The sequence below is a fragment of the Lysobacter soli genome (assembly GCF_009755585.1).
In the GTDB taxonomy this organism is placed as follows: Bacteria; Pseudomonadota; Gammaproteobacteria; order Xanthomonadales; family Xanthomonadaceae; genus Lysobacter_J; species Lysobacter_J soli.
On sequence record NZ_CP046603.1, the window covers coordinates 4,035,052 to 4,090,476 of the forward strand.

Here is a 55,425-nt window from a genome sequence, read left to right on the forward strand (position 1 = left end):
TGACACTCAACATGGAAGGCATCGGACGGCCATTTGACGCCGCCGGCTACTTCAGGAAGACGGCATGAACGAGACCGAGATCTCCCGCTTGGTCGGGCTGCTGCACGCGACCCTCGAAGCAATGTCTGCCGGACCCGGCCCGTCTGGGCTGGAGCGCAGAGTCCGCTTCGAGCTGGAAGATCGTGAGGTGACCTCCGACATCGACGGTGCAGTGGCGTATCTGTTCGGCGAGATCGCACGAGGGGCTGCGAATTCGTCGGCACACCTCGTATTTGCGCGTCACCTTCGTGCCTGGGACGCCATCAGCGAAGCCCCATGGACCGAGCAAACCGGCAACTTCACGCCTGAGCGTCGCTCGCTGGTCTGTAGTGCCCTCAGATTGTCCGCAGCGATGGCTGAGGCACTGCTCACGAATATTCCGATCCACAAAGGCTTCGACGATGCAGTCCTGATCGCGAACGAGCATCAGACGTGGTACTCGGAACTGCGTAAGCAGCAGGCAGGCACGTTCTACTGGAGCCAGTATGAGCGCTACCTGCAGACCCAATCCGGCTGGGACGAAGCGGCCACGACCTCGCTTAACGAGTCGACTGACAAGGTGATGCATTGCCTGTCCGATCCGCAGCGTCATGAAGCCTTTGCGGTCCGCGGACTCGTGGTGGGTTACGTCCAGAGCGGCAAGACGGCCAACTTCACCGCCGTCATCGCTAAAGCCATGGACGCGGGTTACCGTCTGATTATCGTGCTGGCGGGAATGCTCGACAGCCTACGCTTTCAGACTCAGCGACGCCTCGACAAAGAACTGGTCGGCCGCGAGCAGATTCTGCGCGACAGGCAGGTCGATCAGGCCCACGAATACAGCGGCGACCAGGACTGGGAACGCTTCACTTCCTATGGCTGTCTGCCCGTTGAGAAGGGTGGCTTCGATATCCGTCGCATCACTACGTCTGTGGAGGACTACCAGAAGCTGGGACAGGGACGTGACGTCCTGCGCTTCGAGAAGCAGTTCGCGGACCGTCCCCTCAATCACCCCGACAACCTGCGTACCACCGCGGCCCGATTGATCGTCATCAAGAAGAACCCTGCCGTTATCCGCAAGGTCATCGCGGATCTGAAGGGTTTGCAGATGTCCTTCGACGACATCCCGGCCCTGATCATCGACGACGAGTCCGATCAGGCATCTGTGAACACCGTCGACCCAAGGAAGAAGCCGGCCGAAGGAAAGGACACGCGAACCGGTACCAACAAGGCCATTGTGAACCTGCTCGCGATGCTTCCCCGATCGCAGTATGTCGGGTACACGGCGACGCCCGCTGCCAACACACTCATTAATCCCGGCGACTCGCTGGACCTTTTTCCGCGCGACTTCATCGAACTGCTTCCCCGGCCTGCCAACTACATGGGCGTAGCGGACTTCCATGACTTCGACGACGAGTTCAACCCGCGCAGCAAGGAAGAAGTCGCAGACATGGGCTATGTCTCTAACCGCAATGCGTTCGTACGCAGCATCGTGGATTCCGACGACACGGGGACATTTGCTAAGGCGCTGGATGCCTTTTTTCTGACTGGCGCCCTGAAGTTGTTCCGTAACGATCTGGCACCCGGGTCCGTCAGCACTCGTCACCATACGATGCTGGTCCACCGCTCCTCAGGCCAGGACGCTCATGATGAGGACCGGGACACCGTCAGGCAGCTGCTGTCAAGGAACGCATACCGGAAGGCCGTCTCGCTGGAGCGCCTGTGGCGCCTCTGGAAGGAAGACTTCGAACCGGTGTCCGCCGTGAAGGAGCCGGGCCTGGCGCGTCCCGTGAGCGTTGCCGAACTTCGTCCGTTTCTGATTCAGGCGTTCGAGAAGTTTGAAGGATCCCGGAAGCAGGTCTTGGTCGTCAACGGACGCGATACGAACAAGGATGACATGCCTGACTTCGACAAGGAGAGTGTGTGGAACATTCTCGTAGGCGGCGCCAAGCTATCACGCGGCTACACCGTTGAAGGCTTGACGATCAGCTACTTTCTGCGGCGGGCGCAGGCGGCCGATACCCTGATGCAGATGGGTCGCTGGTTTGGCTTTCGGCGTGGGTATCGCGATCTTGTCCGGCTCTACTTGGCCTCACAGGTGACCGTAGGCAAAGCGAAGGTCGACTTGTACGACATGTTCGAGTCTGTGTGCATGGACGAAGAGCGCTTTCGCCAGCGCATCAGAATTTACTCTGCTCAAGGCATCCGTCCCATTCAGGTCCCGCCACTGGTTCCCATGGGCATGCTGATTCCCACGCAGAAGAACAAGATGCACAACGCCGAAATCGCCATGGAGAATTTCGGCGGGAAGGGCGCGCAGTCCGGGCGCGTTACGTTCGCACCGGCTGTGCGCAAGGCAAACGTTGCGAGGCTGTCCACCCTTCTGGGCAATCAGCTTGGCGAACCCGTGGAGCTGACCGGCACCTGGAAAGATCAACGCCAGTCGCTGCGAGGTCGCGCCTACACCGTCGGCGCTCCTGAGTTCTTGGAGTTCCTGAAGGCGTATCGGTGGGGTACGCCTGCAAACCAGTTCGCCGCGGTGATCGGTTTCTTATCGGGGACAGGCGGGCACTCGCCGGACGTCGATAAGTGGCGCGTGATCCTGATGGACAATCCCAGCGCGGCCGGAAAGTGGCGCTTCAACGGGAAGGCGGTCGGGGTCTTCGAACGCGGTGGCACCGCCGAACGGTTCAACGTGTTCTCCGAGTCCCGCCACAAAGCCGTTGCCGCTCACCTTACTGGCGTGACTGCGCTTAGTAGTCCGAATGCACAGCTGGTCGCGATGACGCAGCCACGACAGGCCATCTGCCTGATTTACCCCGTCGTCCCGCGTGATTTTGGGGGAACCTCCGTCAAAGACACGGAAATCACGCTGGGCATGCATCTGGAGTTCCCGGCGAACCGCATTCCTGAGCAGATTAACTTCCGTGTGCGGGATCCGAAGAGCGATGCGGCCTTTGTCGATGTGGCACAGCACAACTGATCAGTGCTCACTGATTCCGGTGAAGCGGCTGTCGCTGGGGTGTGGATGCTGGGCAGCGAGCGCGCACGCGGGCAAGGCGTGACTAAGTTTAGGTCCGCTTCTGGCCCGGAGCGGACGCTGACGAGCTCGCCGATCTGGCCGGCGCTGCCATTTCCCCGATCGGACGGAAGACCCATGGTCGGATTCACAAGCTTGCGGAACTGGGTTAACTGCGCACCGTTAGCTCAACTGGTGCGTCGTCGGATCATCGAGAATCCCGACCATGCAGTTGGCGACGTCCGCGCCGGTCGCCGTCGACAGGATGTTCCACCGCAGGTCGGCGCCCACCTTTAGATGGCCGCGAGCAGGCTTGAACGTCAGCGTCGCCGGACGAACGATCGTCCAATCGCAGGCACTGTCCCCGAACAAGCGCTACCTCTATCTGCTTGTCGGCTATCACTTCGTTGACACGCTCATTCCGAAGTTGTCGAAGAGTTTGTTCCGAGCGTCTCCATAGCTCTGGAGCCCGTGAGACCGTGCCGACGCTAAGGACATTCCTGACGGCCTTCAAGGCGCCGACTTCATCTCAATTACCGCGACTGGCCTGCCCGACAATGCAACGCCCCCTGCCCCGCACGCTGGGTCAAATGAGTGATAGATTGTCACTGAAACAGGGCAAGAGAATCCTATGACCCCCCATGAAGAAGAACTCGCCCTACTGAAGCGAGTCCTAGAGGTTTACGACCAGAAGCAGATCGCGGCCCATCTTGCCGCTGTCAGTCCGGGTGCCCCGTGCCGCGAGACGCTCAACCGCTGGGTCAACGGCAAGGCCGCGCCAGGCCTAAGCCATGTCGAGTACAAGGCTCTTGAGGCGCTGCTGCCGCAGCCAGCCAATGCTAAGCATGAGTTCGACTTCATTGATCTGTTTGCGGGCGTCGGAGGGCTTCGGCGTGGTTTCGAGGCCATCGGCGGCCGCTGCGTGCTCACGAGCGAATGGAATAAGGAGGCGGTGCGAACCTACAAGGCCAATTACCACTGCGATCCGGCTCATCATGTCTTCAATAGTGACATCCGGGAGATGACCCTCTCCGGCCGGGAGGATGTGTCCGAAGAAGAGGCCTACCGTCACATAGATGCCGTTGTTCCTGACCATGATTTGCTCTTGGCGGGCTTTCCTTGTCAGCCGTTCTCCATCGCAGGCGTCTCCAAAAAGAACGCGCTCGGGCGTGCTCATGGTTTTGAGTGCAAAACGCAAGGCACGCTGTTTTTTGACGTCGCGCGAATTCTTGCGGCTAAGCGTCCTGCGGCATTCCTTCTGGAGAACGTGAAGAACCTGAAAAGCCACGACAAGGGCCGCACTTTCAAGGTAATTGTAGAAACTCTCAGCGAACTGGGCTATTGGGTAGCGGATCTAGTTCACGACGCGGGCAAAGATCCCAAGATCATCGACGGCAAGCACTTTGTTCCGCAGCACCGTGAGCGAATCGTGTTGGTGGGCTTCCGAAAGGACCTGAACGTTCACGACGGTTTTTCGCTGCGTAATATCGCGAAGCACTTCCCGAAGGAGAGGCCCACGCTCGGTGACATTCTCGAATCGAAAGTGGACGACAAGTACATCCTGACGCCGAAGCTATGGGAGTACCTGTTCAACTATTCGATTAGGCACAAAGTCAAGGGAAATGGCTTTGGGTATGGGCTTGTGAAAAAGGGTGATGTGACACGCACCCTGTCGGCGAGGTATTACAAGGACGGCTCCGAGATCTTGGTGGATCGTGGCTTCAACCCGTTGAAGCCCCTGCATGAGCCGAAAAACCTCAAGAGCCGACCGCGTCGCCTGACGCCGCGGGAATGCTCGCGCCTGATGGGCTATGACCGCCCTGGTGAATCGACATTCAGAATTCCGGTATCCGACACGCAGGCGTACAAGCAGTTCGGAAACTCCGTGGTGGTTCCGGTCTTCGCAGCAGTGGCTAAGATGATGAAACCTGCGATCTTGGCGGCGAAGCAGCACCCTGCGCGGGCCGCAAGAAAGGTTGCTAGGCGCAAGCGTGTCTGACGTCCTCAGTCCCGAAGCACGCGCGCGCAACATGCGGGCGATCCGTGCCCGGGACACTGGCCCGGAGTTGCTGATCCGCAAGGCGCTTCACCGCAAAGGATTTAGATATCGGCTGCACGTCCGAGAGCTCCCGGGCACGCCTGACATTGTGTTTCCTAAGTTTCGGGCTGCTGTATTCGTCCACGGCTGTTTTTGGCACCAGCACCACTGTTCGCTATTCAAGCTTCCTAGTACTCGACCGGACTTCTGGCGCGAGAAAATCGCTCGTAACGCGTTGCGCGATCGCGATGCGCGCGAGAAGCTGCTCGCTGACGGCTGGCGTATCGCCACGGTCTGGGAATGCGCGCTCAAAGGCCGCTTTCGACAGGGAGTAGAGAATGTCGCCGACACGCTGGCATTCTGGCTCGGTGATGCCGATGAGGCCGCAATCGAGATCGCCGAGATTTGGATTGATTGACTTGATCATTCCCGACTCCCGAGCGGGATATCACTAGCGCATGTGATAGCCGGGTGTAATCGCTGGGGGGCGCACGGTCGACGGCATTGCCGGCCGCGCGAGTCAACCCTGCTTTCCGACGTTCTCTCTTGCCGAGCTAGGCACCATAATGGTGATGCGCGTCGCTACGTCGAGTCGTCGAAGAACAAGCATGCTCACTCACTAGGAGTTGGTGCGTCTGCTGCCGAGGTCGTCCTCGGAGGTTGTCCGATCCGGTCGGAAGCGGACATCAGCGTCGGCGAGGCGAGCTTACCCATCAGATGTCCGCTAACGGTCAGAAGCGGACACTTCACCTAGTTTCGCTGCCACGAACTCCCGTGCTTCGGTGAGCACGTTCGCCCCGTGCGCCCCAGTCACAACGTCATCGAGGGCGCCGGCCACGAAATCTGACCAGGAGCATGCAGTCGCCCCGGACGAATGGGCGTAACGACCGAAGGCGCTGCACACGGTCTGATCGTCCATCACAAGGAGTTGATACAGCTCTCTCGCCGGATCATCAAAGCGCCATTCGCGGAGAGGCTTGGGGGGAACGTAGGTCATCTGAACTCGCGAGGCCGAATGCCCGCTTCGGGTCGAAAGCGGACATTAGCATCCGATCCCGCCTCCGCCCTCCCCCAATGTCCCCTATCGGACAGTCGCCATCGGTTGAGTTAAGCCGTGCCGTGAATCGGCATCGGCTTGAACGAATTATTATGTTGCAGCTGTACCATGCTTCAGCCACTCATCGTTGCTTATCAACGTTGTGCGGTGAACGGTGAGCTTGCTGCAACCGTCGATGGCCTTGAGGCTAGACTTTACGCTCTCTACGAGCGCAGGGTGGAGCCACGGACTGAGAGTTACCTGCCTGATCGCATTGAGCTCAATCGGCAAAGCGTAGGAGAGCATTTCTTCTGTCTCTGACTCCCATAGCAACCGAACCTCACTCTCCGCACGGTACGGGTAGCGTTTGATGAATGGAAGACGATGACGGGGAAGTTTCGTGCTGCGAATATCCTCAAGCTTTACGTACTCAACCTCCATCAGCTGAAGGCCATCAATTCCATCTATTGAGTTCCGAAGCGACTGCTCATTGAGGGTTATGCGAACGCCAGAAGAAGTTGGCGCAAATATCCGCCAGTGGTGATACGTCTCCTGAGAGCGCGTGAAGCACAGCGCCAGCACTGAAGCGAGCTTGCTCTTCTCTCGGTACAGGGTGACAAAGCTTGAGTCGTTCTTGTCATCCCAAGTCATCGGATCAAGAAGAGTTAGCTGGCGATTCTTGAGGATGTGAATCAGAGACGGAAGATCTGTGTACCTAAAGAAGTGAACATCACCCACGCAGATCTCTCCCCTGCATAACGCCTGAAATGATCCGCGCCGCGAAGCGGCGTCGGCTTGGACGGACTGTTATACCGCTTTCGACCATTTTGCCAGGCTTTGATCAAATGGCCTGTAGAAAGGATGACGATTCAAGAAGAACTTCTTTTCGTCGCGAGGAAATTCTGAGGCGGAGTAGATAAACGCGCTCTTACGCCAAGGGTCCATGTGCTGAAAGGACTCTTTGTGCTCTCTCAACCAATCTACCGCTCCATTCGCCTTAGCGGCGAGAAGAATCTCCCTCTGCGCGAAAGCGTCAGATGAGCTGTAGCTCTCCGCAAGTTTTGAGAAATGATTCATATGCGGAGTCTTGCTAAATAGGCTAAGCACCGACAGTCGGAAGTACGGCTGCTGTGCAATTTCCGGCAGATTCAGGAGGCCAAGAAGTCGCTCCCCCAAGCGCAACCAATCTTGCTGGTCTATGAATTGAACGGAGGCCAGGTAGGTGCATATGTTGGCTAAGCAAGGCCCAAGTTTCTCGATGTTGCGAAGTGAAATGTCGATTGCACCTGGATGTCCCACTTGGGCGAGGCGCCGGTAGAACCATCTGAGGCGAATGAAATCAATAGGGGTCTGTCTCAAGTACTCGGTTATCACCTGCTCTAGTGCGGCCTGCGAAAACTGAGCCCAATCAGCAGCGCTGATGGAGTTGTAGGTGATGACTTTGTACGGATTTCCGCCAGAGTAGCGCTTGATGATCTTTAGAAGTCTGTCTTCTTCGTCTGAGATCGGGCGGTCTTGCACCATCTCATGACACAAGGCTTGAAAGTCACTCTGATTGAACAGCTTGGTCTTATGCCTTTGCAGCATGAGTCGCTGTTGTTGATCAAGCGTTGTAGCAATTTTCCCTAGTGTCGCTCTTGCTTCCTGTTCGCTCGCGCAGAACACGAGTATGTCGTCTGCGTACCTCAAGAAATCAAGCCCTTGTACCCGCAGGGAGTTGTCAATTGGGATCAGAGTTGATTCCGCAATAAGATGCGTTGCGTGAGGGCCAATTGGTACCCCTCTTGAAACGCCTGCCGTTGTCGATTCGAATAACCCGATTAGCCACTTCGTGACTTGATTCGGAAATGAAGAAGCGATCAGCTGATTCTCGATTGTATGGTGATAAATCTGATTGTAGAAATCCGCAATATCGCAATAGAGAACCCACTGAAAATTACTGGCCTTGCGGTACGCAGATTCCCAGAATTTGTTCCAGCTCTCTTTTTCTCCGTAAAGCCCGTCGACAAGAGTGGGGTGGAATCTGTAACTGAAGATCGTGTCTGCTGCTAAGCGGCGTCGTTCGATCTCTGCGCCGTACTCGTAAACAAGTGCGCAAAAGATGATCGAATCTTGAGGGTCTAGCTGCGTTGCCTGTCGGTAAGAGAAGTCATCTTTTGGAACAAGAAATCGACGGCAGGGGCCTGCCGGTAGGTCGCCGAGCTGCTTTCCGGTGACATTAGTTATGAAGTCGGTTGGTTCCGAATTGATTGCGTCAATCTCAGGGATCTTCGGAAATAGATCCCCATCACCGTGTGCAGACAGGAATTGAAGAGACCAGCGGAGTGATGCTTCTGAGATCACGACTACTCCCCGAGCGGTCAAGCGCCTGAACTAAGCCGAGCCGCGAAGCGGCTTCGGCTTGAATAGTGAGGGCCGCGCACCGGAAGCCCTACATGCCGAACGCATTGAACGCCAAGAACACCCCGGCGTACAAGGAGGGGGCGGCCGCAGCAATTGCAAACAGATGCTGGCGATGTGTGTGGGACCCGAGCCAAGGCAACTTAGCGGAAGCTTTGGAGTAGCCGACGCCCGCGACGACGGCAGAGGCGCCGAGCCAAATGGTTATGGCGAGCATGTAAGGCAGTTGAACGCCAAAGAACTTCGAGCCATAGCGACGCGCAGCGCTTGAACACCTCGATCCAGCATGTGCGGTCTGCACGTCTGCACGTCTGCTGAGTCGCCGACGGAGCAAACTAGGAGGAGGTGCGAGGTTCGCCCAAGCGGCAGCCGGGCCCGTGGCGGCCGAATCGCTTTTGCAGAGGCGATGGCGCTTTGACAGGCGGCCCTGCTTTGCTCGCTGCGGCACCCCGGCCCTCGGCCTTGCGTCGGGGTTCTTCGTCTGCGACGAACTTGCCCTAGGCGGGGCTCAGGCGCTTCGCGTCGCGGACAGCTGCGTCAAAGATCGCAGTGTCCAATACGAACGTCTCCCGCATCCCGTCGGCCGTCATGGACGTGCGCAGCGCGTCACGCTGAACTAGCGTCTCGATGGCCGGTCCGGACACCTGGAGTCGATTCATCTGGGTCCAAGTGAGTACCGCGCCGCCAGCCTGCACGAAGGCCGCAACTACCTTGCGCTCCTCATCGCTGAGCGCTTCATAGGTCGCTTTAGCGCGCTCGCGCTCAGTCTCCCGCCCCGTCGCCCTCCGGACCTTTTCATAGAGCCACGTCGACAGCAGGCGCGCTAGCGGGAACGCGATGACGGCCGCGAAGACGGCTATCACCCAGTCGCGCCAGTACAGGTACACGAGAAGGCCGGCCACGCCTGCCACTGACGTGCCAACGCTGCGGCCGAAGTCGGTTTCGCCGTACACACGGTCAACCCATTTGTCGAAGGTACCCATCTCGCCCCCCTTGGCGACCCGATGGGCGGACCACACTGCCCGCCCACAACCGTAACAACGCACAGCCTATCCGATCCCCTCGCTCGCGCGACGCCCACGCCAAGGCATGGGCGCTGCCCCTTTGATGGATCGTCAATTGCTGGGTCGCGGAGATCGGCCTGCACACAAGACCGCATAGCTGGAGCGACAAACTCCGCGGACGTCCACCATAGATTGGCGCAAAACGACAATCTTTAGCGGATCCCGCCCCTGGACAACGTCGGACGCCTATGTGCTGGGTCCACCAGGACTCGAACCCGACTATGGAAGCGGGTGAGATGCGGCTATGTGGCGAAATTTGCATGCTCGGCTACTAGTACTAGAGCCGTAGCGTTCACAATCCTCATAGCATCACGGCGGCTAAGCCGCGTGTCTTGCGCCACCGCAGAGTAGGCCACCCCCCTCTTTTGCAACTTCTGCAACAGATACAACGCCTTCGAGAAGGCCCGAATCTTTATCCGCGTCCGCAGAAGCTTGGCTTGTCGATCATAGTGGCGATCGTATCGCCAGAGCAGTTGTGGCATATGCCACTTCGCCGCCACGCGTTCGACCTCATATCGTTCAAGAAGAAGGCCGAGCGGAGGAAGCTCGCAACGTCGGTTGAGGAGAATCGTGATGACGCGCCGAATCTTAGCGACAGCGGCATTCTCCCAATCAGCGGAGAAGGGAATGCCCGTGAAGTCGGTGCTGAGATCGATCAGCGGCGGTGCCGCCACCTCTTCCGGCCGTAGCAGAAGATCCAGAACGGATACTCCCTGTGCCGCGGCGACATTGAGGATAATGGCCACGGTCGGCGCTCCGAGCTCGTGAAGCTGCTGACGCAGCCCGGGATGGCCAGCGAACTGGTTTTCGAAACGTCGGTAAGTATTGCCTGGTAGCTCATACGCCTCGTCGGAAGAGATCCATGCGACGAGCTCACCGATGTTTCTGTCTACCCATTCCTGTGACGAAGTCAGTGGCAGTCCCGGTCGGCCAGCGTGCCCGAGCGGCTGCCTGCAAGCCGTACACGTGCCGTACCTCGAGAACGACGGAACGCTTCGCTGCACGGAGCCACAACGGGGACAGGTGCTCTCGATTGCTACGTTATGAATCTGGCATCTGGACAGGTGCGAGAAGTGCCAAGCCAGACGGCAACCTACCCAGTCATCAGGGTCTGCGAGCAGGCAGGCCGGACACCAACGCCGATTGTGACTGAGACCATGTCCCGTTTCATTGATCAGCCTGTTGAGCGCCCAGAACGTACCCCGCAACAGGTTCGTGCTGCCCGTTAGCGTATTGAGTGTCTCAGCTCGGCGGATGAAACGGCGCTTGCCGGGCCCGGTGATAAGAGAACGTGGCCGATTGTTGTGAACGTGCTTCTCGCCGCTCGCGACATCGACCTTCTGTAGGAGGGTGGAAACTTTCTCGCCAGATGCGTGCGCCAGGCGCACAACATATGACTCTAGCGATTCAGCGTTGGGGGTGCCCACTCCGCGCAGCTCCAACGGCGGCAGTGCGGTCCATTGCCAAGGGCGAATCGCGTTCACTTCTCGCCAGCGTCCTGGGAGCTCCCCCACGTCAGTGTCGAGTAAGCTAGCTCCGAGGGGCTTGGATTCTTCGCACAGAGATCGTCGAATGCCTTCGCTTCGGCCCACATTCGTTCAAGCTGAAGCTTCGGGTAGGCGGCTTCTTCAAGGTCGCGGGCCTCGATGTGGTCAGTACCGCGCCGAGCACGCGCCATGTCTGCCCTTCGAAACAGCTGCTCCACCTCGCCGTACGATCCCGCCGAGTTCACGATGACCAGCTGCAGGTGATCCAGCGCCAACGTGGGGGACGCAAACGGGTATCGCTTCTGAATGGTCTTGACCAGACGGGCAAAGCGTAGATGGTCGTCGGGCCGGTTCTCGCGATAGCGCTGCACCCAAACGAAGAGGGCGCGCCTGGATACATCGGGGTGGCACTGCCACAGCGCCGCCGCCCTCGGCGTCCCCATGAGTATCAGAGTGAGCTGGCATTCCTTCGCCAGCTGCATATAGCTGAGCATATAGTTGAAGACGGACTGCCCTTTGGTCACGCTGGCGAGGGAAGCTGCCTCCTCTAGGAACAGCCAGCGAACACCCCGTGCCTTCCCGTGCATCTCGAACTCGAGTCTCAGGTCATGTTCAGTGCGGTACTGCCTGATGGCCGACCACTCGGAAGAGATCTCTCTAGCGTCCATGACCATGTGTACGACGTCGGGGTCGGCAATTTCCCCGCGAGGCGTCAACCAGGAGAAGTCTGGGTTCCGGAGTGCCATCGCCATTCTCATGGCGAGATCCTTCGGGTTGAACCGATTCCGCTCTGTGAGCGTCGCGCGTACGGCAATCGCTGGGAGCTGGCCTCGCTTCCAGTTTCTAGGGTCACCGGCAAGAGCGCGCATGGCCAGGTACCGAAGCTCGCTCTTTCCCGCGCCGGACGGTCCAATGACAAATATGAGTCCTCCTGGAGGCGAGCGATCCGCAGCCCTCAGCAGATCGTCACGCGCGCCGACAAAGTGGGGGTGCTCGATCAAGGACGTTGCCGTCGTCATGCAGTCTGCTCCGGATAGTCGTCGATGGCTTCGTAGGGAAGGCTCGGCAAAGCAGCCTGCTTCTCTGTCCGCAGTTCCGGTTGTGCGGGGCCCGACTCATTTCTGTGCGCGAGATCTTGCAAGATCGCCTCGGCGCGGGCGTACTGATTGCTGCGAACTTGTTCCCTGCGTGGAACGCTATCGCGTCGGAGTTGTGTCCCGTAGTAGGCGTGGAACTCGACATCCAGCGCTGAGCGTGCCGCAAGGCGCGGGGCAAGCGAGGACCAAGCTTTGAAGCGGCCACACTTGAGCTGGACACGAACCAAACTTGGATCTGCGCAGTCGCGGCGAACCTCGTCAAGGTCAGAGAAGCGGGCAGCTGCCAACAGTTCAGTGCTCGAGAACCTGTAGCCGCCGGTGCGCACGCCCCTCCTTTCGTCCAAAGTTCTAATGCTGACCCTGGTGGACGTTTGAAAAAGGAAGTCTTCGTCGTACATCTGGGCCTTCCCCACATGACCGAAGAGCTCCAGTGCCTCAAGGCTGCGTTCGGATGGAGACCTACCGTCTGCCAACGGTGAAGACCAGATGTCCTCGTGGAGAATCTTCTCAACCTCGTCCCGCAGGAATGAGAACTGCAGTCGGGCCGTGCGATAACTCTTGAATCTTCCATCCACTCCGCGGCCGTCACGATCCGGCTTGGTGCTGCCGGGCAGCCGATGCAACACTGGGTTTAGCCGCCCGTTGACGTTCTCCACCTGGCCGTTTGAGGCAGACGCGGCAGTCGGGTTGATCAGCAGAATGATGCCGTAGTAGTCGCAGAATCCTTCCAGCCATTTCGCCGTCATTTCGGGGCCCCGATCTACCTGTATGACTTGGGGCAACCGTCCATATCGGCGTACGTAGTCTCGGATGAGCATCGCTAGGGCCGATGTGCGTGCGGGGCCAAATCCCAAAGAGTGGGCCACCGGTCCATCGGCGCACCGATCGACCGCGATGTAGATCAGCGGCCGCTCTAGAAGCAGGATGTTCTCGATGCCAGGGAATACACGGTTGTCGATGGGGGTCGAGTCGATTTGAAGATGGCCGCCCACCGCAAGCGCATCTAGGGAACGCTTGCGCGGATCGGTCGATTCGCGAGTGTTCTGGTACTTGCGCATCCCCCCGGTGCTGAGCGCGTGCTTCGTCGGGCTCTCCGCAGCCAATCTCCTACACAGTGTGGTCCTGGTTGGCGTGACCTCTTCACCCCGTTGACGACATTCGATGCGCAGTCGTTCGCGGGCGTCTTCGATATCATGGAACGTGCCGCTATTCCAAAGGCGGCAAACAACGCGGAGCGCCTCTTCCTGCGCCGGGGGAAGCCGCAATGTGCGATTTCCACTGTTGGCATAGTTCGTAAGGCATGGCACAAGCTCCGATGTACCGGCTGCGCGAGCGGCATCCACTGCCTTCTTCAGCTCCCTATAGGCTCGGGTAAAGCCCTCTTGCCCAGCCTCCATTCGAAGCAACTTGGCAAGGCGTTCGCGACCGTGAGAGAGGTCGACCATGGTGGCCGACGAGATCGGGTCATCGGCTTGTTTCAACCTACCTCTGATCTGGTCAAGGCCGGCACGTGCGGCAGTATCGGCCTGCTCTTCATCGGCGAAGAGGAGGAAATTGTCTATGTCGTCAAGCGCGACGCTGAACGTCGGACCGAAGCAAAGACGCGATCGAAGAAGCTGCAGTGCAGTCAAGGGTGTGAAATCTTTGACCGCATCGGTCAGCTCGGAGATCGAGCAGGCGGAGCGGCTGAGGCGTGCCAACGCCAACCGATGTGGTGCACCCGGTTCCTTCAGCGCCGAGACGCCATATAGAAGCGCGAGGTTCGCCAGGCGAATCGAAAACTCGGGTGGCTGCAGCCAGACGCGATACCGGAGACCAAGCGTCTCGGCCCACCGCTCCAAGGGTGGGCGGGAAATCTGGAAGTCCTCGGTGCTGTGCCACTCTTCTGGATTGTTCTGAACTAGAGTGGCGGCGGCCTGCCGGGTTTTGCATTCGATCAGTTCGATGCCCGTGTTCCGAACGACCAGAAAGTCCACGGTGGCGTTCGACACGTGCCGGCGGCCGCTCTTTTGCTTGCGCTCTATGCCATGGCACTGGACTTGGCTGTAGTAGCAGACGACTGTTGGATCGAGTTCCAACTCATATGCGTAGAGCCGCTCGACGGTATGGCTTTCCAGCAGTCGGGAGCAGGCGTTCTTTTGAGACTGGAATCGAACAGTGATGTTGTCCAAGGCGCCTTTGCCAGTCTTTCTTGCCGGACTGGCGCGACACATATCGATCACTCTGGGTAGATGCTTCGGATCGAGTCCTGCGCGCTCCAGATGCACGCGCAGAATGAGATTCTCTGAAGGCATAAGACGCCCCATAGCCTCCGATAGGCGGAAGCTTGATTCCCTTGACAGCAAGAAAATCCCGAGCGCAAGATGCCTGCGTCCGTCCCCTGACCAAGGTGACTGCGGCATCGGAAGCCCGGGAGTCCAACCTCCCGGGCTTTCTCGTCTCAGGTGCTCGTGTTTTGGTTCCTACGGTTCGCGCCTATCGCATTTCGACTCCGCACGGTTTGGTCCATTCCGAGACTAGGTCGGGACTTGCCCTACCTCAATTTTTTTCCGTGCCGGAAAAAGGGGCTAAGTGATTGACGCTTTCCATTTATCCGGAGAGTTTCCAAAGAATGGAAACGATGACGGCTATCCATGGCCATCTGGCAAGCCGTCGCGTGCCTGCGTTCAGTCGGCGCGGATTCTGACGTGGGCAAGTGAGGTCGAGGCCGAGAACATTGCCTATCTGAAGCGGTTCAGACGCGCGTACGGCACGGTGAGAGGAGCCATCCCGGCTGGACTTCACGTGCCCGGCCCGCGTTCCAGCGAGAGCTTGAAGGCGCCAAGCCGCAGGCAACTGCTGGCGCTGGAGGCGCATCTGCCCGGAACGCTGGATGTCTATCAGCATCCCCTGTGGGCGGCGCTCGATGCGACGACGGAAATGGCCGCCTGCTACCGGCAGAAGGTGGCCTTGGAGCGCGTCGTTCCGAATCACCTACCCGATCTTCTCAGAGACGAGAGGGCGGACGAGGCGGCAGAGGCCATCGGGTCTTTGGATGGCTTGGCATTCCTCGTTCTGTCAGTCCGAGTCCTCCTGTCGAAAGGCGAGCGACCCGCAGCATTCGGCGCCGCCTGCTGCATCGTTCAGGCGCTGTGCTTTCTCGCCATCTCTAGAAGGTTCGTTGCGGCGATGGAGATTCTGACGGAGGCCTTGCAGCGAACTGCACTTGCCGACCAGTCCGATGGGCGGTTCAGGATCACGTCGGACCGTACCGCCTTTCTGGTGATGTATGAGGCGGTAAGCTTCGTGGCGGGCGAGATCGATCGCGTGACCGGAGTCGGTGAGCTGCGCCAGCACGAGAGGCACAGGTGGCCGATCTACGTTGCGCTGTTACGCCACTTGGTGAGAGCGATCGCAACGCCGGGTGGCGAGATGCGAGAGGCGTCTCTTGAGGCGTTCGCATGTGCATACGGACGTGATGGCCAGCGCAAAGCTGATCAGCTCGCCCGATACCCTATCTTCGTCGACGCTGATGAGTGAAGGACTGTCGGCAGGGCCATCAGCCGGTAGCATCTGTGCGCCTGATGGGCCTCACGCCTTCGGTTGTTCGCGGCCCCGGGACTCCCTATTGGCGCCGGGTGTGCGTGCGGCCAGCATCCGAGGGCTGCGTGGGCAGTAGCAGCGACGATGACACGAGGGCCTGGAATTCATTTAGGTAGTCGGCATGGTGCTGTGCCAACCACTGGACTACTCGGGGTTTGCTCAGCATGTTGGCCAGGTAGCTCTGCGCCACAGTCAGGCAAAGATTGTCGTCTCCGAACGTCTCTTCGACAAAGCGCGTCCGGCGTTGCGTGGCTTCAAGCTCGCGCTCTAGGCGGGCAAGTTGGTCACGTGATCCATCTGGTTTGCCCTTAGGCGTCCCTGACTCTACTAATTGGTCGTCAGAGGTGGCCGCCAGAATAGATTTTGCGAAGCTCGACGAGTAGTTGTTCTGTCCCACGATAAGCTCAGCAGCCTGCATTTGTCTGAGCGGCTTCATCCGCTTCAGGACATTGATCACGGTCATCGTGCAGTTCGGCTTGTCTGAGAGCAGCGCAACCGCCTCAGCGCATAGACCATCAAGAAGACGGAACCTACTGCGAATAGTGTTCGCTGACAGGTTGAGTGCAACGGCGATCTCTTCTTCTGGTGCACCGCGTTCGACGGCCATGACGATCATCCGATGCTCCTGTACGACGGACAATCGGTTGATGCGCTTGTTATAGGTGTACGCCTCATCATCCATGGAGACAAGGCATTCCACTTCGGTCGCCCCCAGGTCCTTGAGAGCTTCCAAGCGCATTTGGCCGTCAAGGAGGTAGTAGTTGTCCGGGTTCTTCCTGTCCGGAATCACTACGGGCAGTTCGACGAGACCTACTGCCTGTATCGAAGCTACAATCTGCTTGTACTTCTGGCTTTGCTTGAAGGTGGGACGGTACGCTTTGTGCCGAATGATGGCGTCAATCGCCACAGTCCGAGTCTTCTTCTCGAAGCTAGCGCTGCCAGCAGGATCGCGAGCGTTGTTCATTATGATGGCCCTGTCGTCATGCGCTCCGCCAAGGCGCGTGGCAAGGTTTCCATCCGTTCATTACGCAGCAGCGCGACGAACTGCTTGTCAGCTCGTAGCTCGCGAAGGGATCTCGTGATGAACATCAGTCTGTTCTGCGTGATATCTGCCTTTTTGATCAGGATTTGCTGCTTCTCAACTTCACGCTCGTAAACTCGTTTGAGTTGTTCGACGGTGAGCTTTCGATTCCTGTCACGGCGGCCAAGTGAGCCGTGCCGCTCAGACTTTCCTCGCCGCGTCCGTTGCTCAAGAATGCGCCGGACGATGCCCAGCTTCTTTCCTCGCAGGGCTCCCTCGGCGTATGCCTCAGTGAGCAGGCGTTGCACATCCGCGTCGTCGCTGCGTGAGATTTGCACTGCCATGCTTATTGGCATGAGTCCGGTCTCGACGGCCGCAACTAAACGCTCCTCACCGTTGTCCAGGAGTCCCGCGACCATACTTACCCATGAGGCCGTCGTTCCGATCTTCCCCGCGATCTGCTGATCGTCGTAGCCCCGCTTTCGCAGGGTCTCGATCTCCCTCATGATCTCCACCGCAGGGTGCTGACGCCGAGCGACGTTCTCGACGAGGCTCATGATCATGCAGTTCGCCTCCGTCGCGCTTATGACGAAAGCGGGGATCTCAGGGATGCCGAGCGCTCGGTAGGCCTCAAGACGACCTTGGCCGCACACTAGGTCATAGCGGAGAGCGCCGTCAGGCTGCTGTTTGGCGCTTACCGTAATGGGTCGCTTCAGGCCAATAGTGCCGATGTTATCGATGATTTCTCGATGCTGAGCGCGACTGCGAGCTCGAGGGTTGAGCACCTGAATATCGTCTATAGGGATCTGTTGTATAGGGCGCATGGCGGCGCTCCCTAGTTCAGGCAGCAAGCTGGAGCGGAACGCGCTCGGCCAGGGCGTAAAGTGCATCGAGCGTGTCGAAGCAGTAGGAGTCCAGTCCTAGGCCATTGCCCTCTTCAGCAAGCCGCAAGGGGTGGATCGGGAGATCGATCCGGGGGAATAGGTAAAAATCGAGTATGTGCTGCTGATCGGCAGCCATTCGTACCGCGACAGTGATATCTGGCCTGAGGCTTGTATCGAACCGAATCCGCCAGCGGAATGCGCCTCCGGATGTCCGTAGACACCGGGCCAGCACGACCGAGACGGTGAACTCGCCGTTCACTGTTATCAGGTCACTTTCTTCGTCGCGGTGGAGACTGATGCCGGAGCGTCGCAGGCCGAATACGACTTCGGATAAGACTTCAGGGAGGCGTTCTCGCAAAGCACGGTTGATCCGCAAATACTCGTAATCGCGGCGAGGAACGTACCCGATCAGAGAGTACGCACGGACAAGGCCGCCGAACCTTGTCCGGTATGCGCTGCTGGACGGCATGTCCTCTTGTTCATCTATGAGGAGACCGGAGAGCGCGCCGGTTCGATCACGTAGGTCTCGCAGGCGTTCGAGCATGTCGCTGTCGTCCAACTGCCGCGACCGGGCAGAGATGACAGCGCTCGCTCGTGAGAAGAGCTCCTGAGGAACGACTGGCTCGAAAGCGTTGTTCGCGCGAACCCACATTTCTTGTGGGTTACGCACCCGGCGCTGCTTCAGCTTGAACGATGTGCGGTTGTAAACGTTGTTCCCGACGTACTTTTCATTTATCAGGATCTGGTGGACCGTTCCACGCGTCCAAGTCGTCCCTCGGTCTGTGCGGATCCCGGCGACATTCAGAGACTCGGCGATCTCCTGCTCCGAACGGCGGTTGTGCACGAACCACTCATAGATCTGCCTAACGGCGGCGACCTCCTCGGCCGGGCCGGGTGTAAGAACTACGCGATCCGTTTGTAGGCTTTTGCGTTCGCCAAGGCGCAGCTCGGCCTTCGGCTGTCGGCGGTCGTCGAGGAGCATTCGGCGCAGTCCGAAGCCCGCCGGCCCGCCCTGACGAAAGCCCAGCTCGATCAGGCGGCACTGGCCCATGAACACCTTGTTCGAGAGTTCGCGGCTGTATTCGCCAGCCATCACGCGCTTGACGCTTTTGATCACTACGGTCATCGGGCTGCCGTCGTTTTCGAAAGGCTCCGCGCAGTAATGGACGCGAATACCTGCGCGGCGGCATAGGTACTCGTAATACGCGCTCTCGTCAGCGTCCTGGAAGCGGCCCCATCGGCTAATGTCGTACACAAGGATGGCGTTGAAAGGCGGGCGTGACGCCTGAACGTCATCGATCAAGGTCTTTAGACCGTTGCGCCCCTCAAGGCTGAGACCGCTCTTTCCCTCGTCCGCGTACGTGCGCACGATCGTCATATCGTGCTGGTCGGCGTATTTGCGGATGGCGTCGCGCTGATTCTCTGTCGAGTACTTCTGGTGGTCCGTCGACATGCGGACGTACTGAGCGACCGGCACTACCTGGCCGGCACTCTGCCCATCCCGGGTACGCGACGTGCCCATGACTGAACCAGGCTAGCGAAACGTAATGCGCTTCTACACCGAATGTAGGAAAAAGTCAAACAAAGCGGATGGATACGCTGGCGGCTACTCGGATGCCCTTCGTCGGCGGGCCGAAGTGGATAGAGCGGAGACAATCGTCAGAACGGCCTCTCGCTGCTCTCTACGCAGCCCTCGAAACCCAGTTAGGAGTCGGGTTTCCGGTGGGGGCAACGCTGTCGATGGCAGATCTTCTTCCACCAGTGCCCAGGGATGGCACGAGAGCGCCTCCCCTAATCGGCACAGCCAGTCCACCGTCAGACGGCGGCGGCCCGATTCAAGGTGACTGATTTGCTGGTTGGTGGTGCCGGAGAGCTCCGCTAACGCTTCGAGAGTGAGTCCTTGAGCCTCCCGTAGTGCTCGGATCCGATTGCTCACGCCTTAGCGCCAGTATTGATGGATAGCCTTAACTTACCATCGGCGACTTAGCTTTGGGCTGGTGACCTTCGACTCGGCCTGGTCAAGACGTGAGTCGCTTCAACTTGGGTCGCGGGCTGCCGATAATCGCACTTAGTTAGGTTGCGCGGTCAATACGGAAATCCGCAGACCTCATCGTTTACAGCAGAATGGAATAAGAAGCTCAACATGGATGCCATCTTTTCGAACCTTGCCGATCCATCTTGGTGGTTTACCGGACTCTTCTTCGTCGCTGTGTCTTGGGCAATCAAGAAGTCATTCGTGCATGGTCCCTCACAGATACGCGGATACATGCGAGGAAGAAAGCTTGCCAACCTCCGCAAGATTCACTCACTACGTTGGAACTCGCTGGAGATCACTCGCCTGATCGGCAAGGCCGGCGCCAACTACGTCTTGTTCGTTGCATTCATCGTCGTCTTCCTGGTCCTCATCCTCTTCACGCCTTTGCACCAAGCCCTCAAACAGGCGCCCTTCTTCGTCACGATCTTGTTGGCGATGCCTATCTATATCTTTGAGATTCTTTGGTTGATACCTGATACGCGCGTCAGGGAAGCACTCAAGTCGCGGCGCAAGATTCGGCGCCTAAGAAGCGATGCCTGATTAGCATTGCGCTTCGTCGTGTTGAGCTTCCTGAAGCCCCCAGAAGAAGCCTTTGTCGGGAGGGGCAGAACCACCGGCGGCCCCTGACAGTCGCCGTCGCTGATTAGCGTGATGTGCTGGTTGTTGTGCCGAGGGAGCCCCGCCGGCGTCTCGAGGGACAGACTCCAGGTCTTATGGCAGCGGCCGGTGTTTGACATCGGCCTGACCGGACGAGGTCAGGGCCGCGGGAGCGCCCTATGACGCCATGGCGCGCTAGTGCGATGCAACGAAGGCCTTCCTGCTGCGATTCTGGCGCCCACGAAGCGCGACCAACCGCGTCCCATAAAGTGGGACATCTCGCGCCTCCTTTTTGAGTCGGGAGGCGCGGATACCTACGAAGCCAAGTAGACGTGGCCTAGATGCCGAGACTGTTGGGCGGGCCTACGCAGTTCAGGCGCATACTCGTCAGCCCTTACGCGCCGGAGGTGGGTTCGGCGGCGGGGCTGGCTTGCTTTGTGTAGGAGGCGGATTGGTGTTGGCGTTATGACCCGGAGCCGGCGGGTTGGAGCCCCGGCGCTCCGTCGGAGGTGGCGTCCTGCGTTCGTTCGTCATGGCGTTCCTCGTTGTGTGTGAATTCGACCCACTGGACATCCTTGCTGTGAACCAGAACCCCGTCGAGCTGGGGCAGGTCGATGACTTCACCTGCCTCGTCGATCCAGCTTGGCCACTGGATGTAGAGCTGGCCATCTTCCGGCGTGTTCGACCATTCTTTGGGCCACCCGTATAACCGGCGACCGTCGCGGAACTGGACGATTACAAACGATCGCTGTCGGTCGAAGACGCAGTACCACTCCGATGGATGCGAGGTCCTAGACGTGAACCCGAGGCCGCGCAGTCTTCGGTGGAGCGAGTCCTTGTTGGTGAAATGCGCCAGCGCCCCACCGACGACGATCGCCAGCAGAAATGACATCGCTAGCGCAGACGACGATGTCCAAGCGCCTGCGTCGACGAAGTGGCCTGCCGCGATCGCCATCCACTTGATCGGTAGTAGCAGGACCTGGATGGCGAAGGTAAGAATCAGCGCTTGAACGACGCGCTCGAACTGCGATGGCTTCGGGTGTGACGTGAGCCCGTAGAACAGCCACGCGGCCATAAACCCCGGCAGCAGATAGGTCAGTAACTTGACTGCTTCGGTCGACAGTTCTGACATGCGTTACTCATCCTGGGCCCGACGACGTTCGTAGCAGTGATTGGGCGAAAGCGTCGTCAGTGCTCGCGGTCCTTCGGCGGGTTGGGATCGGGGTGGGCAATGGTGTCCTTGCTCCGGATCTTTCCATCGACGCCCTTGGTGGTCAGTTCGCCACCGCCCTGATTTCGCAGCATGCCCTTCGCAGCCTGCTCGGCTTCACGCTGGGTGTGGTGAACGGACGACGCCCGATCGGCGTCATTACGCTTGTTCACCCAAGCTCCGTCGTCACGGCGATACACGGTCCGATCTTTGCCCTTGCTCATTACGGCCTCCAGTGGTGGCGGGTACCGCGCCAGCGAGGTTCCTACTTTTAATACCAACTGGTAGGCGCGTCCGCAATTCTCGTTGCATCATCGGGCGGTCGGACCAGTTGGGCACCCGCGGCCGCGTCCACCCGCGTGATGGCGATGCCGGGACTGGACTGCGCATACCGAGCCGCCGCGCGCAAGGCTGAGATGCTCTCTAGATATCCGATCTTCGGGGGGGCAGGCGGGAAGAGTACTCTGTGACCCAGCGCAACTGGGTTCCGCACCCTAGTTCGGACAGGGGGAGTCGATGGCAACTGCGACGACTGCAGCACCGATTTTTGGCGACAAGCTTTATCAGGAACGCGCAAGAGCCGCATTGCCAATCCTGGTCCGACAGGCTGAGGCTGCGACTCCCATTTCGTACTCGTCCCTTGCTGCCGAGTTGGGTATGCCGAACCCCCGCAACCTGAATTACGTTCTGGGCTGCGTCGGACAGACTATGGAGTATCTACAGATCAAGAAGGGGACACCGATCCCCCCCATCCAATGCCTTGTCGTCAACAAGGCGACGGGCCTTCCGGGGGAGGGTATTGGCTGGTTTGTGGTCAAGAAGGAGAGCTTCGCGGATCTTCCGCTGAAGCGTCGCAGAGAGATTATTCAGTTTGAGCTACAGCGCGTTACTGCATTCGAGGGTTGGCGGGGCCTACTGGCCGATCTTGGTTTGAAGCCGCAAGTGCTGGATTTCTCAGCGGCACTAGAGGCAGCGGCTGCGTATCGCGGTGCTGGAGAAAGTGCGGAGCACAAGCAACTAAAGGAGTTTGTTGCGCGTAACCCCGCTGTTATCGGTCTGTCGCCGGCCATTACCGGGGATACCGAGCTGCCCCTCCCATCTGGCGACTGCCTTGACGTGTCGTTCAAGTCCCGAGGAGCCTGGGTTGCTGCCGAAATCAAGTCCACGATCTCGAATGCTGCCGACATTACGCGCGGTATCTTTCAGTGCGTTAAGTACCGGGCAGTACTTGAGGCGGCGATGCTGGCAAAGAATGAAGCCCCAAGCGCTCGCGCGATACTTGTCCTTGGCGGAAGGATGCCGCCAGAGCAGGTGCTTCTCGCGAACCTGCTCGGGGTTGAGTTCGTAGACGGTGTCGTCCCCACGTGAGGCAAGGTACCTTCAGGCCAGTGGCGCGTCTTCCTCCGCGGGGACAACGTTGGACGGCTCGCCGAGATTCCGAGTCGGCAGTCGGATCTAGACCACCTAGAAGGAACTATGGGGACAACAGGGCTCATGGGAACAGTTGCGCCTAATACCGATGCAAGGGTCGCGGTCATGGTTGACTGCGACAACGCCAGCCCAGAAGCGCTCGAGTACGCCCTGCACATGGTGGCCCAGTTCGGCCGCGTGGTGCTACGGCGGGGCTATGGCAATCACTCAACCCTCGCTAACCGATGGCAAGAGGCGCTCGTCAGACTGGCGTTCACGCCCTGCCTCCAGTACCAGTACGCGGCCGGAAAGAACACAGCGGACATTGCTCTTGCCCTCGACGCGATGGAAGCGATGTTCGACAGCCGGGCCGATACCTTTTGCCTCGTCACCAGCGATTCTGACTTCGCCTACCTTTGCCGAAAGCTCCGCGAGCGGGGCGCTACGGTCTTTATAGTTGGCGAAGCGAAGACTCCGGACGCCTTGCGCAATGCCAGTGATCAGTTCTTTGCCTGGCAGCGACCGGAGCCATCGCTAGCGGGAACCGATTCCGTCGAGCTCAAACCAGCGTCTCCGTCCAAAGCCCCCGCGAAGCGGCGACCAAAGACGCTGATCAGCGCGGTGACACTGCTTGCAGGAGACACGGAAGATGGTCGGGTGGGGCTCGGGGCTCTAGGGCAGTACCTCAAGCGGACAGACCCGGGCTTCTCGGCGAAGGTGTATGGCCACGCCACCCTTTCCGACATGGTCCGGACCTACCCCGATCTCGTGATGACGCAGGAGCCTGGTACCGGCTTTTGGGTGAGCTTGAAACCGAAGTCCGAGCCAAAGTCAGCAGGCGCTGTGGCAACGGTCATCTGAGGGGTAGCGGCGGACGGTGGTGCCTTCAACGCTTGGCCGAATGCGGAGACGATTGGAACCGGCTAGCCCTCAGCCAATGATCATGTGTGGTGCCACGTTGCTCTGCACGTCGACCTCGAATAGCTCCCACTTCGCTTCACCCGCGGAGTTGACGAGATGCGCGGCCCAGGACTCGGCCATCAGATGGTGGGGGTGCTGGAGCATCTGCAGCTTCCCATCAAGGCCGACGACCAAGCCTTCGTCATCTTGCTCTCCGACGAACGACTTCAGAAATGGGCCATGCGGTCCGATCATTAGTGCGCCGCGCTTGCCCTCTGACGTGGTGCTCGAGGAAGTCTCAGATAGAACGGCCCGCCAGCTGTAGCCTTCGGCCAGGGCGAGAACGCGCGGATTTTCTTGCCCGAAATCGTAGACGGTGCCCCTGAACTTGCCGTTCACGATCAGGGCGCCGAACTTGCCACGCGCGCCCTTTTCATCGATGACGAGAAGCCAGTCGTTCTTGTACTTGGCGAGACTCCCCGGCGGCAGGTCGGACCAGGTGGTGTGGATGAATGCTTCGGCCGGGATTTGCATGCGGTACCTCACATCGACTGGGTGTTCGACCAGCGTGGGACCGCCAAAGTGACGACGCAAGTAACACGCCTCCACGCGTGGAGACTTCGAGGCCCTTACCCGCGATCGTCGGTTTGTGTCCAACTCGGCTCGATACGTCCAATTACAGCGAGCCAGGCCATACGTAGTGCGTGAGCGTCGACCAACGCGTGGTGGCGGCGAGGCTCACCAGCTCCGTATCAGCTTCGTCGGGCCATTCGGAATCCAGAAACAGGTAGGTCGGGCCAGTCATTCCGCCAGGCCATCGATTTCAGCATCCGTGGGCGGCTCTCTGCCTTGTTCCCAGCATCGGAGGCAGTGGAATAGGCGGATCTTCTGCCCCGCGCCAGGGGCGATCGGGCCTTCCCGCCAGTCCGGCACACATACCTCTTCGGCGCGAATTCCGGCATTCCTCAGCTGCCGCGCCAGCCCGTAGGCGGAGCGGTCAACCAGGACTCTGCCATCATGCAGCGAGGCAATAAGGGCCTCTTCTCGCTCAGCAAGTTGGCAGCTGGTTACACGGGCGAGGAATTGGTGCTCGGTCGTCATCGCTCATCCGCTCGTCCCAGGTCCGCATCAAGCAGCGCCAAGACTTGGGCAACTTCTTCGGGTCTCCCTCCCAAGCGGACATAGGCGGTGGCTTCTGGAGGAGCCAATGCCGCCTCAGCCAAGGCAGCGCGTGCGGTACCAGAATCAGTCGATTCCAGAACATTTCCATCGACCTTGAGCCAGCCAGTTCCCGTGAAGATCGCCCCATCCAGGCGGCCATCATTGTGTGCCTGGCGCAGAATGGCCCATACATGTGTGCCGACCGGCAACAGGCGTGCCCATGCACCCCGTAGCTCGGTTGGGTCGCTTGGAGGAAGAGGGACGAGACCGTCCGGCGTCAGTGTTGCGACGCCGCATCGCGCTCGGAACCGCACCGAGTCGTCGGACGGCTCTCGCACGCAGATCCGGATTGAGGGATCCGTATGGGAGCGCGCAATTATTTGGTCTGCAGGGCCAGACCCGAGATGCGCTAGAAGAACCCCATCTTCCAAGCTGGCCTCGCAGTAGGAGACATAGGCCGTCATAGGTCGTCCTCGCGCGCCCGTGGCGTCTATGATACCGCCATAGCTTTCCTATGTTGTTGTTTTTTTGGAGTTTTATTGCGCTTTAACTATGCGCTCGGCTGTTCTTATAGATGCGCCAAAGTCGGCCTTCACCTGTGTGAACTATGGTCACGGCGTCGCGATGAACTATGAGTTCATGCCCAATCGGCACATCGCAACGTCACTTCAAAGCCGCAGCTTCACGGAAGGAAGGCGGCGCAGGTCGCGCCTGTAAAATCGCCGCATGACCCACGATCTCCCCCTCGGTCGCCACGTCGACTACCCGCGCGAATACGACGCGAGCCTGCTGTTCCCGATCGCACGCTCGCTCGGCCGCGATCACATCGGCATCGCATCCGGCGAGCTGCCCTTCATCGGCGTGGACCGTTGGAACGCCTACGAGCTCAGCTGGCTCGACCGCCGCGGCAAGCCGCGCGTGGGCACCGCGACCATCACGGTGCCGGCGACGTCGCCGAACCTGGTCGAATCCAAGTCGCTCAAGCTCTACCTGAACTCGTTCAACGCGGCGCGTTTCGACTCCGACGCCGACGTGCACGCGCGCATCGTCGAAGACCTCACGCGTGTCGCCGGCGCGCCGGTCGACGTGCGGTTCGGCCTGCCGCCGATCGACGAAGCCGCGCCCGACAACGCGGTGCTCGACTGCATCGATTCGCTCGACGTCGAGATCGACGACTACGGCCCGCCGAACGCCGACCATCTCTCCGCCGATGTGTCGCGCGTGGTCACCGAGACGCTTACCAGTTCGCTGCTCAAGTCGAACTGCCCCGTCACGGGACAGCCCGACTGGGCGCGCATCGTGATCGATTACCACGGGCCGAAGCTCGATCGCGCGGGACTGCTGCGCTACCTGGTGTCGTTCCGCGACCACGCCGAGTTCCACGAGCAATGCGTCGAACGCGTGTTCGTCGATCTCCTCGCACGCACGGGCGCGCAGCGGTTGTCGGTCGAAGCGCGCTACACGCGACGCGGTGGGCTCGACATCAATCCGTGGCGCGCGACGCCGGGAATCGAGCGTCCTGCACCCGGTCGCGACGAACGGCAATGAACAAGCGCAGCGCTTACCCGGCCGCCATATTTCCTTAACGGGACGCGTGCCAATGTGCCTCCGCCCTCACGACAGGAGGCTTCCAACGTGACCCAACCCGACAAGAAGGCCGATTTCTCGGACGTGCAGAGCAAGGTCGAGAGCACGGAACAGATCCGTCCCGATTTCAGCGACGTCCAGTCGTCGATCAGCTCGACGGAGCAGATCACGTCCGCCACCGCGGGCGAAGCGCAGTCCTACACCGTGCAGAAGGGCGACACGCTTTCGCACATCGCCAAGCAGTTCTACGGCAAGGCCAGCAAGTGGAACGCGATCTTCGACGCGAACCGCGACCAGCTGGACGATCCCGATCGCATCCAGCCGGGCCAGGTGCTGCGCATCCCGCCGGCGGGCGAGTGAACGACCGACAATCCAGGAGACGTCCCGATGATCCGCAACCACCTGCACACCGCCGTCGCCACCGCGCTGCTCGCGTCCGTCGCGCTGGTCGGCTGCAAGAAGAAGGAAGAACCCGTCGTCACCAGCACGCCGCCGGCGACGACTGAACCGGCGGCTCCCGCCCCGGCTCCGACGCCTGCTCCGGTCGCCACCGTCACCGTCACGACGGTCGACCTCGGCCCGACCGTCGGTGCCGACAAGAAGGTCGCTTCGCCGACCGCGACGTTCAAGCCCAGCGACACGATCAACGCGTCCGTCGGCACGACGACGTCCGATCCGGCGACCGCGGTGCCCGCCAAGCTCGGCGCGAAGTGGACCTTCCAGGACGGCCAGACCGTCAAGGAAGACACCGCCGACGTGAACTTCGCTGGCCCAGGCCAAACCGTCTTCACCATCAGCAAGCCCGGCGGGTTCCCGACCGGCAAGTACAAGCTTGAAGTCCTCCTCGATGGCGCGGTCGTGCAGACGCGCGACTTCGAGGTGAAGTAACCGTCTCTCTCCCCCACCTCACTGGTGGGCAAGCATGGGCGCGGCTCGTTACCGCGCCCTTTTTTTATCCGCGTGTTCTTATCCGCGTGTTTTATCCGCGCGCTTCCCCGGCGCGGCGTTCAACGTGGCGGCAGGATGCCGTCCACGTAGTACCAGCGGCCGTCCTCGCGAACGAAGCGGCTGATTTCGTGCAGCCGGAAGGCCGAGCCGCCCCCGACGCGGTATCGCGCGACGAACTCGACGGTCGCGTGGTCCGCATCCAGCGGTGTGTGGCGCTTCACGTCGAGACCGAGCCAGCGCGTCGATGCGGTGTCCTCAAGGTCGAGCGTTTCCGGCCGCGTGTCCGGATGCCAGCTGGCCAGGACGTACTGCGCATCACCGAGCACGTACGCGCAGTAGCGCGAGCGCATCAGCGCCTCGGCATCGGCGGCCGGCGCGCCCGCGTGGAGCGGGCCGCAGCACTGGCCGTACGGGCGGCCGCGGCCGCAGGGGCACGGGGTCGAGGGCGCCATGGGCGCGGACGGCTTCGGGTTCATGTGCGAATTCTCGGCGAGGCAACCCCACTGCGACTACCATGACGCGCCCCCGCGAAGCACGAGCCGCCATGAAAGCCGCCCCGAACTACCTCGACGACGACCAGATCGAACGCCTGGCCGAACTGCTGGAGCAGCGCGCCGTGCCGTTCAAGGGGTTCAACCTGGAGGCGCTGGACGGCTACCTCTCCGCGCTCGCGGTCGCGCCGGAAACCGTCCCGTTCGAACAGTGGCACGACGCGGTGTGGGGCACGCCCCCGCGCTGGAAGGACGAGGAAGAACGCGAACAGGTCCAGGCGCTGCTGCTGGGCCACTGGAACATGGTCAACCAGCGCGTGCGCTTCGGCGAGGACGACCTGCCCGACCATCTCGCGCCGCTGCTCTGGCTGCCGGAGAACCCGGAAGAGGAACAGGACGACGAGCTCGATGTCGGCCGCGACTGGGCATTCGGTTTCTTCCGCGCGGTCGAGCTGAGCGAGATCAAGTGGGACCAGTGGCTCGACGAGCACGACTGGGTCGACGAGATCTTCCTGCGCTTCGATCGCCTCGCCAGCGGCGAGATCGTCGGCGAGGATCCCGAAGCGCCCGGCGAGCCGGTCAGCTATCGCGAACGACTGGAGATCATCGCCTCGCTGCCGGGCATGCTCGCCGACCTGCACCACCTCCGCATCGACACGCTGACGCCGCGCGAGCCCATCCGCCGCGAGGCCACGCCCGACCGCAACGCGCCCTGCCCGTGCGGCAGCGGCAAGAAATACAAGAAGTGCTGCGGCGCGGCCTGATCGCCCGCCGCCAGCCTCCGACGCCATACCCTCGCGTGCGGTAGCGCGCGCCTTGGCGTGCGCTCACCGCGCGCCTCACTGTTGCGCCCACGCGCTTTGCCGCGCTGCATCGAAACCGCGACAATGCCGGGGTTGCGCGCCGCCCAGGCGCGCGCGTCGAACAGGCCCCGCCGGCGCCACGCCGCGACGAGCCGCGCACCCGCCCCCGTCTTCCGCTAGCGAGTCACGCCGACATGCCCAACACGCCCAAGATCCTCTACACGCTGACGGACGAAGCGCCGTTCCTGGCCACGCAGTCGCTGCTGCCGATCATCGAGGCCTACACCGCGCCGGCGGGCATCGCGGTGGAAACGCGCGACATCTCGCTGGCCGGCCGCATCCTGTCGCAGTTCCCCGAACTGCTGAAGCCCGACCAGAAGATCGCCGACGACCTGGCTGAACTGGGCCAGCTCGCGACCACGCCCGACGCGAACATCATCAAGCTGCCGAACATCTCGGCCTCGGTGCCGCAGCTCAAGGCCGCCATCGCCGAGCTGCAGCAGCAGGGCTACGCGCTGCCGGATTACCCGGAAGAGCCCAAGGGCGAGCAGGAGAACGACATCAAGTCGCGCTACGACCGCGTCAAGGGCAGCGCCGTGAACCCGGTGCTGCGCGAAGGCAATTCCGACCGCCGCGCGCCGCTGTCGGTGAAGAACTACGCGCGCAAGCATCCGCACCGCATGGGCGCGTGGAGCGCCGATTCGGCCTCGCACGTCGCGCACATGGATGCCGGTGATTTCTACGCGAGCGAGCAGTCGAAGGTGATCGACAAGGCCGGCACGGTCTCGATCGAGCTCACCGGCAGCGATGGCCGCCGCAACATGCTCAAGACCAACATCAAGGTGCAGGCCGGCGAAGTGATCGACGCCTCGCTGATGAGCGCCAAGGCGCTGTCGACGTTCGTCGATGCGCAGATCGATGACGCGCTCGCGCGCGGCGTGCTGTTCTCGCTGCACCTGAAGGCCACGATGATGAAGGTGTCCGATCCGATCATGTTCGGCATCGTGGTCAAGCGCTTCTATCGCGACACGCTGGCCAAGCACGCCGACGTGCTGGCCCGCGCCGGCTTCGACGCGAACAACGGCATCGGCGACCTCTACGCGCGCCTGCCGTCGCTGCCGCCGGAGACCGTCGCCGCGATCGAGGCCGACATCGCCGCCGAATACGCGCGTCGCCCGTCGCTGGCGATGGTCAACTCAGACAAGGGCATCACCAACCTGCACGTGCCCAGCGACGTCATCGTCGACGCGTCGATGCCGGCGATGATCCGCGACTCCGGCCGCATGTGGAACACCGACGGCAAGCTGCAGGACACCAAGGCGATCATTCCCGACCGCTGCTACGCCGGCATCTACCAGGCCGTGGTCGACGACTGCAAGGCGCATGGCGCGTTCGATCCGGCGACGATGGGCTCGGTGCCCAACGTCGGCCTGATGGCGCAGAAGGCCGAGGAATACGGCAGCCACGACAAGACCTTCCAGATTCCCGCCGACGGCGTGGTGCGCGTGCTCGACGACGCCGGCCACGTGCTGATGGAGCACACGGTCGAAGCCGGCGACATCTGGCGCATGTGCCAGACCAAGGACGCGCCGATCCAGGACTGGGTGAAGCTCGCGGTGAACCGCGCGCGCCTGTCGAACACGCCGGCGGTCTTCTGGCTCGATCCGCAGCGCGCGCACGACGCGAACCTGATCGCGAAGGTCGAGCGTTACCTGAAGGACCACGACACCGCAGGCCTGGACATCCGCATCCTGTCGCCGGTGGAGGCGATGAAGCTGTCGCTCTCGCGCATCCGCGACGGCAAGGACACGATCTCGGTCACCGGCAACGTGCTGCGCGACTATCTCACCGACCTGTTCCCGATCATGGAACTGGGCACCAGCGCGAAGATGCTGTCGATCGTGCCGTTGATGGCCGGCGGCGGCCTGTTCGAGACCGGCGCCGGTGGTTCGGCACCGAAGCACGTGCAGCAGTTCGTCGAGGAGAACTACCTGCGCTGGGATTCGCTGGGCGAGTTCCTCGCGCTGGCCGCCTCGCTGGAGCACCTCGCCAACCACACCGGCAACGCGCGCGCGAAGGTGCTGGCCGACACGCTGGACGAGGCGAACGCGAAGTTCCTCGACAACGACAAGTCGCCCTCGCGCAAGGTCGGCGGCATCGACAACCGCGGCAGCCACTTCTACCTGGCGATGTACTGGGCTCGCGCACTGGCGAACCAGACGGCCGACGCCGAACTCGCCGCGCGTTTCGGCAAGCTCGCCGACGCGCTGGAAGCGAACGAGCAGAAGATCGTCGACGAGCAGATCGCCGCGCAGGGCAAACCGGTGGACATCGGCGGTTATTACCACCCGGACATGGGCAAGCTCGCCAAGGCGATGCGTCCGAGCGAAACGTTCAACGCGGCGCTCGCGGCGCTTTGATGTCCGGCTGCCTCCCCTGCGAATGCAGGGGAGGGGTGAAGTCGCGGGCGATGACGCCCGGCTTGCCTGACAACTTCCCGGGGCCGCTTCCGGGCTACGAAAGCGGCTAGCGCGCGACCGGTTCCGGCACCGGGCAACCCGGTGCCGCAGCGCCATTCTCATCGCTCACGCACAACCGGAAATCGCGAAGCCCCGCGATCTGCCGCGTGTCGCCATCGGCGACGGCGAACTGCCGGATCGGCTTCGCCAGGCATCCGGCGTCCTTCTTGTTCGACGCGGAACAATCGCGCGGGAACAACGTGTAGTAGCACTGCCCGCTCGCGCTACTCAGGCACTCGAAGCGCGCCACGCCGGCCTCCACGACCGTGCGGCTGTCCAGCGACGTCGCGCCGTCATGCACGATGCGATCGACGAACGTGCTCTTGCCTACGTCGCAACCGAACAGCGACAGCAGGAAATACAGCAATGCCTGGAACTTCATGGTGCACCTCGCAGATGGGCTGGCGATCCGTTGCCGGAAGCGTCGGTGTTACATGTGGCGGAACAGCGCCATGAACGGCGCGCTGACCGGCAGCGTTTCGGGGCGCGATTTCAGGCGCACGGTGCCGCGCCCGGTGTCGTCGCGCACGATGCCGGCGATTGCCTTCAGGTTGACGATGGTGGAGCGGTGGATCTGCCGGAACGTCGAGGGATCCAGCACGCCCAGCAGTTCGCGGATCGGCGTGCGCAGCAGCGCTTCGCCTTCGGCGGTGACGACGGTGGTGTACTTGTTGTCGGCGCGGAAGTAGGCCACTTCATCGACGAGGATCAGGCGCGTCTCGCGCCCGGCGCTGGCGGTGATCCACGTCAGCGGCGGCGCCGCGGTGGCGGCCGGCCGCGCACCAAGGCGTTGCAGCAGGTCGGCGAGCACCGCCGCGTCGTTGTTGCCCGTGCGCTCCTTCAATCGCTGCACGGTCGTCGAAAGGCGCGCGGGCGAAATCGGCTTGAGCAGGTAATCGACCGCACCGCGCTCGAAGGCGTCGATCGCGTACTGATCGTAGGCCGTGACGAACACCACCTGCGTGCGCGGCGACACCTGCGCGGCGGCCCCGGCGACTTCCAGACCGGTGATGCCGGGCATGCGGATGTCCAGGAAGGCGACGGTCGGCGTGTGTTCGGCCAGCGCTTCCAGCGCGCTCGCGCCGTCCTCGCACTCGGCGACGATCTGCAGTTCCGGCCACACCTCGCGCAATTGCCTGACCAGCGACTCGCGCAGCAGCGATTCGTCTTCGGCGACGACGCAGGTGAAGTTGGTCTCAGACATGACGGCCCTCCGTCGGGATCGCAGGCGGCAAGGCGGGCGGGACGGAGATCGTCGCCGCAACGCCGCTGGGGAAATTCGCGACCACCGACAGCGCCGCGCTCGCGCCGTACAGCAGGCGCAGCCGTTCGCGCACGTTCTTCAGGCCGATGCCGGTACCGCTGGTCTTCGTGTTGAAGCCTTCGCCGTCGTCGGCGACGGTCACGGCGACGACGTCATCGACGCGGCGCGCGCGTATCCACACCGTGCCGCCACCGGTGCGCGGCTCCAGCCCGTGCTTGATCGCGTTCTCGACCAGCGTCTGCAACACCATCGGCGGCAGCGGCGTGTTGCGCAGCGATTCGGGAACGTCGACCTGCACGGCCAGGCGCGAGCCCATGCGGATCTTCAGGATTTCCAGATAGGCCAATGCGCGTTCGAGTTCCGCACTGAGCGTGGACATCTCGTTGTCGGTGCTCGGCAGCGAACGGCGCAGGTACTGGATGAGGTGGCCGAGCATCTCGTCGGCGCGCGCCGGATCGCTGCGCGTGAGCAGCTGCGCGCTGGCGAGCGTGTTGTAGAGGAAGTGCGGTTCGACCTGCGCGTGCAGCAGGTTCAGGCGTGCGACCGTGAGCTCCTTCTCCGTCGCGGTCTGCGCGGTCTCGGCCTTTTCGTCGCGGCGACGCTGCGCGACGCGGCGGCTGATCGCCCGCGTGATCGCCTCGGCGTTCTCGAAGTTCGTGCCTTCGTCGACGAGGAACCAGTCGCTCCACGCGGGGCTTTCCGGTTCGCAAATCAGCGTGACGCTGGCGGCGTCGCGACCCGGCGTGACGGTGACGAGGATGCGGTTGCGTGCGACGCCGAACCAGCGCATCGGGTTCCACTGGCCGAGCGGATGGTCGCCGTCGTTCTGCGGACGTGCCACCGTCGCGCGCAGCTGCAGGCTGTCGCGCGCGCTTTCCACCGGACCGATGCGCGGCAGCTCGCGCACTGCCGCGTCGACCAAGTCGAACGCTTCGCCGGCTTCGAACGGCACTTCGACCTGCCGGCGTTGGCGGTTGTCGAGCGCTTCCTTGTCGACGCGGTTGGCGATCAGGCGCACGCGGTCCACGTGCGAGGACGCGGCCACGACCACCAGCGCCATCGTCGCGATGCCGGCCATCGTGAGCACCCAGTCGAGCCGGCCGAGCACCGGCAGCTGGTTCCAGATGGCCGACACCACCAGCAACGCCATGAGCCAGGCGAAGCCGATGCGGAGCACGAAGGCCAGGGTCTTGAACACGGAAGCGCCTGTCACGATGGAATGCGGCGCAGCATAGCGACCCCGGCGCCGGCCGGAAGGGCGCGCGCGACGAACGCGGGTGCGGGGCGACGAAGTGGGGGCTGGGGGGAGTGAAGCCCTCCTGCGGTGGGGCGGGCGCGCTTTGATGCTGTCATTCCCGCGAAGGCGGGAATCCAGGCGTCCGGACCATCAGGGCATCCGGAAGGTGATACGTCTGCAGGATGGATTCCCGCCTTCGCGGGAATGACAGCAACGAGCCCATGACCCGGGAGGATCAGCGGATGTACGACGAATCCGTGTTCCGCACGCGTTCGATCTCGCGCTGCTTGAACAGGCGGTTCGCCTTCTCCTCGGTCATCTCGTACTTCGGCGCCACGTACGGCAGCAGCAGGCGCAGCCACGAACTGCTGATGCGGCGCGACTCTTCCGGGCAACCCTGCGCGCGCGATTCCGGCAGGTCGCCATCGGTCACGATGCTCAGGTAGCGCGCCGGATCGCTGCCGTACAGCAGGCACTGCAGGTTGAAGTAGCGCTGCTCGCCCAGCGCGTGCTGGTCGGCGTAGGCGTCGAGGTTGTACTCGCCGGTACTGCGCGCGAGGAACCAGTTCGACGCCATGCGCAGGTTTTCGGTGACGGTCGAGGTGGACTCGTTGAGGCCGGCGAAGCGCAGCATCAGCGTGGTCGCGAGCTGGTCGACGGCGTCTTCCTCACGGCCGGTGATCGGGATTTCCAGCAGCGTGATCAGCGCGTGGCCGGTCTCGTGCAGCAGGATGAAGCGGAAGTTCGCATCCAGGTACTGCTGCGCGTACGTGTCGGGGAGCTTGTTGTGCGCGGCGAGCTCGCGGCCGCGCTGCTCAAGCACCTTCATCGTCTCGTAGCACATCACCACTTCATTGCGTTCGGGCGAATAGAACGCATTGACCTCGCCGCATTCGGCGGTGACGTAGTTGATCGGCCGCGGCAGCATCAGCATGCCGTCGATGGCCTGCACTTCCGGGATGTGGCGCAGCATGTCGGTGTCGTGCGCGAGCTTGTAGTACGGCTCGAGCTCGGCGTTCTTCGGCTTCACGTATTCGTAGCCGAACTGCACGCCACCGGCCTTGCTCTCGGCATCGGCGGTCTTGGCGAAGCTCACCGGCTTGAGTGCGGCCATGTCGTCGGCCATCGCCTTCTCGGCCGCCTTGCGGCCTTCCTCGCGCGCGGCCGCGAGCGCGGCGGCCTGGCGCTTGCCGGCGATCAATGAATAGCCGAACGCGCCGCTCACCACGCCCAGTGCCAGCGACAGCAATACGATCAACAGTCTCGTCGACATGCGCGTCCCCGTGCGCTTACCCAGGCGACGCGCGCTCCCGTGCGTGCGTCGTGGGCGAAATCCTAGCCGCTGCGGCGTGACGGCGGAACCGCCACGGCCTTCACACGTCGTGGAGCCGCGCTACACGCGCTTCAGGCGGCGTGGCCCTCGGCGACGCTGGCTTCGGGGCGGATGCGGACGGCCCAGAGCACGCCGGCGATCAGCAGCGCGATGCCCAGCATCGTCAGCGGTTCGGGCGCGCGGCCGCGGAGGATGAAGGCGTAGGCCAGCGCGGCGAGCGTCTCGAACACGATCAGCTGCCCCGCCAGTGCGGTCGGCAGGCGCTGGCTGGCGGCGTTCCAGCACAGCGTCCCGATCCACGAGGCGAACAGGCCGATGCACGCCATCAGGCCGACGAAGAACCACGGGCGCGGGCCGAGCGGCATCGCGAAGTCGCGTCCCGCCACGGCCATGCCGCCCCACAGCAGCGCGTAGCCGGCCAGCGCGAGCGGCAGCGTCGCCACGCCCTGCGCGGTCGCCCACGTGCGCGGGCTGCGATCCGGGTGCGCGCGCAGCCAGTCCGCGTTGCGCAGCGGATACCAGGTCCAGCACGCCACCGCCACGATCGCCAGCAGCGCGCCCTGCAGGTAACGCGACGCATCGGCGTCGGGCTGCGTGCGCAGGGCCTCCAGCTCGACCCGATTGACGCAGGCGATGCCGAGCGCGATCAGCAACAGCGATGGCGCGAGCTTCCGCCACGGCAGGCGTCCATCGCGGCGGTGGTCGCGAAGGTTCGCGCTGATGGCGATGACCACCGGCAACGTGCCGATGATCATCGTCGGCAACGGCGCCCCGGCGCGCTGGATCGCACTGGCCAGGCACACGTAATAGAGCAGGTTGCCGATGGCCGCGAGCTTGAGCGCCTCTTTCCAGTCGGCGCGCGACAGGCGCCGCAGGTTGGCGCGGTCGATCCAGGCCAGCGGCAGCGCGATCAGGCCGAAGGCGAGGTAGCGGCCGACCGATTGCAGCGCCGCCGGGTAGTCGGGCAGCAGCAGCGGCGCGACGAAGACCAGGCCCCAGAGAAGGCCGGCGGCGAGGGCGTAGAGGGTTCCGGTGAGCATGGGGGAAGCGTCGCGCGTTCGTGCCGCTGCGTCTTGAACGAGATTGCGGCCCGAGCTTTGTCCCTTCTCCCTCCGGGAGTAGGTGCCCGCAGGGCGGATGAGGGGCAACGGAGTGTGAATGGCACAACCGGTAGTGCAGCGAGGCACTGCTGGTTTGGACCTTGATTCGCCGTTACCCCTCACCCCAACCCCTCTCCCGATGGGAGAGGGGCTCAAGGCGGCAAGAGCGGCATCAGCTGCGCACCTGCCGCTGATACCGCGCCGGAGTCACCCCGTAGCGCTGCGCGAAGGCGCGCGTCAGGTGCGCCTGGTCGCTCAGGCCGACGTCGGCCGCGACCTGCGCCGGCGCGGCGCCGCTGGCCAGCCGGCGCTTGGCTTCGAACAGTCGCAACGCCATCAGCATCTGCTGCGGCGTGGCGTCGTACTGCGTGCGGAACGCGCGAAGGAAATGGAACGGGCTCAACTCCGCGACCGCGGCCAGTTCGTCCAGCGTGAGCCTCCGCGCCAGGTTCTCGCGCAGGAACTCGACGACGCGCGCGAACCGAGGCGCCGCATCTCGCGACAGTGGACGCGCGGCGCGCGCCTGGTCGGAGAATGCATCGAGCAGCTCGAACAGCAGGCCGTCGAAGGCCAGCGGCTCGTCCGTGCGCCACAGCGCATCGAGAAGCACAGTGACGCGCTTCGCCCGCGCCGCGTCGTGTTCGACCGCATCGCGGAACCACAGGCCGCGTTGCCCCGTGACCGTCTCGACGACGTCCGCATCGATATACGCCATGCGATAGCGCCAGCCGCCGTCGGTTTCGGCCCGACCGGTGTGCAGCACGTCCGGATTCATCATCACCCGCGAATCCTGCGGCGCCAGATGGTCGCTGCCGCGATAGCGGAAACGCTCCACGCCGGTTTCGATCGCGCCGAGCCCGTAGGCTTCATGCGTGTGCGGCTCGAACGTGTGCCGCACGATATGCGCGCGATACAGCTCCACGCCATCGCGATGCGCCGGGCGGCGGAACTGCGCCCGGTCCAGCGGATGGTCGAAATGTTCGGGCACGCCCTGCATGCCGTCGATCATGCCACGCAGGCGTTACGCGCGGCGTTTCGCCGGCGGCAGCAGCGCGTTCGCGGCCCGGCGCAGCTTCAGCGACAGCGTGTGGAAGCCCGCGCCGGTCGGATGCATCTCGTCGAACCACGCGTCGGCCTGCCGCAGCGTGCCGCGCAGGTCGACGAAGGTGAACAGGCCGGAGAACTCCGAGCGCGCGGCCAGCGGCGCGAGCACGTGGTCGTGGAAGCCGTCGATCAGCAACGCGGCGAAGCGCTTCTGCTGCGCCACCTGCGGCAGCACGTGCGCGATGTGTGGCGCGATCCACGGTCCGATGTTGTCGCGCAGCAGCGCCGCCGCGCCGAGGTTGGCCACGGTCAGGCGTGCCGGCTCGCCCATGCGCTGTGGATAGTCGTAGGTGTGCGCGAGGATCGGCGTGTTCGGCCGCGTGCGCTTGCATGCGCGAAGGAAGCGCTGGTAAGCGCCACGCACTTCCTCGAAACGGCGCGAGCGTTCGACGCGCGCGAACGCCTGTTCCGGCGTCATCGGCGATTGGCCGGCGAACAGGCCTTTGAGGAAATCGGCGACGAAATCGTTTCCGCCCGCACTGATCAACACCGCATCGAACTCGAAGCCCTCGTACCAGTCGACGAGGTCGGCGATGCGGCGTTCGGAGAAGATGTCGATCGCCAGGTCGCCGCTCTTTTCTGTTCGGAAGAACAGGCCGCCTGCGCCGAACTGCGGAACGCCGCGCTCCTCGTCTTCGGGCGTGGGGAAGACGAGCCAGTCGAGCAGATTCATCGCCAGCGGCGTGGAGAACCACGAATCGCCTTCGCAGAAGAACACCGGCGTGCGCGCAGCCAGGTCGGGCTTGCGCTGCAGCGCGCGGTAGATGCGGCGGAACTCGCCGCGCTGGGTGGTGATGGTGGAAGGCATCCGGGCTTTCCTGTTCGCGACGTCCTTATGGCAGAACGCCGCGAACGACCCGTGACGGCCGCGCTACGGTTGCGGCGCTTCCACGCGCGCGGCGACCGGCGCGGGCGCGATCGCCCACACGCTGTTCGCCTCGCCCTCGCGCATGCGGCGCGCGGTAACGCGGGCGAGCCACGCGAAACCAACCGCCATGGCGATGGCGCCAGCATCGATCGCAAGGAGCGCCCAATGCCCGGCCGCCGCACTGGTCCACCACCATGCACCCGTAACGATGCCGTGCGCGAACGGAATCAGCGCGGTCGTGATGGCGGCGACCCACAGCAGTTCGTGCGCGGCGCGGATCGGCGGCCGCAGTGCGGCCCACAGCGCGCACAGTGCCCACGTCGCGAAGCACGCGGCATTCACGCCGGATGGAAGCCCGACGCCCGACAGTGCCGGCAGCTGCAGCAATTGCGTTGCTATGAACGCGACGGAGATCGCCACGCACACGCCGATGCATACGCCCACCGTCGCACGCGCCATCCACAGCTGCGCGCGGCCCTGTTCGGCCTGCCGACGCTTTCGGCGTGCCTCGATCCACAACAGGTTGCCCGAGTAGAACAGGAACGCGCCGCCGAGGCCGAGCAGGAAGTACAGCCACTGCATCCACGCGTTGCCGTACTCGCCGAAATGCAGCGCGTACGCGGACGACAGCGTCGCGTGGTTTGCGTCGCGCTGGCCGGGCAGCTGGGTGGCGAGCGTCGCGCCGGTATTGGCGTTCATCGCGACCGAACCCAGCGGGCCGAGCGTGCCCGAAGATTCGCCGGTGACTTCCACCGTTGCGTTCGCATCGCCCGCGTTGGCGAGCTTGAGGTAGGCGGGCTCGAACTCTTCGATGCCCTGGTCGCGCGCGATGGCGATGCTGCGCTCATGCCACATCGCGAGCGAGCCGATCTTCTGCTCACGACCCGCGGGCGCGACGACCGGCGCGGTGTCCATCGCCGGGCCGAGCGCCGTCATCAGCTGGTTGCGATAGATCAGCGGATTGAGCGCCAGCATCGCGATCATCACCAGGCACAGCATCGCGCCGGTGACGGCGAACATGATGTGCATCGGCAGACTCAGAACGCCGATGACGTTGTGTGCGTCCTGCCACATGCGCTTGAGGTTGCGGCCCGGGCGCAGCGCGAACAGGTCGTCGACCAGCTTCGGCAGGTGGATCACGACGCCGGAAATCAGCGCCAGCCCGTACAGCAGGCTCACGATGCCCATCAGGTACGTGCCGGCGACGGGGATGCCGAGCGAGTAGTGCAGCGCGTTGACCAGTTCCGACAGTGCGCCGCCCGGCATCTCGTCGAGGCCTTCGGGATGTTCGGTGGTCGCGTAACGCCATGCGCCCGATGCGTCCTGCCAGTACGTGGCGGTGATCGGATACTCCTCGCCGGGAAACACCATGCCGACGTGCTTTCGCGACTCGGGATGGCGCGCGAGCGTTTCGTCGAGCAGCTGCTGCGCTTCGGCCAATGTCTGCGACGTGGCGTGAACGCCGTGCGGCGACTGCCAGGCCTGCAGGTCGTGGTGGAAGATCGTGATCGCGCCGGCGTAGAACGCCACGAACAGCGCGAAGCCGGCGACGAGGCCGACCCAGGTGTGCAGCGTGGTGAACGTGCGCAACGTGCTGGAGGAAATCTTCATCGCGTCCTCATTCGACCCAGCGCAGCCACTGCAACACCCACAGCACGCCCAGCGAAACGATGGCCAATGCACTCAGCCACGCCCACGCGCGCTTGCCGCTGGCGAACTGGAAGCTCGCGCCCATCACCGCGATCCACACCACGAAGAACGCGATGATCCCGGCGACGATGGTGCCCTGCCACGGGCCCGGCAACGCCCACGTGAGCAGGCCGACCAGCCCCGCTGACAGCAGGAAACCCGGCACGATCCCGGCGAATGCGCGCGCCCACATCAGCGTGTCTCTCCGTTACCGGCCGGCGCAGTGCGCCACGCCAGATATGGAAGCGCCATCAGCGCGAGCATCCACGTCCCCAGCATCGCGCACAGCCCGGCGCCGACGCCGAGCTGCGCGATGAAGACCCACAGTGACGCCACGGCCAGCAGGCCGCCGACGAGCTTTCCGCGCGCGGCATGGCGACGCCACGACGGCCAGCGGCAATGTGGGGACGCGGCATACAGCGACGCCGCCGACACCAGCGACATCGCGATGGCCGTGATCGTGGCGGCGAGGGAATTCATCGTCTCAGGTCACCACTGGTAGCGCGCGGTCGCGGTGACCGTGCGCGGATAGCCGTAGTAGCACCACGTGCCGCTGTTGCAGGTCGCGATGTAATCCTTGTCGCCGACGTTCTGCGCGTTGAGCTGCAGGCGCCACGCGCCGATGTCGTAATGCACCGACGCGTCGAACAGCGTGTACGACGGCGTCTGCCACGCGTTGTACGCATCGCCGTAGTGCTCCCCGGTGTAGCGCACGCCCGCGCCGAAGCCCAGGCCCGACAGCGCGCCGCCGATGATCGTGTAATCGGCGCCGAGCGAGGCGACGTTTTCCGGCTGCAGCGGGATTTCCTTGCCCAGCGACAGCGGGTCAGTCGACTTCGTCACTTCCGAATCGGTGTAGGTGTAGGCGCCGTACACGCTCAGGCCGTTGCCGACGTTCCAGCGGCCTTCCAGCTCGACGCCGCGCACCTTCGTCTCGCCCTGCTGGATCGAGTACAGCGTGTGGTTCGGATCCACGACCAGCGTGTTCTCCTGCACCAGCTCGTAGGCGGCGATGGTTGCGAGCACGCGATTGCTCGCCGGCTGGTATTTCAGGCCGATCTCCGTCTGCTCGCCGGTGGTCGGCACGAACGCCGTGCCGAAGAAGTCGGTGCCGACGGTGGGCTGGAACGACTGCGACCAGCCGATGTACGGCGCGAAGCCGTTGTCGAAGAGGTAGTTCACGCCGACGCGGCCGGAGAACTTGTCGTCGCTCTGGTGCGACTGCGCGCCGCCGATGACTTCGCGCGTGTCGGTGCCGACCCAGTCCTGGCGCGCGCCGAGCGTGACCACCCAGCGATCGACCTTCATCTGGTCCTGCGCGTACAGGCCGAACTGCGACTGCGTCTGGCGCGTGCGCGAGGAGAAATCAGGCTCCACGATCGGCGAGCCATACACCGGCGCGAACAGGTCCAGCGTCGGCGCGCCGAACACGAATGCCGACGCGTAATCGTTGCGCGCGCGACGGAAGTCCAGGCCGGTGAGCAGCGTGTGCTCGACCGCGCCGGTGCTGAAGTCGAACTGCAGCTGGTTGTCGACGCCGAAGGTCTTGCTCTCTTCCTCCGTATTCCAGAGGTAGCGCACGAGCGTGCGGTAATCGACGGGCTGGAACGTCACCGGATCGGTGAGCCAGCCGAACGCACCGACCGACGTGCTCGGATCGATCTTCGTCACGCCGTAGCGCAGGTTCTGGCGGAACGTCGCGCCGCCGCCGAAGTCATGGAAGTACTCCCACCCCAGCGACGTCATCGTCTTGTCGTAATTGTTGAAGCCCGGCTCACCGGTGAAGCGGTTGCGCGCGATGCGGCCGTTCGGGTTCGGCAGCAGCGTGCCTTCGGCCGGCAGGAAGCCGGCGCCGGCGACGGTGTCGTTCTTCTGCCAGCGCGCGAGCAGCGTCAGCGAGTTCGCTTCGTCCGGCTTCCACGTCAGCGCCGGCGCGACGAAATAGCGGTCGTCGTGGACGAAGTCGATTTCGTCGTCGCTCTGGCGCGCCAGCGCGGTGAGGCGGTACGTCCACACGCCATCGTCGGTGAGCTTGCCGCCGAAGTCGCCGGCGAGCTGGAACAGGTCGTACGTGCCGACCTGCACTTCGACCTCGCGCAGCGTCGCGTCGGTCGGACGCTTGCTCACGTAATTGACCATGCCGCCGGGCGGCATCGCACCGTAGGCAACCGACGCCGGACCCTTCAGCACTTCCACGCGCTCCAGGCCGTACGGCTCGATGCGCGTGATCGACGTGCCGCTGCCTTCGGCGAGTGCGAGGCCGTCGAGGTAACGCGCCGGCGTGAAGCCGCGCAGGAGCAGCCAGTCCGAACGCGGATCGCCGCCGTAGCCGCCTCCCTGCGCGCCGGCCGTGAACCAGATCGCCTCCTCGATCCCGTGGATCGCGCGGTCCTTCATCTGCTGGTCGGTGACGACCGAGATCGACTGCGGGATCTCGCGGATCGGCGTGTCGGTCTTGGTCGCGGTGCCGGCGGTGCGGGCGATCGGCGCGCGCACTTCGACCGAATCCAGGTCCGTGGCGCTGGCGCCCTGCTGGGCCAACGCGGGCATGGCGGCGCCGGCGAGCATCGCGACGGCGAGCGCGTGGCGGATCGAGACCGGCAACGGCCGGACGGCGGAGCGGTGGGAGCGCATCGGGAACCTTGAAGTGGAGGCTGGCCCTGGCCGGGAGCGCACAATGCGTGTCGCGCCGGTGGCCGGCAAATAAGAATCGTTCGCGATTGTAGGGCGTTCAACCGGGCCGAACAATCGAGCCGAAGTCTTCTGGTGCGCCGGCGGCACGTTGTGGCCGCACAAGGAAAAGCGCCGCGGTGGGGGCGCGGCGCTCGGGGGAAAACCTGGCGATGTAGTGGACGCGGGCGGTCGCCTTCGGACGACGCGCGCGCGGAGGTCAGCCGCAGCCGCAGATCGCGAGTTCGTCGTCGAACGACGATTCGGACGCCGCCTGCTCGCGCTTCGCGCGGGCGTGGCCCAGCGGTGCGAAGAAGCGCGCGGACGCGATGCGGTTGCCGTAGCCGGCGAAGCGCTCGTCGAGGTCGTCGAACGGGTGCGGCTCGGCCTGTTCGGCCTGCGGAATGAAGAGATTGGTGAAGACGTTCATGGCGTGCTCCCGGTGTGCGGCGGCCTGCGTGGCGTGGACAACTTCCTTGAGTGCGTTGCAAGATACGCCCGCGCCGGAGCCCGAAAAAGCGACGGTTCTGCAAGCCAGTCTTGAATCCGGTTCAAGCGTCGCCGGGGCACGAGGAGGTCGAATGAGCCGTCCGCCGTTGCAGGCCCTGCTGGGTTTCATCGCCGCCGCGCGCGCCGGGAATCTCACCCGCGCGGCAGAGTCGATGCACCTCACCGTCAGCGCGCTGAGCCACCAGATCCGCACCATCGAGGAACGCCTCGATCGGCGTCTGTTCGTGCGCGGCGCGCGGGGCGTGAAGCTCACCGAACACGGGCAGGCGCTGTACGACCGCATCGCGCCGCACCTGGAAGCGATCGAACTGGCGCTCGCGCCGCGTCGTGTGCGTCGCGACGACGCGCTCGCCGTGACGCTGATGCCCTCCTTCGCGTCGAGCTGGCTCGTGCCGCGCCTGCCGCGCTTCCTCTCCGCGCATCCGCAGCTGGAAATCAGCCTGCAGTCCAACATCGATCCCATCGACTTCTCGCGCGAGACCACCATCGACGCCGGCATCCGCTTCGGCCCGGGCAAGTGGCCTGGCGTGGAAGCGGTGCACCTGTTCGACGACTGGATGACGCCGACCGCGAGCCCGGCGCTGATCGAGCGCCTCGGCCGGCCGACGCTGGCCACCCTCAGCCAGTTTCCGCTGCTGGGCGCGCCCGGCGGGCGCTGGAGCGAATGGTTCGCGAAGTTCGGCGGGAAGCCGCCGGAGCGGTTCGTGGCGATCTTCGACGATTCGGAAAACCTGCACCGGGCGGCGGCCGAAGGCATGGGCATCGTGCTGGGACGCGTGACGCTCGCGCGGCCGCTGGTCGAAGCCGGGCACCTGGTCGAATTGTTCGACGAACGCCTGAAGACCGAATTCGCGCACTACCTCGTCTACCCGTCGCGCTCGCGCGACCATCGCGGGCTGGCGCGTTTCCGCGACTGGCTGCTGGAGGAAGCGGCGACGTACGCGGCCAGCGACGCGATGACGCCGAGGCGCGGCGGCGCTCCGAAGAAGGCCCCCGCCAAGGCGCGCAAGCCGGCGCCCGCCAAAAGGACCCGTGCCGTCCGTTGATGGTGGCCGCCACGGGGTTGGGGGTAGTCTGGCCGCCCGTTCACCGGCCCCGTGCGGAGCCGGCACCGTCATGGAGACCTGCATGAAACGCCTTCTGCTTGCCGCCCTGGTTCCCGCCCTGCTCGTCGCGCAAGGCCCCGTCCTCGCGCAATCCAAGACCAAGCCCGCTCCGAAGGTGACGTCGCCGGTCGCAGTCGAGTCGTCGCTGCAGGCCGCGGTCGACGCGCCGACGCGCGATGCGAAGAACCGCCTTCGCGACTCGTACCGCCATCCAGCACAGACGCTCGCGTTCTTCGGCGTGAAGCCCACGCAGACTGTCGTCGAGATCACCCCCGGCGGCGGCTGGTACACCGAGATCCTCGCGCCGTACCTCAAGAACGGTGGCCAGTACGTCGCGGCGATGTACGACCCCGCGATCGCAGGCCAGCCGCAGTACCGCTACCGCCAGAGCGAGGCGATGGCCAAGCGCCTGGCCGACACCGCCGTTTACGGCAACGCGAAGGTCCAGAACTTCGATCCGAAGGCGCCGAACTTCGGCGCCGCCGGCTCGGCCGACGTCGTACTGACCTTCCGCAACGCGCACAACTGGGTCGACGACGGCACGGCCGACGCCTACTTCAAGGCGTTCTTCGACGTGCTCAAGCCGGGCGGCACGCTCGGCGTGGTCGACCATCGCGCCAAGCCGGGCACCGACCTGGAAAAGATGAAGACATCCGGCTACCTCACCGAGGCGCTGGTGATCGAACTGGCGCAGAAAGCGGGCTTCAAGCTGCAGGAAAAGAGCGAGATCAACGCCAATCCGAAGGACACCGCCGATCATCCCAACGGCGTGTGGACGCTGCCGCCGACCAACCAGCACGACGCGAAGGACGACGCCAAGTACAAGGCGATCGGCGAGAGCGACCGGATGACGCTGCGGTTCGTGAAGCCCTGATGTGAAGGGTGGGGTCGGAGAGTGAGAAGTGAGGCAAGCGTGCTCACTCCTCGCTTCTCCACGCTCGCTCCTGCTCCAGCATGCTCATCGCCCTCAACAAACCCTACGGCGTGCTGTGCCAGTTCACCGACCGCAGCACGCCGCCGCGCCGCACGCTGGCCGAATTCGGGCTGCCGCCGGACGTGTACGCGGCCGGGCGGCTCGACCACGACAGCGAGGGCCTGCTGCTGCTCACCGACGACGGTGCGCTCGCGCATCGGCTGACCGATCCGCGCCACAAGGAGCCCAAGACGTACTGGGTGCAGGTCGAAGGCGAACCGTCGGATGCGCAGATCGATGCGTTGCGACGCGGCGTCGTGCTCAACGACGGCCCGACGCGTCCGGCGAAAGTGCAACGCCTCGACGCGCCGGCGCTGTGGCCGCGCGATCCGCCGGTGCGTTTCCGCAAGACCGTGCCCGACGCATGGCTCGAAATCACCATCAGCGAAGGCCGCAACCGCCAGGTTCGCCGCATGACCGCCGCGGTCGGGCTGCCGACGCTGCGGCTGGTGCGCGTGGCGATCGGGCCGCATCGGCTCGACGACTTGGCGCCGGGGCAATGGCGCCAGCTGTAACCGTGATGCGCGACCGTGACGGCGCCGCGTGCAGGATGCGTCGGCCGGCTTGAGCGCGATCAAACAGCGCGCGCGGCGACGCGAAAGCATTGCCGCACCGCCACGACGGACCCGCCATGGATTTCCTCGACAACCTCCTGCTGAACACCGACAGCTACAAGGCCAGCCACTGGCTGCAGTACCCGCCGGGCACGGACGCGACGTTCTTCTACGTCGAGTCGCGCGGCGGGCTGTACGACCGCACGGTGTTCTTCGGGCTGCAGTCGATCCTCAAGCAGACGCTCGCGCGTCGCGTCACGCACGACGACATCGACCAGGCGCGCGAGCTGTTCGCCGCACACGGCGAGCCGTTCAACGAGGCCGGCTGGCGCGAGATCGTCGACCGCCACGGCGGTCGCCTGCCGCTGCGCATCCGCGCCGTGCCCGAAGGCACGGTCGTGCCGACGCAGCAGGCGCTGGTGACGATCGAATCGACTGACCCGCGCGCGTTCTGGGTGCCGTCGTACATCGAAACGCTGCTGCTGCGGCTGTGGTATCCGGTGACGGTCGCCACGGTGAGCTGGCATGCGAAGCAGACGATCCGCGGCTTCCTCGAACGCACCAGCGACGATCCCGAAGGCCAGTTGCCGTTCAAGCTGCACGACTTCGGCGCGCGCGGCGTGTCGAGTGCGGAGTCGGCGGCGATCGGCGGGCTGTCGCACCTGGTGAACTTCATGGGCACCGACACCGTCGCCGGCCTGCTCGCGGCGCGCGCGTGGTACCACGAGCCGATGGCGGCGTTCTCCATTCCCGCGGCCGAGCACAGCACGATCACCGCGTGGGGTCGCGAACGCGAAGTCGACGCCTACCGGAACATGCTGCGGCAGTTCGCCAGGCCCGGCGCGATCGTCGCCGTGGTGTCCGACAGCTACGACATCTTCCGCGCCGTGTCCGAGCACTGGGGCCGCACGCTGCGCGAGCAGGTGATCGCCTCCGGCGCGACGGTGGTGATCCGGCCCGATTCGGGCGATCCGGTCGCGGTCGTGCACGAATGCCTGCGCCGGCTCGACGAGGCGTTCGGCCACGTCGTCAACGGGAAGGGATTCCGCGTGCTCAACCACGTGCGCGTGATCCAGGGCGACGGCATCAACCCCGACAGCATCCGCGCGATCCTCGAACGCGCCACCGGCGCCGGTTATTCCGCCGACAACCTCACCTTCGGCATGGGCGGCGCGCTCTTGCAGCGCGTGGATCGCGACACGCAGAAGTTCGCGCTGAAGTGCTCCGCCGCACGCGTGGACGGTCGCTGGATCGACGTCTACAAGGAACCGGTCACCGACCTCGGCAAGACCAGCAAGCGCGGCCGCATGACGCTGGCGCGGCATGTCGAATCGGGCGAATACCGCACGGTGGCGTTGCCCGATGGCGCGGTGTCGCTGGATGCGGCGAGCGCACCGGCCGGATTCGAGGACGCGCTCGTCACCCTGTGGGAGGACGGCGAGCTGCTGCAGGACTGGACGCTCGCGCAGGTGCGCGAGCGCGCCAACGCCGCGCGGCTCTAGCGCGCGGCGGTTTTCCCGGACTCGTCTTCATCCGGCGCGTTGTGCGCCGTTTCCGCCACCGGTACCGAGTTCGCGCCCGGCCGCGTGAGCAGCAGCACGCCGCCGAGGACGACCGCCGTGCCGACCAGTTGCACGGCGGTGATCGGCTCGCCCAGCAGCCACGCGCCGAGGAACACCAGCGACACCGGCCCCAGCACCGACATCTGCGCGGCGGTGCCGGCGCCCAGGCGCGCGACGGCGCCCATCGTGAATGTCACCGGCAGGAAAGTGCAGAAGAACGCGTTGATCGCCGCCAGCCCGTAGACCGGCATCGGCAGTTCGAGCAGGTGCGAGGGATCGCGCGCGATCAGGTAATGCGTAAGCGTCGCCGCGGTCGAGATCGTCATCGCGTACGCGACCAGCCGCAGCGAGCCGATGCGCTTGATGAGCTGGCCCGACATCGACAGGTACAGCGCGTAGCTCAGCGCCGCGCCCAGCACCAGCGCGCTGCCGAGCAGGATGTGCTCGCCCTGCACGCGCAGGTTCTCGACGAACACCAGCGACACGCCGGCATAGCTCACCGCCAGCGCGACCCACTCGCGACGCGCGACGCGGCGCTTGAACGCGAACACGCCGATCAGCAGGACGAAGGTCGGGTTGAGGAAGAGGATCAGCCGTTCCAGGGAAACCGGCACGTACTCCAGTCCCCAGAAGTCCAGCAGGCTCGACAGGTAATAGCCGAGCACGCCGAGAATCACGATCAGGCCGAAGTCGCGCCGCGTCATCGGCGCACGTTCGGGACGGCGCGACTCGCGGATGCCGAGCGCGACGAACAGCGGCAGCGACAGCAGCATCCGCAGTGCGAGCACGTCGAGCGAATCCACGCCGTAGCGGTACTGGAACTTCGCCAGGATCGCCTTCGCCGAGAACAGGATCGCGCCGGTGGCGGCCATCGCCAGGCCGACGCGGCGCGCGGCCTGCGGGTGAGCGGTTGCGGTGGTCGCGCTCATTCGGCGCTCGCGTCGTCGAGCTGCTTCCGCTGCGCCGCGCCCAGCGACAGGCGCGCCGCGGCGAGCAGTTCGTGGAGCTGTTCGACCGTGGTCGCGCTGGCGATCGGGGCGGCGACCGTCGGCTGCGCCATCAGCCAAGCCAGGGCGACCTGCGCCGGTGTGGCGCGCAGGTCGACGGCGACATCGTCCAGCGTCTGCACGATGCGCAGCCCGCGCGGGTTGAGGTACTTGCCGATGGCACCGGCGCGCGCGGCGCTCTTGCCGATGTCGGCCTCGCTGCGGTACTTGCCGGTGAGAAACCCGCTGGCGAGCGCGTAATACGGGATCACCGCGACCTCGCGTTCCCGCGCCAGCGGCTGCAGTTCGGCCTCGAAGCCGGCGCGGGCGTAGAGGTTGTACTCGGGCTGGAGCGTCTCGAAGCGCGGCAAGCCGTCGCGTTCGGCGACGTCCAGCGCCTCGCGCAGGCGCGCGGCGGAGTAGTTCGAGGCGCCGATCGCGCGCACCTTGCCTTGCTCGATCAGCCGGGCGAACGCGCCCAGCGTGTCGGCCAGCGGCGTCGCCGGATCGTCCTCATGCGCCTGGTAAAGGTCGATCGCGTCGGTCTGCAGTCGGCGCAGCGAGCCTTCCACGGCGGCCTGGATCGTCGTCGGCGCGAGCCCGCGGTGGCGTTCCCACTTGCCGACCTTGGTCGCCAGGGTCACGCGCGCGCGCTTGCCGCTGCGCTGGAACCACCGGCCCAGCAGCGTTTCGGACTCGCCGCCCTCGTTGCCCGGCACCCAGTACGAGTACGAATCGGCGGTATCGACCAGGTCGAAGCCGGCGTCGACGAAGGCGTCCAGCAGGGCGAAGGTCGCGGTCTCGTCGGCGCTCCAGCCGAAGACGTTGCCGCCGAGTGCGAACGGGGCGACACGCAGGCCGGATCGGCCGAGGGGTCGGAGGGACGGCGTCATGGGGGAAACTCGGCCGAGTAGGGGGTCACATGATGCGATGCGTTCTAGGCCGCAGGGGCAATCGACCTGTAGCGCGACGTTGCGGATCCTGCCTCTTTGCCGGATCGGCTCGGCGCCCAACCGCCTTCCGGGGGACATGATGTCGGCAATCGCCCGCCTTTCTGATACCGTTTGTCCCAATGAAACCGCGGCGCGAAGGGGGTCGACGCTGCCCCGGGGACAGGGACGCAGCATGGTCGTAGCCGCTGGCAATTCGGGCCGAATCCTGGTCGTCGACGACCAGAACGTGAACCTGCGCGTGGTCGGCACCCTGCTGGCCCGCCAGGGCTACGAAGTCGTGTCCGCCAGTTCCGGCGAGGAAGCGCTCCAGCGCTATCTCGAAAGCCCGCCGGACCTGATCCTGCTCGACATGATGATGCCCGGCATGGACGGCTTCGACGTCATCGCCGCCCTGCATGAGCTCGGTCCGCTGCAGGTGCCGGTGGTCTTCGTCACCGCCGCGCACGATCGCGACCTGCTGCTGCGCGCCTTCGACGCCGGCGTGGTCGATTACGTCACCAAGCCCTTCCTGCCCGAGGAACTGCTGGCGCGCGTCAACGCGCACGTCGGCCTGAAGCTCACGCGCGACCGCCTCGAACGCGTCGCCCGCGAGCGCGAGGAACTGGTCAACCTGGTCGCGCACGACCTGAAGAACCCGCTGAGCAGCGTGGTCTTCGCCGCCGAACTGCTGCGCAGCGGCCTGTGCAAGGCCGAGCGCATTCCGCGCTACCTCGAGATGATCCACGAGAGCGCCGACGACGCGCTCGGCTACATCCATCACTATCTGGAAAGCCAGTCCGACAAGCTCGCCGACGAAGACACCGGCGGCGGTCGCGCGGATCTGGCCGAAATCCTCGGCTGGCTGCACAAGCGCTACGAAATGCAGCTGGAAGCTCGCGGCATCCGCGCCGAGCTGCGCCTGCCGGAAACGGCCGCGCAGGTGAGCATCCACCCGCGCGTGCTGCGCCAGGTGGCGGAAAACCTCGTCACCAACGCGATGAAGTACGCGCCCGATTCCGAACTGCTGCTCACCGCGCGCGCGGGTGCGCCGGGCTACTGGCAACTGGTCGTGGCCGACCGCGGCCCGGGCATTCCGCCGGATCGCGAGAAGGAGCTGTTCAAGCCGTTCGTGCGCCTGCACGACGATCCGCGTTACGACGGCCTGTCGAGCGGACTGGGCCTGTCGCTGGCCAAGCGCATCGTCGCGCGCGCCGGCGGTCAGCTCTGGTACGAAGCACGCCGCAACGGCGGTGCGCGCTTCATCATCGAATTGCCGGAAGCGCCGACGCCTGTGATGGCGTGACTCCTGCGCATCATTTCCGCCTTCGCGGGAATGACGTCTACCCAACATCAAACCCTCCCCGGATCGGGGAGGGTCGGGTCGTCTACAGGTTCAGTGCTCGACGCGCGACTGCTGGCGCGAGGATGCATTGCGGCGCGGCGTCGGCGCGCGACGGCCGGAGCCGCGACGGGCTTCGACGCGGCGCGAACTGCCTTCGATCGCATGCTCGTCCTGTTCTTCCTCGACGCGGCGGGCACGACGCTTGGCGGCGTACCAGAGCAGGCCGGCACCGGCGACGGCAGCGGCGATCAGCACCGGATTGCGGCGCACGAAGCCGCCCGCCACGCGCGCGCCGCCCTTCAGGGCGCCGAGCTTCGCACCGGCGTCCAGCCACTGGCCGGCGCTGTGGGTCATCGCGGGAACCGAGTGGCGCAGGCTGTCGCCGGCGCTGCGGAGGTTGTCGCCGACCAGCGAGGCCAGGTCGAGCGCGCGTTCGGGGATCGAAGTCAGCTTCGTCATGATGTACAGCCCGTTTCGGGAACGGGGTCCAGTGTCGGCAAGCCGTCGTTGAAACAGCGTGATCGGGCGCGGAAGTTGCCCGCCCCCGGCTGAATGCCGATGATGGCCGCCACCACCGCCGAGCACGCATCGCCATGATCCGCATCCTGCCCAACGTGCTCTCCGCGGCCGAATTGCAGGCGGTACGCGAGCTGCTGCCGCAGGTGCGCTTCGCCGACGGCCGGATCACCAACCCCGACTCGACCATCAAGCAGAACCTGCAGGCGCCGCAGGAAGACCCGGCGAACCAGCGCATCGCGCTGATCGCGCGCGATGCGTTGATGCGGTTCGGCGAGCTGCGCGTGTTCGCGCAGCCGCGCACGATGGCGCGCACCACCGTGGTTCGCTACGAGCCCGGGATGAACTACGGCTGGCACGTGGACGAGGCGCTGTTCCCGTCGACGCCGCCGATCCGCAGCGACCTTTCGTGCACGGTGTTCCTCAACGATCCGTCCGAATACGACGGCGGCGAGCTGACCATCCAGCTCGGCGCGCAGGAGCTGGCGTACAAGCTCGAGCCGGGCAGCGCGATCCTGTATCCGTCCACGACGATCCACCGCGTCACGCCGGTGACGCGGGGCGTGCGCATCGCCGCGATCACCTGGCTGCAGAGCTGGGTCGCCGACAGCAACCAGCGCGAACTGCTGGTGCAGCTGGAGGAAGCCCGCGGCCTGGCCGCCAGCGGGGGCGATCGCCAGCGCCTGCAGGTGCTGCTGGAGTCGCTGCGGACGAACCTGTTCCGGATGTGGGCGGATACGTAAGCGCCGCATCTGGGCTTTGAGCCGCCGTGCCGGCGAAGGCCGGGACCCAGGCCCTCAACGTCCGGGCACTCCCTGCATGGCGAACCACGTCGTCGTCATTCCAGCGAAAGCTGGAATCCATTTTGAATTCGAAGCCGTCGATTGCGTTGTATCGGAGCAACAGCGCAGCGCTGTCTGGCGTTCGTGGGTCACCGCATCCGCTTCGTTGCCCCTCACCCCAACCCCTCTCCCGATGGGAGAGGGGCTAAACCCCGTCATTCCAGCGAAAGCTGGAACCCATCGGCCACAGGCATGCGAGACTTCGCGAGCTCACTCGCGTCGGTTTCCTCGGCCAGCGTCAGAACGAAATGCTCCGGCGCCAGCGCGCGGAGGAAGCCGACCGCATCGAATGCCTCACCCGCCGCCCACGCGCCCGCCTTCGCCACTTCGCCCGACAACACGCGCTCCAGCGCTTCGACGATCAGCGGCGCAGTCACTGCATAGATATCGACACCCTGCGCCGTCGCACGACGCACGCGACCGCCGCGCTCGACCCGGACATCGAGGACGAACCGCTGCGACGACCGCCCGTGTTCGTCCGCCGCGACGGGCGGCGGCGTGGCGGGGTCGCGCAGGTGGCGCAACGGCGCCAGGTTCATGTACGAACGCACGCGTTCGCTGCGCAGGTGGCGCGCGATGGCGACGATCTCCGACAAGGTCAGCATCACCGCTTCCTGCGTTCCGAACGGTGCCGGAAAGTCCCAGTCGCGCGTCGGCGCGGGATCCGGCAGCGGATGAAGTTCGCCGCCCTCCACGATCCATCGCACGGCGCGGTTGCGCTCGCCCGTGATGCGCGTGCCGCGCGTGGGATGCCAGCCGTCCAGGCCAACGGCGATATCGATCGCGTCCGCGCCGTCCCAGTCGTCCATCGCCGCGGTCGCGAGCAGATCCGCTAACGCGCCGTAGAACGCGACCGACGGCATCGCAACGATCCCGCCCGCCTTCGCCCGCGCGTCCTGTTCGAACACGTGCACGGCGGCGCCCTGCTCGGCGCTCGTGTCGAGATAGTGCACACCGTTGCGGATCGCGGCATCGAGCAGCGGGGCGGCGGTATCGAGGAACGGCCCGGCCGCGTTGATCACCGCGCTCGCGCCGCGCAACGCCGTGTCCAGCGCGGCGGCATCGTCGATGGCGGCGACGTGGCACAGCAGGCCCGGGGAGTGGCGGGCCATCTCCGCCAGCTTCACCACGTCGCGGCCGCACAGCACCGGCGTGCGGCCGCGACGCAGCAGTTCGGCGACGATGAAGCGGCCGGTGTGACCCGTGGCGCCGTACACGACGACGGGCGCGTTCGTACCGGAGTTGGGAAGTTCCATCGTCACGTCCTATGCCGTTGCGTTGTCGAGCGTGCGCGGCGCCGACGCGAGCGTTGCCTCGAGATGCGCGCGCAGTTCGCGGTTGAAGTCGTCCGGCCGTTCTTCCGGAAAGAAGATCCGTGCGCCCTCGAACTCTACGCGCCGCGTCGTGGCCGGGATCGCCTTCTGCAACCAGTGCGACCACTCCACCGGGAAGTAGATGTCGTCCGTGCCCCACGCGATCAGCGTCGGCACCTGCAACGTGCGCAGGCCGTCCTCGATCGCCAGCGTGTGCCGGCAGTCGAACGCGTTGACGAAGGCTTCCAGCTGCTTCAGCCGTCGCGTGTCGCTGGCGAAGGGCTTCAGGTACGTGTCGATGGTCGCGTCGGACACGTCCTGCGGGCGTTCGTACGCCGGTGCGAGCGCTGCGCGGTACACCGACTTGTCGCCGACCATCGCCTGGATCGTGCCCGGCAGTCCGCCATGGGCCACCATCGCCACGAACGGCGCGAACGCCTCCGGCGGCCAGTTGTCGTGCGCATCGCAGTTGGTCAGCGTGAGACTGCGCAGCCGCTTCGGATAGAGCGCGGCGAAGATCTGGCAGATGCCACCACCGCTGTCGTTGCCGACCAGATCGACGCGGTCGATGCCGAGTGCGTCGAGGAACTGCGCCAGCATGTGCGCGTTGGCCGTGACCGACACGTCCTGCCCGTCGGCGGCATCGGTGTGGCCGTGCGCCAGCAGGTCCACCGCGATGCAGCGGCGCACGTCGGACAGGGCCTCCAACTGATGCCGCCACAGGTAGCCGTTGAGCAGCACGCCGTGCACGAACAGGGCGACCGGTCCGGTGCCGCGCTCGACATAGCCGATCGTGGCGGACGACGTGCGCACCGTCCGGCGCGCGGCGAAGAAGGTGGCGGCGTCCATCACGCGCTCCGCTCGGCTTCGCGCAGCTTCTGCGCGCATTCCTCGCAGCAGGCCTCGACGGTCCGCCCGCCGATGGTCACCTCGACGCGGTTCTCGTCCAGCGGGTAATCGCAGACGGCACAGGTGTTCTCGCTCATGACACGCTCCATTGGGAGCCCGGCGATTCCGGGCAGGGCCATTGGACGATCCGGGCGAAGGCGGCGCTGTCGGAATCTTTAGCGATTGGCTACGCGGCGGCGTCAGGCGCTCTTGACCTGCGCCGCGGTGCGGAACGCGGTCGGCGTGCGGCCGTAAGCCTGCTTGAAGGCCGCGCTGAAATGGCTGTGGCTGGAGAAGCCCAGGTCCTGCGCCAGCGCCGACATGTCCTCGGCCTGCCCCAGCCGATCGAGCGCGCGCGCCAGGCGCAGCCGCAGGTGGTAGCGGTGCAGCGGAATGCCTTCGACCTGCGCGAAGGCCTGCGTCAGGTACACCGGCGATCCGCCGATGTGTTCGGCGATCTCGGCGAGCTTCCACTGCCGGCCGAGATCGCTCGCGAGCAGCACCTTCACCCGATCGACCAATCGCCTGCGGCCTTGCGTCGCCGTGGTTTCGTGCGTGGTGCGCGGCCCGAGGCTGCGCGAGATCAATGTCACGGCGAGCACTTCGGCTTCCAGCGGCTCGATGCCGCCGTGACGCAGGCTGTGGCGCAGCATCGCGACCAGCGCCTGTGCACGCGGGTCGATGCGGAGCGATTGCGGGCGGTACGTGAGGTCATCGCGACGTTCGAGCAGTTCGCGCGGCGAGAGTTCGCGCAGCAGGCCCGGCGATACGGCGAGCACGAGGCTCGCATCGCCGCCGTCGACCGGATGGCTTACCTGGTAGCCCTGCCCCGCGTTGAAGAACAGCACGTGGTTGGCGTCGGCGACCGACTGGTCCTGCCCGACGTGGCGCGCGTAGAGCCCGCGATACGGGAACACCAGGTGCGTGTTGGCCGCGCATTCCTCCGCGCTGCGGTGCCGGCACGTGCCCGCGCAGAACACGTCACGCACCTTGACGGTGCCGGTATCGAGCAGCGTATGAACGGAGAACTCCGACATGGGCGGAGCTTAGCGCGAAGCGGGTCGTGTAGCCGTCAGGTGGCGGCGATCGACGCGACCCACGCTTCAGCATCGGCGATGTCCGCGCCGAAGCTCTGCATCGACAGCGCGAGGTCGTGCGCGCGGTCATCGCGTCCGTAGCCGTGCGCTTGCGCCTTCGAATAGCGGCCCCATGCGGGCGAGGCGACCGCTTCATCCACGCGCGCGGGATCCAGCTCGAAATGCGCGGCGACGCGGTGCAGCTCCCGCGCGGGTTCGTCGAGCAGCGATTCGAAATCGACGCGAATCACGC

General features: G+C 64.2%; 55 protein-coding genes and 2 pseudogenes (2 of these 57 cut by a window edge). 19 read left to right on the forward strand and 38 right to left on the reverse strand.

All coding sequences use genetic code 11. The annotated features are described in order from the left end of the window. Both GOY17_RS18320 and GOY17_RS18325 read left to right on the forward strand, forming a co-directional pair. Positions 1–68: the end of a PD-(D/E)XK motif protein gene (locus GOY17_RS18320; RefSeq protein WP_198173744.1), read on the forward strand. Its footprint begins 874 nt before the window's first position; the window shows 68 of its 942 coding nt (coding positions 875–942); its start codon lies beyond the left edge, outside the window; its stop codon occupies positions 66–68. Next, positions 65–3,001 carry a Z1 domain-containing protein gene (locus tag GOY17_RS18325; protein WP_157031444.1) on the forward strand — a complete coding sequence of 979 codons (2,937 nt, stop codon included), beginning with the start codon at positions 65–67 and terminating at the stop codon, positions 2,999–3,001. The genes GOY17_RS18320 and GOY17_RS18325 overlap by 4 nt, the downstream gene beginning before the upstream one ends. 219 nt (positions 3,002–3,220) lie before the next feature. Here the strand turns inward: GOY17_RS18325 and GOY17_RS19170 are convergent, their stop codons facing one another. Continuing rightward, positions 3,221–3,409 (reverse strand): NAD(P)H-binding protein, encoded by a 189-nt coding sequence (locus GOY17_RS19170; RefSeq protein WP_157031446.1) that lies wholly within the window; start codon positions 3,407–3,409, stop codon positions 3,221–3,223. Positions 3,410–3,668: 259 nt separating this feature from the next. Between GOY17_RS19170 and dcm the strand changes: the two genes are divergently transcribed. Further along, entirely contained in the window at positions 3,669–5,036 is a 1,368-nt protein-coding gene (gene dcm / locus GOY17_RS18335) for a DNA (cytosine-5-)-methyltransferase (RefSeq protein WP_157031448.1), read from the forward strand. Next, positions 5,029–5,493, forward strand: coding sequence for a very short patch repair endonuclease (locus GOY17_RS18340; RefSeq protein WP_157031450.1), 465 nt, complete (start codon positions 5,029–5,031; stop codon positions 5,491–5,493). The genes dcm and GOY17_RS18340 overlap by 8 nt, the downstream gene beginning before the upstream one ends. Before the next feature lie 729 nt (positions 5,494–6,222). On the opposite strand, the gene GOY17_RS18345 is transcribed toward GOY17_RS18340, so the two are convergent. The 7 genes and pseudogenes from GOY17_RS18345 to GOY17_RS18370 form a co-directional block, all read right to left on the reverse strand. After that, positions 6,223–6,849 carry a DUF2971 domain-containing protein gene (locus GOY17_RS18345; protein ID WP_157031451.1) on the reverse strand — a complete coding sequence of 209 codons (627 nt, stop codon included), beginning with the start codon at positions 6,847–6,849 and terminating at the stop codon, positions 6,223–6,225. A gap of 69 nt (positions 6,850–6,918) precedes the next feature. Further along, positions 6,919–8,454: an RNA-directed DNA polymerase gene (locus GOY17_RS18350; RefSeq protein ID WP_157031453.1), complete on the reverse strand. Its 1,536-nt coding sequence runs from the start codon at positions 8,452–8,454 to the stop codon at positions 6,919–6,921. 554 nt (positions 8,455–9,008) lie between these two features. Continuing rightward, positions 9,009–9,494, reverse strand: coding sequence for a hypothetical protein (locus GOY17_RS18355; RefSeq protein WP_157031455.1), 486 nt, complete (start codon positions 9,492–9,494; stop codon positions 9,009–9,011). A gap of 323 nt (positions 9,495–9,817) precedes the next feature. Continuing rightward, positions 9,818–10,321 carry a hypothetical protein gene (locus tag GOY17_RS19030; RefSeq protein ID WP_232338483.1) on the reverse strand — a complete coding sequence of 168 codons (504 nt, stop codon included), beginning with the start codon at positions 10,319–10,321 and terminating at the stop codon, positions 9,818–9,820. Between the two features lie 351 nt (positions 10,322–10,672). Further along, positions 10,673–11,167: pseudogene (locus tag GOY17_RS19175) on the reverse strand (TniQ family protein); the annotation flags it as partial. After that, on the reverse strand, positions 11,056–12,081 hold the full coding sequence (locus tag GOY17_RS18365; RefSeq protein WP_157031458.1) for an AAA family ATPase: 1,026 nt from the start codon (positions 12,079–12,081) through the stop codon (positions 11,056–11,058). The gene GOY17_RS18365 and the pseudogene GOY17_RS19175, both read right to left, overlap by 112 nt. Beyond that, positions 12,078–14,453: an integrase catalytic domain-containing protein gene (locus tag GOY17_RS18370; RefSeq protein ID WP_198173746.1), complete on the reverse strand. Its 2,376-nt coding sequence runs from the start codon at positions 14,451–14,453 to the stop codon at positions 12,078–12,080. Before GOY17_RS18370 ends, GOY17_RS18365 begins: the two co-directional genes overlap by 4 nt. A 277-nt stretch (positions 14,454–14,730) precedes the next feature. On the opposite strand from GOY17_RS18370, the gene GOY17_RS18375 reads away from it, so the two are divergent. Further along, positions 14,731–15,678 (forward strand): hypothetical protein, encoded by a 948-nt coding sequence (locus tag GOY17_RS18375; RefSeq protein WP_157031462.1) that lies wholly within the window; start codon positions 14,731–14,733, stop codon positions 15,676–15,678. A gap of 85 nt (positions 15,679–15,763) precedes the next feature. Here the strand turns inward: GOY17_RS18375 and GOY17_RS18380 are convergent, their stop codons facing one another. The 5 genes and pseudogenes from GOY17_RS18380 to GOY17_RS19180 all read right to left on the reverse strand — a co-directional run bounded on the left by GOY17_RS18380 (position 15,764) and on the right by GOY17_RS19180 (position 19,582). Next, positions 15,764–16,705, reverse strand: coding sequence for a plasmid partitioning protein RepB C-terminal domain-containing protein (locus tag GOY17_RS18380; protein ID WP_198173747.1), 942 nt, complete (start codon positions 16,703–16,705; stop codon positions 15,764–15,766). Next, positions 16,705–17,325 carry a plasmid partitioning protein RepB C-terminal domain-containing protein gene (locus tag GOY17_RS18385; protein ID WP_232338484.1) on the reverse strand — a complete coding sequence of 207 codons (621 nt, stop codon included), beginning with the start codon at positions 17,323–17,325 and terminating at the stop codon, positions 16,705–16,707. Before GOY17_RS18385 ends, GOY17_RS18380 begins: the two co-directional genes overlap by 1 nt. 33 nt (positions 17,326–17,358) lie before the next feature. Continuing rightward, positions 17,359–17,652 (reverse strand): annotated as a pseudogene (locus GOY17_RS19105) (ParB N-terminal domain-containing protein); the annotation flags it as partial. Continuing rightward, on the reverse strand, positions 17,603–19,099 hold the full coding sequence (locus GOY17_RS18390) for a recombinase family protein (protein ID WP_157031806.1): 1,497 nt from the start codon (positions 19,097–19,099) through the stop codon (positions 17,603–17,605). The pseudogene GOY17_RS19105 and the gene GOY17_RS18390, both read right to left, overlap by 50 nt. A 153-nt stretch (positions 19,100–19,252) precedes the next feature. Continuing rightward, the gene (locus GOY17_RS19180; RefSeq protein ID WP_157031466.1) at positions 19,253–19,582 is read right to left on the reverse strand and encodes a helix-turn-helix domain-containing protein; all 330 of its coding nucleotides are present in this window, start codon (positions 19,580–19,582) and stop codon (positions 19,253–19,255) included. A 207-nt stretch (positions 19,583–19,789) separates the two neighbouring features. On the opposite strand from GOY17_RS19180, the gene GOY17_RS18400 reads away from it, so the two are divergent. After that, positions 19,790–20,221: a hypothetical protein gene (locus tag GOY17_RS18400; RefSeq protein ID WP_157031468.1), complete on the forward strand. Its 432-nt coding sequence runs from the start codon at positions 19,790–19,792 to the stop codon at positions 20,219–20,221. A gap of 520 nt (positions 20,222–20,741) precedes the next feature. Here the strand turns inward: GOY17_RS18400 and GOY17_RS18405 are convergent. Continuing rightward, the gene (locus GOY17_RS18405; RefSeq protein WP_157031470.1) at positions 20,742–21,410 is read right to left on the reverse strand and encodes a DUF6338 family protein; all 669 of its coding nucleotides are present in this window, start codon (positions 21,408–21,410) and stop codon (positions 20,742–20,744) included. Positions 21,411–21,466: 56 nt separating this feature from the next. Beyond that, positions 21,467–21,712: a DUF2188 domain-containing protein gene (locus GOY17_RS18410; protein WP_157031472.1), complete on the reverse strand. Its 246-nt coding sequence runs from the start codon at positions 21,710–21,712 to the stop codon at positions 21,467–21,469. 292 nt (positions 21,713–22,004) lie between these two features. Between GOY17_RS18410 and GOY17_RS18415 the strand changes: the two genes are divergently transcribed. Further along, positions 22,005–22,856, forward strand: coding sequence for a hypothetical protein (locus GOY17_RS18415; RefSeq protein ID WP_157031474.1), 852 nt, complete (start codon positions 22,005–22,007; stop codon positions 22,854–22,856). Positions 22,857–23,024: 168 nt separating this feature from the next. Further along, positions 23,025–23,759 (forward strand): NYN domain-containing protein, encoded by a 735-nt coding sequence (locus tag GOY17_RS18420; protein WP_198173748.1) that lies wholly within the window; start codon positions 23,025–23,027, stop codon positions 23,757–23,759. 69 nt (positions 23,760–23,828) lie between these two features. Here the strand turns inward: GOY17_RS18420 and GOY17_RS18425 are convergent, their stop codons facing one another. Together GOY17_RS18425 and GOY17_RS18430 are read right to left on the reverse strand one after the other, a co-directional pair. After that, positions 23,829–24,332: a hypothetical protein gene (locus tag GOY17_RS18425; RefSeq protein WP_157031476.1), complete on the reverse strand. Its 504-nt coding sequence runs from the start codon at positions 24,330–24,332 to the stop codon at positions 23,829–23,831. A gap of 267 nt (positions 24,333–24,599) precedes the next feature. Continuing rightward, the gene (locus tag GOY17_RS18430; protein ID WP_157031477.1) at positions 24,600–24,899 is read right to left on the reverse strand and encodes a hypothetical protein; all 300 of its coding nucleotides are present in this window, start codon (positions 24,897–24,899) and stop codon (positions 24,600–24,602) included. A 786-nt stretch (positions 24,900–25,685) separates the two neighbouring features. Here GOY17_RS18430 and queF point away from each other — a divergent pair. The 3 genes from queF (at position 25,686) to GOY17_RS18445 (ending at position 27,434) form a co-directional block, all read left to right on the forward strand. Continuing rightward, the gene (gene queF, locus GOY17_RS18435; protein ID WP_157031478.1) at positions 25,686–26,507 is read left to right on the forward strand and encodes an NADPH-dependent 7-cyano-7-deazaguanine reductase QueF; all 822 of its coding nucleotides are present in this window, start codon (positions 25,686–25,688) and stop codon (positions 26,505–26,507) included. A gap of 87 nt (positions 26,508–26,594) precedes the next feature. Next, positions 26,595–26,906: a LysM peptidoglycan-binding domain-containing protein gene (locus GOY17_RS18440; RefSeq protein WP_115843259.1), complete on the forward strand. Its 312-nt coding sequence runs from the start codon at positions 26,595–26,597 to the stop codon at positions 26,904–26,906. Positions 26,907–26,933: 27 nt separating this feature from the next. Beyond that, positions 26,934–27,434, forward strand: coding sequence for a hypothetical protein (locus GOY17_RS18445; RefSeq protein ID WP_157031479.1), 501 nt, complete (start codon positions 26,934–26,936; stop codon positions 27,432–27,434). A 119-nt stretch (positions 27,435–27,553) separates the two neighbouring features. Here the strand turns inward: GOY17_RS18445 and GOY17_RS18450 are convergent, their stop codons facing one another. Further along, on the reverse strand, positions 27,554–27,970 hold the full coding sequence (locus tag GOY17_RS18450; RefSeq protein WP_232338485.1) for a YchJ family protein: 417 nt from the start codon (positions 27,968–27,970) through the stop codon (positions 27,554–27,556). Between the two features lie 68 nt (positions 27,971–28,038). Here GOY17_RS18450 and GOY17_RS18455 point away from each other — a divergent pair, with 68 nt between their 5' ends. Beyond that, positions 28,039–28,749 carry a UPF0149 family protein gene (locus GOY17_RS18455; RefSeq protein ID WP_157031480.1) on the forward strand — a complete coding sequence of 237 codons (711 nt, stop codon included), beginning with the start codon at positions 28,039–28,041 and terminating at the stop codon, positions 28,747–28,749. Between the two features lie 233 nt (positions 28,750–28,982). Then, positions 28,983–31,208, forward strand: a complete 2,226-nt coding sequence (locus GOY17_RS18460; protein WP_157031481.1) for an NADP-dependent isocitrate dehydrogenase — start codon at positions 28,983–28,985, stop codon at positions 31,206–31,208. A 106-nt stretch (positions 31,209–31,314) separates the two neighbouring features. Here GOY17_RS18460 and GOY17_RS18465 read toward each other — a convergent pair whose 3' ends face one another. From GOY17_RS18465 to GOY17_RS18520, 12 genes are all read right to left on the reverse strand, one after another. After that, positions 31,315–31,689, reverse strand: a complete 375-nt coding sequence (locus tag GOY17_RS18465; RefSeq protein ID WP_157031483.1) for a hypothetical protein — start codon at positions 31,687–31,689, stop codon at positions 31,315–31,317. Positions 31,690–31,737: 48 nt separating this feature from the next. Further along, on the reverse strand, positions 31,738–32,511 hold the full coding sequence (locus GOY17_RS18470) for a LytR/AlgR family response regulator transcription factor (protein WP_157031484.1): 774 nt from the start codon (positions 32,509–32,511) through the stop codon (positions 31,738–31,740). Continuing rightward, positions 32,504–33,769, reverse strand: coding sequence for a sensor histidine kinase (locus tag GOY17_RS18475; RefSeq protein WP_232338486.1), 1,266 nt, complete (start codon positions 33,767–33,769; stop codon positions 32,504–32,506). The genes GOY17_RS18470 and GOY17_RS18475 overlap by 8 nt, the downstream gene beginning before the upstream one ends. Positions 33,770–34,043: 274 nt before the next feature. Continuing rightward, a complete protein-coding gene (locus GOY17_RS18480; RefSeq protein ID WP_115843247.1) occupies positions 34,044–35,081 on the reverse strand; it encodes a DUF4344 domain-containing metallopeptidase in 1,038 nt (345 codons plus the stop codon). A gap of 131 nt (positions 35,082–35,212) precedes the next feature. Then, positions 35,213–36,181, reverse strand: coding sequence for a DMT family transporter (locus GOY17_RS18485; RefSeq protein ID WP_157031486.1), 969 nt, complete (start codon positions 36,179–36,181; stop codon positions 35,213–35,215). 232 nt (positions 36,182–36,413) lie between these two features. Next, positions 36,414–37,250, reverse strand: a complete 837-nt coding sequence (locus GOY17_RS18490; protein ID WP_232338487.1) for an AraC family transcriptional regulator — start codon at positions 37,248–37,250, stop codon at positions 36,414–36,416. A 12-nt stretch (positions 37,251–37,262) separates the two neighbouring features. Continuing rightward, the gene (locus tag GOY17_RS18495) at positions 37,263–38,153 is read right to left on the reverse strand and encodes a hypothetical protein (RefSeq protein WP_157031488.1); all 891 of its coding nucleotides are present in this window, start codon (positions 38,151–38,153) and stop codon (positions 37,263–37,265) included. A gap of 63 nt (positions 38,154–38,216) precedes the next feature. Then, positions 38,217–39,824, reverse strand: coding sequence for a PepSY-associated TM helix domain-containing protein (locus GOY17_RS18500; protein WP_157031489.1), 1,608 nt, complete (start codon positions 39,822–39,824; stop codon positions 38,217–38,219). Between the two features lie 7 nt (positions 39,825–39,831). After that, a complete protein-coding gene (locus GOY17_RS18505) occupies positions 39,832–40,095 on the reverse strand; it encodes a hypothetical protein (RefSeq protein WP_157031491.1) in 264 nt (87 codons plus the stop codon). Continuing rightward, positions 40,095–40,382 carry a hypothetical protein gene (locus tag GOY17_RS18510; protein ID WP_157031493.1) on the reverse strand — a complete coding sequence of 96 codons (288 nt, stop codon included), beginning with the start codon at positions 40,380–40,382 and terminating at the stop codon, positions 40,095–40,097. Before GOY17_RS18510 ends, GOY17_RS18505 begins: the two co-directional genes overlap by 1 nt. 9 nt (positions 40,383–40,391) lie before the next feature. Further along, positions 40,392–42,536 (reverse strand): TonB-dependent siderophore receptor, encoded by a 2,145-nt coding sequence (locus tag GOY17_RS18515; RefSeq protein ID WP_157031495.1) that lies wholly within the window; start codon positions 42,534–42,536, stop codon positions 40,392–40,394. A gap of 256 nt (positions 42,537–42,792) precedes the next feature. Next, complete coding sequence (locus GOY17_RS18520) at positions 42,793–43,002, reverse strand: hypothetical protein (protein WP_157031496.1); 210 nt, start codon at positions 43,000–43,002, stop codon at positions 42,793–42,795. Between the two features lie 151 nt (positions 43,003–43,153). On the opposite strand from GOY17_RS18520, the gene GOY17_RS18525 reads away from it, so the two are divergent. The 4 genes from GOY17_RS18525 to GOY17_RS18540 all read left to right on the forward strand — a co-directional run bounded on the left by GOY17_RS18525 (position 43,154) and on the right by GOY17_RS18540 (position 47,217). Further along, positions 43,154–44,128 (forward strand): LysR substrate-binding domain-containing protein, encoded by a 975-nt coding sequence (locus tag GOY17_RS18525; RefSeq protein WP_157031498.1) that lies wholly within the window; start codon positions 43,154–43,156, stop codon positions 44,126–44,128. Between the two features lie 82 nt (positions 44,129–44,210). Further along, positions 44,211–45,062, forward strand: a complete 852-nt coding sequence (locus tag GOY17_RS18530) for a class I SAM-dependent methyltransferase (RefSeq protein WP_157031500.1) — start codon at positions 44,211–44,213, stop codon at positions 45,060–45,062. Positions 45,063–45,142: 80 nt separating this feature from the next. Next, a complete protein-coding gene (locus tag GOY17_RS18535) occupies positions 45,143–45,676 on the forward strand; it encodes a pseudouridine synthase (protein WP_157031502.1) in 534 nt (177 codons plus the stop codon). A gap of 116 nt (positions 45,677–45,792) precedes the next feature. After that, positions 45,793–47,217 carry a nicotinate phosphoribosyltransferase gene (locus GOY17_RS18540; protein ID WP_157031504.1) on the forward strand — a complete coding sequence of 475 codons (1,425 nt, stop codon included), beginning with the start codon at positions 45,793–45,795 and terminating at the stop codon, positions 47,215–47,217. Here the strand turns inward: GOY17_RS18540 and GOY17_RS18545 are convergent. Continuing rightward, entirely contained in the window at positions 47,214–48,206 is a 993-nt protein-coding gene (locus GOY17_RS18545; protein WP_157031506.1) for a DMT family transporter, read from the reverse strand. The two genes, GOY17_RS18540 and GOY17_RS18545, sit on opposite strands and share 4 nt — an antisense overlap. Next, entirely contained in the window at positions 48,203–49,156 is a 954-nt protein-coding gene (locus GOY17_RS18550) for an aldo/keto reductase (RefSeq protein ID WP_157031508.1), read from the reverse strand. Before GOY17_RS18550 ends, GOY17_RS18545 begins: the two co-directional genes overlap by 4 nt. Positions 49,157–49,388: 232 nt before the next feature. Here GOY17_RS18550 and GOY17_RS18555 point away from each other — a divergent pair, with 232 nt between their 5' ends. Next, complete coding sequence (locus GOY17_RS18555) at positions 49,389–50,498, forward strand: hybrid sensor histidine kinase/response regulator (protein WP_181902838.1); 1,110 nt, start codon at positions 49,389–49,391, stop codon at positions 50,496–50,498. Between the two features lie 90 nt (positions 50,499–50,588). On the opposite strand, the gene GOY17_RS18560 is transcribed toward GOY17_RS18555, so the two are convergent. Next, positions 50,589–50,996, reverse strand: coding sequence for a hypothetical protein (locus tag GOY17_RS18560; RefSeq protein ID WP_115843219.1), 408 nt, complete (start codon positions 50,994–50,996; stop codon positions 50,589–50,591). A gap of 134 nt (positions 50,997–51,130) precedes the next feature. On the opposite strand from GOY17_RS18560, the gene GOY17_RS18565 reads away from it, so the two are divergent. Further along, positions 51,131–51,796 carry a Fe2+-dependent dioxygenase gene (locus GOY17_RS18565; protein WP_157031509.1) on the forward strand — a complete coding sequence of 222 codons (666 nt, stop codon included), beginning with the start codon at positions 51,131–51,133 and terminating at the stop codon, positions 51,794–51,796. Between the two features lie 254 nt (positions 51,797–52,050). Here GOY17_RS18565 and GOY17_RS18570 read toward each other — a convergent pair whose 3' ends face one another. From GOY17_RS18570 to GOY17_RS18585, 5 genes are all read right to left on the reverse strand, one after another. Further along, positions 52,051–53,151, reverse strand: coding sequence for a saccharopine dehydrogenase NADP-binding domain-containing protein (locus GOY17_RS18570; protein ID WP_157031511.1), 1,101 nt, complete (start codon positions 53,149–53,151; stop codon positions 52,051–52,053). Between the two features lie 9 nt (positions 53,152–53,160). Beyond that, positions 53,161–54,057: an alpha/beta fold hydrolase gene (locus GOY17_RS18575; protein ID WP_157031513.1), complete on the reverse strand. Its 897-nt coding sequence runs from the start codon at positions 54,055–54,057 to the stop codon at positions 53,161–53,163. Continuing rightward, complete coding sequence (locus tag GOY17_RS18870) at positions 54,057–54,194, reverse strand: hypothetical protein (protein ID WP_181902837.1); 138 nt, start codon at positions 54,192–54,194, stop codon at positions 54,057–54,059. The genes GOY17_RS18575 and GOY17_RS18870 overlap by 1 nt, the downstream gene beginning before the upstream one ends. 102 nt (positions 54,195–54,296) lie before the next feature. Next, entirely contained in the window at positions 54,297–55,133 is an 837-nt protein-coding gene (locus GOY17_RS18580; RefSeq protein ID WP_157031514.1) for a helix-turn-helix transcriptional regulator, read from the reverse strand. Between the two features lie 35 nt (positions 55,134–55,168). Further along, on the reverse strand, positions 55,169–55,425 hold the 3' portion of the coding sequence (locus GOY17_RS18585) for a hypothetical protein (RefSeq protein WP_157031515.1). 736 nt of this gene lie beyond the right edge of the window; the window shows 257 of its 993 coding nt (coding positions 737–993); the start codon falls outside the window, past its right edge; its stop codon occupies positions 55,169–55,171.

What these genes read in the sequence shown, in the direction of transcription:
- GOY17_RS18325 (WP_157031444.1), top strand. Translation starts at nt 65, where the DNA reads ATGAACGAGACCGAGATCTCCCGCTTGGTCGGGCTGCTGCACGCGACC.
- dcm (WP_157031448.1), top strand. Translation starts at nt 3,669, where the DNA reads ATGACCCCCCATGAAGAAGAACTCGCCCTACTGAAGCGAGTCCTAGAG.
- GOY17_RS18355 (WP_157031455.1), bottom strand. Translation starts at nt 9,494, where the DNA reads ATGGGTACCTTCGACAAATGGGTTGACCGTGTGTACGGCGAAACCGAC.
- GOY17_RS18365 (WP_157031458.1), bottom strand. Translation starts at nt 12,081, where the DNA reads ATGACGACGGCAACGTCCTTGATCGAGCACCCCCACTTTGTCGGCGCG.
- GOY17_RS18370 (WP_198173746.1), bottom strand. Translation starts at nt 14,453, where the DNA reads ATGCCTTCAGAGAATCTCATTCTGCGCGTGCATCTGGAGCGCGCAGGA.
- GOY17_RS18380 (WP_198173747.1), bottom strand. Translation starts at nt 16,705, where the DNA reads ATGAACAACGCTCGCGATCCTGCTGGCAGCGCTAGCTTCGAGAAGAAG.
- GOY17_RS18385 (WP_232338484.1), bottom strand. Translation starts at nt 17,325, where the DNA reads ATGATCATGAGCCTCGTCGAGAACGTCGCTCGGCGTCAGCACCCTGCG.
- GOY17_RS18390 (WP_157031806.1), bottom strand. Translation starts at nt 19,099, where the DNA reads ATGTCGACGGACCACCAGAAGTACTCGACAGAGAATCAGCGCGACGCC.
- GOY17_RS18400 (WP_157031468.1), top strand. Translation starts at nt 19,790, where the DNA reads ATGGATGCCATCTTTTCGAACCTTGCCGATCCATCTTGGTGGTTTACC.
- GOY17_RS18405 (WP_157031470.1), bottom strand. Translation starts at nt 21,410, where the DNA reads ATGTCAGAACTGTCGACCGAAGCAGTCAAGTTACTGACCTATCTGCTG.
- GOY17_RS18410 (WP_157031472.1), bottom strand. Translation starts at nt 21,712, where the DNA reads ATGAGCAAGGGCAAAGATCGGACCGTGTATCGCCGTGACGACGGAGCT.
- GOY17_RS18415 (WP_157031474.1), top strand. Translation starts at nt 22,005, where the DNA reads ATGGCAACTGCGACGACTGCAGCACCGATTTTTGGCGACAAGCTTTAT.
- GOY17_RS18420 (WP_198173748.1), top strand. Translation starts at nt 23,025, where the DNA reads ATGGTTGACTGCGACAACGCCAGCCCAGAAGCGCTCGAGTACGCCCTG.
- GOY17_RS18425 (WP_157031476.1), bottom strand. Translation starts at nt 24,332, where the DNA reads ATGCAAATCCCGGCCGAAGCATTCATCCACACCACCTGGTCCGACCTG.
- GOY17_RS18430 (WP_157031477.1), bottom strand. Translation starts at nt 24,899, where the DNA reads ATGACGACCGAGCACCAATTCCTCGCCCGTGTAACCAGCTGCCAACTT.
- queF (WP_157031478.1), top strand. Translation starts at nt 25,686, where the DNA reads ATGACCCACGATCTCCCCCTCGGTCGCCACGTCGACTACCCGCGCGAA.
- GOY17_RS18445 (WP_157031479.1), top strand. Translation starts at nt 26,934, where the DNA reads ATGATCCGCAACCACCTGCACACCGCCGTCGCCACCGCGCTGCTCGCG.
- GOY17_RS18450 (WP_232338485.1), bottom strand. Translation starts at nt 27,970, where the DNA reads ATGAACCCGAAGCCGTCCGCGCCCATGGCGCCCTCGACCCCGTGCCCC.
- GOY17_RS18455 (WP_157031480.1), top strand. Translation starts at nt 28,039, where the DNA reads ATGAAAGCCGCCCCGAACTACCTCGACGACGACCAGATCGAACGCCTG.
- GOY17_RS18460 (WP_157031481.1), top strand. Translation starts at nt 28,983, where the DNA reads ATGCCCAACACGCCCAAGATCCTCTACACGCTGACGGACGAAGCGCCG.
- GOY17_RS18465 (WP_157031483.1), bottom strand. Translation starts at nt 31,689, where the DNA reads ATGAAGTTCCAGGCATTGCTGTATTTCCTGCTGTCGCTGTTCGGTTGC.
- GOY17_RS18470 (WP_157031484.1), bottom strand. Translation starts at nt 32,511, where the DNA reads ATGTCTGAGACCAACTTCACCTGCGTCGTCGCCGAAGACGAATCGCTG.
- GOY17_RS18480 (WP_115843247.1), bottom strand. Translation starts at nt 35,081, where the DNA reads ATGTCGACGAGACTGTTGATCGTATTGCTGTCGCTGGCACTGGGCGTG.
- GOY17_RS18485 (WP_157031486.1), bottom strand. Translation starts at nt 36,181, where the DNA reads ATGCTCACCGGAACCCTCTACGCCCTCGCCGCCGGCCTTCTCTGGGGC.
- GOY17_RS18490 (WP_232338487.1), bottom strand. Translation starts at nt 37,250, where the DNA reads ATGATCGACGGCATGCAGGGCGTGCCCGAACATTTCGACCATCCGCTG.
- GOY17_RS18495 (WP_157031488.1), bottom strand. Translation starts at nt 38,153, where the DNA reads ATGCCTTCCACCATCACCACCCAGCGCGGCGAGTTCCGCCGCATCTAC.
- GOY17_RS18500 (WP_157031489.1), bottom strand. Translation starts at nt 39,824, where the DNA reads ATGAAGATTTCCTCCAGCACGTTGCGCACGTTCACCACGCTGCACACC.
- GOY17_RS18505 (WP_157031491.1), bottom strand. Translation starts at nt 40,095, where the DNA reads ATGTGGGCGCGCGCATTCGCCGGGATCGTGCCGGGTTTCCTGCTGTCA.
- GOY17_RS18510 (WP_157031493.1), bottom strand. Translation starts at nt 40,382, where the DNA reads ATGAATTCCCTCGCCGCCACGATCACGGCCATCGCGATGTCGCTGGTG.
- GOY17_RS18515 (WP_157031495.1), bottom strand. Translation starts at nt 42,536, where the DNA reads ATGCGCTCCCACCGCTCCGCCGTCCGGCCGTTGCCGGTCTCGATCCGC.
- GOY17_RS18520 (WP_157031496.1), bottom strand. Translation starts at nt 43,002, where the DNA reads ATGAACGTCTTCACCAATCTCTTCATTCCGCAGGCCGAACAGGCCGAG.
- GOY17_RS18525 (WP_157031498.1), top strand. Translation starts at nt 43,154, where the DNA reads ATGAGCCGTCCGCCGTTGCAGGCCCTGCTGGGTTTCATCGCCGCCGCG.
- GOY17_RS18530 (WP_157031500.1), top strand. Translation starts at nt 44,211, where the DNA reads ATGAAACGCCTTCTGCTTGCCGCCCTGGTTCCCGCCCTGCTCGTCGCG.
- GOY17_RS18535 (WP_157031502.1), top strand. Translation starts at nt 45,143, where the DNA reads ATGCTCATCGCCCTCAACAAACCCTACGGCGTGCTGTGCCAGTTCACC.
- GOY17_RS18540 (WP_157031504.1), top strand. Translation starts at nt 45,793, where the DNA reads ATGGATTTCCTCGACAACCTCCTGCTGAACACCGACAGCTACAAGGCC.
- GOY17_RS18545 (WP_157031506.1), bottom strand. Translation starts at nt 48,206, where the DNA reads ATGAGCGCGACCACCGCAACCGCTCACCCGCAGGCCGCGCGCCGCGTC.
- GOY17_RS18550 (WP_157031508.1), bottom strand. Translation starts at nt 49,156, where the DNA reads ATGACGCCGTCCCTCCGACCCCTCGGCCGATCCGGCCTGCGTGTCGCC.
- GOY17_RS18555 (WP_181902838.1), top strand. Translation starts at nt 49,389, where the DNA reads ATGGTCGTAGCCGCTGGCAATTCGGGCCGAATCCTGGTCGTCGACGAC.
- GOY17_RS18560 (WP_115843219.1), bottom strand. Translation starts at nt 50,996, where the DNA reads ATGACGAAGCTGACTTCGATCCCCGAACGCGCGCTCGACCTGGCCTCG.
- GOY17_RS18565 (WP_157031509.1), top strand. Translation starts at nt 51,131, where the DNA reads ATGATCCGCATCCTGCCCAACGTGCTCTCCGCGGCCGAATTGCAGGCG.
- GOY17_RS18570 (WP_157031511.1), bottom strand. Translation starts at nt 53,151, where the DNA reads ATGGAACTTCCCAACTCCGGTACGAACGCGCCCGTCGTCGTGTACGGC.
- GOY17_RS18575 (WP_157031513.1), bottom strand. Translation starts at nt 54,057, where the DNA reads ATGGACGCCGCCACCTTCTTCGCCGCGCGCCGGACGGTGCGCACGTCG.
- GOY17_RS18870 (WP_181902837.1), bottom strand. Translation starts at nt 54,194, where the DNA reads ATGAGCGAGAACACCTGTGCCGTCTGCGATTACCCGCTGGACGAGAAC.
- GOY17_RS18580 (WP_157031514.1), bottom strand. Translation starts at nt 55,133, where the DNA reads ATGTCGGAGTTCTCCGTTCATACGCTGCTCGATACCGGCACCGTCAAG.